This window comes from Listeria sp. ILCC797, from assembly GCF_900186185.1.
In the GTDB taxonomy this organism is placed as follows: Bacteria; Bacillota; Bacilli; order Lactobacillales; family Listeriaceae; genus Listeria; species Listeria goaensis.
This window is the reverse complement of record NZ_FYBS01000002.1, coordinates 115,344-173,014: the sequence shown is the minus strand read 5'-3', so window position 1 is coordinate 173,014 and position 57,671 is coordinate 115,344. Positions and strand designations below refer to the sequence as shown.

The following is a 57,671-nucleotide window of genomic DNA, read 5'->3' as shown; positions in this document are numbered from 1 at the left end:
ATTTTTGGATTAAATGCCTTATCTGTACGGGCTTACGGGGAATCCGAGTATTGGTTTTCCATTATCAAAGTGGCCACCGTTATTGTCTTCCTTATCGTCGGCGTTTTGACGATTTTTGGGATTCTTGGCGGGGAATTCATCGGGTTTAAAAACTTCACAGTTGGAGAGGCACCATTTAAAGGCGGATTTTTCGCGATACTTGGAACATTCCTCATCGCCGGCTTTTCCTTCCAAGGGACAGAGCTTGTTGGTATTGCAGCTGGGGAAAGTGAAACACCAGAAAAAAGCGTTCCGAAGGCGATTAAACAAGTTTTCTGGCGGATTTTGCTATTTTATATTTTTGCGATTTTCGTGATTGGCCTGATTATCCCTTATACGAGCCCGAATTTGCTTGGCGGTGAGGCAACTGATGTGGCGATTAGTCCGTTTACGCTCGTTTTTGAAAAAGCTGGTTTAGCGTTTGCGGCGTCTGTCATGAATGCCGTCATTTTAACGAGCGTTTTGTCCGCTGGGAACTCTGGCTTGTATGCTTCAACGCGTATGCTTTGGTCGATGGCAAAAGACCGCAAAGCGCCACAATTTTTGTCTAAAGTAAACCACCGTGGTATTCCAATGGCTGCCCTTGTAGTAACAACAATTGTTGGGGCACTTACTTTTGTCACTACTTTAAGTGAAAATGGGACGGTCATTTATACATGGCTGCTTAGCGCATCTGGCTTAACTGGTTTCATCGCCTGGGTCGGTATCGCCATTAGTCATTACCGCTTCCGCCGTGCATTTATTAAACAAGGTCATGATTTAAACGAACTGAAATACCGAGCGAAATTCTTCCCATTCGGACCAATACTCGCGCTCATTTTATGTATTTTAGTCATCATCGGTCAAGATTACAATTCCTTTTTAAATCCTGATTTCACAAGCGCCGCCTGGTGGCAAAAAATCGGCATCTCCTATATTGGATTACCCATTTTCTTCATCTTTTGGCTCTCTTACAAATTGACGAAGAAGACCAAAATTATTCCGCTTGAAGAAGCCGAATTTGACCACAAGAAAATGTAAATCACATAAAAAAATCACCCTCCATCTTAGGATAAGGGTGATTTTCATTTTATCTAGCTACACTTATTTTTTTCTCCAAAAGAACAGACTTCCGATAGCTAGTAATCCTAGCCCAATTAATCCAGCTGCAGCAGGTTCACTATCTCCTGTTTTAGGCAAAGCATCTTTTGTGACTTCTTTAACTGTCGGTGTGCTGCTATATGCTTTTGGTTGGCTTTGCTCTATGGAAATGGGATTCGTGTTGCCTAAACCTGCTTTAATCACTTCTGCCGGGTCCTCTGTATCTGTATTGTTCTTATCTTGCTTTGAAGAATCAGTGTCATCATTATGATTAACAGGAAGCTCTGTAATGATAACGATTCGTTGGAAGTTTGTTGTATTTCCATCACTATCTGTGACTTCATAGGTCACTTCATAAGCATCTGGCTTACTCGTATCAACTTCGTTACTCACTACTTTCATTTGGCTCGTAATATCGCCATCTTCTTTATCTGTAGCCTGTATATCGCTCATTGGGTCAAACGCATCGCCTTCTTGTAGACGAATTATCTTTTCTCCGGTGATTTCAGGTGCTTCTGTTACGATAACTGTACGATCAAATGTTGTCTTGTTTCCATCACTATCAATGACTTCATACGTCACTTCATAGGTTCCTGGATTTCCTTGTTGTACTTCATTATTTACGACTCTGATTTGTTCGGTAACATCGCCATCTTCTTTATCTGTTGCCTGAATATCTTTCATCGGATCGAATGTATCAGTTGGATTTAAACGAATTTCTTTTTCTCCTGTCATTACGGGCGCTTCAGTCACAATAACCGTACGAGTAAAAGTCGTCTTGTTTCCATCACTATCGGTCACCTCGTAGCTTACTTCATACGTCCCTGATGCCGCTTTGTTAATCGTATTGCTTGTCACTTTGATTTGATCTGTCATTTCACCGTCTTCTTTATCTGTTGCTTGAATCGTACTCATTGGATCGAATTCATCATTCGGATTTAAGCGTGTCACTTTTTCTCCTGTAATTTCAGGTGCTTCTGTCACGGTAACTGAACGGTCAAACAAAGCCTTATTACCATCACTATCAGTCACTTCATAACTTACTTTGTACGTTCCGGGAACGCCTTTTTCTACGGAGTTGCTCGTTACTTTGACTTGGTTTGTAAGATTGCCGTCTTCTTTATCTGTCGCTTGAATTGTACTCATTGGATCAAATTCATCAGTAGGATTCAAACGAGTCGTACTTTCTCCTGTAATTTGAGGCGCCTCGGTCACAATGACTGTACGCGTGTAGGTCGTGATATTTCCAGCGCTATCTGCCACCTCATACGTCACTTCATACGTGCCAGGAATACCTTCCTCTACATGATTACTTGTCACTTTTATTTTATCTGTCACATTGCCATCTTCTTTATCTGTTGCTTGAATATCTGCCAATGGATCAAATGTATCATCTGGATTTAAGCGTACTTCATTGTTTCCAGAAAAAACGGGTGCCCCTTCCACAACAACTTGACGAGTAAATGTTGCCTTATTTCCATCACTATCTGTGACTTCATAAGTGACTTCATAAGTTCCAGACACTCCTGTGTTCACTGGATTATCTATTACTTTTACTTGGCTAGTTAAATCGCCATCTTCTTTATCTGTCGCTTGAATTGTTTTCATCGGATCAAACTCAACATTGGGTTGGATAATAGTTTCCTGCTCACCTTGAATGACAGGCACATCATTACTTGTGACTGCTACAGACTGATCGGTTCCGTCTGCCGTATACGTGTCCTCTTCAAAATTCTCATCATGGTACACTACTGTCGTATCAGGTGTAACCGAAGATACTTCCGTCGCACCTTTTAAAGGAACCGTAATGTTTATTGAGGTATTATTTTCAACTTTCCCTGTTGTGAAAGTTAATGTGCGGGTCGCCTCATCATAGCTTTCACCAGTTATGCTTGTGTCTGACGATGATAAGCTTCCTGGTGTATAGGTTAATTCTTCTGGGATTTTGACAGAAAATGTATTACTTGTAGCTGCCATTCCTCCAACATTCGTAGCCTTTATATTATAATTAACATCTTTATTAACTTTCGTACTTGCTTCTGAAAAAGCTCCTTCTACTTGAAGCACAGATTGCGTCGCAAACTGAACATTATCTAGTAAGTTTCCTATAGCTTTATTTCCTCCCGCTGAAGACACTGCTCGGAATTGAAAACGGGTTGTCGTTTGGCCTTCTGGAATTGTGTATGTGCCTTTGTGAAGTCCCCATTCTGTATTTCCGTCTGTCATTTCCGCTTGCTGAGTCATAGTTCCTCCTGGTGCACCAAACTCTACGACTGCCGTATCATCACCCATTCGCCCTTTATGATACACTTGCCAGTGCACTGTAACACCTGGTGTAGTGGGAATATCTTGATACAACGCACTAGCTTCATAGGCATTCAGTTCAGCCCACTGTGTGCCAGATTGTGGTTTCGTATTATCAATATTTCGTTGTAATTCAATTTTCCCATCACTAGCAGTTGTTTGCCATCCAGGTACACTACTTTGATTATATAACTTATAACTTGCTGTAAAATGAGGGTTCTCAAAATCGCCGTTTACCAATGAAATTACAGCAGGTGAAGCTTGAAGGTTTGTCGTAGGGAGATTCGAAACAGCCTTTACTCCAGAACTGATAGGAATCATGATTAAATTAGTTAAAAATATCGTTGAAGAAACAGCTAACATACTTTTCTTTAATTTCTTTTTTTTCGTCATTAGATTTAATTCCTCCATTCAAATACTATACGTTAATCATACAATCAACCACTGCTTTACCCGTGGGGAATTTATACAAATCACTTTTGATTTTTTGACGATTTTGTGACAAACAATCTAGAAAAGTATCAAAATGAGTGTATTTTTATCTTTTTTACGCAAATATAGTACTCATAGTTATCCCAATACTCGTAAATAGTTGCTTCTTCCTTATATAGTTAGTATACTAACTATATAAGGAGGGAGTTCATGCATACACTTAATCATATCGGCTATCTACTTATGAAAACCGCTAAGGAATTGCGCTATGATTTATCAAGTAGTTTAGAGAAATACGGCATTACAAGCGCGCAGTGGGCCGTACTAAAACAGCTTGAATGGGGTTCTGAAAATGAAAAATTACGCTTAAAACAAACAAGTTCTTTCCTTGCTGACGAATTAGGTTTTGATAAACCAACAATGTCAGGTATTGTCTCAAGGCTTGAAAAAAATGGCTGGGTTACAAGGACGGAACATCCAATGGACAGACGCGCAACAATTCTAACGCTCACAAAAAAAGCACACAACAACCTCCCCTTTTTTGAAAAAAAGAGTGAAGAAGTGATGAAACAATTTTTGCGTCCCTATTCGGAGGAAGAAAAATATGCGCTACTCCAATTGCTTGAAAAACAAATAAAACGAGGTGATCATGATGACTGAAATATTAGTTATTGGTGCAAGTGGGAATATTGGTGAAACGGTTGTTAGCACTTTAATGAAGGAAAATATTCACGTTCGCGCAGCTACCTCGAAAGAGAACAATTTGCCTGCACCTACGGATCAAATTACGCACGTCCATTTCGATTTTCTGCGAACAGAAACGTATGAATTCGCTTTAGGAAAAGCGGAAAAAGTTTTTTTCATCAGGCCGCCACAGCTTGCTAAACCGAAGGAAGAAATTTTTCCTTTCCTATCTTTTTTAAAAGAAAAAAAGGTTTCACATGTTGTATTTGTCTCGTTACTCGGGGTTGAAAAAAATCCTGTCACGCCGCATCATAAAATCGAAAAAGAAATGGTGCGTTTAGAGCTACCGTATACGTTTTTGCGTCCAAGCTTCTTCATGCAAAACTTAAACACGACCCACCTAGAAGATATTCAAAAACGGGATGATTTGTTTATTCCGGCTGGAAAAGCGAAAACGAGCTTCATTGATACACGTGATATTGGGGAAGCGGCAGCCATCTGTCTCCTTGACACTGGCAAATATACGGGGAAAGCCTTTGACTTAACTGGCTCTAAAGCGCTAACTTATGAGGAGATAGCTCAAATTTTGACGAAGACGCTAGGCCGGGCTATCACTTATAGCAAACCGAGCTTATTAAAATTCCGTTCTACAATGATTAAACGCGGCGAACCGAAAGAATTTGTTAATGTTATGGTGATGTTGTATTTTATTACGCAATTAGGGAACGCGAAAAAAGTGACGACAGATTTAGAACAATTACTTGGCAGAACACCCACTTCTTTCGAACAGTATGCTCTAGATTATCAAGCGTACTTTCAATAAGCAAAATAAATAAGCATGAATCCCGTCATAATATCATCTTAAAAATGACTATTACTGGATTCATGCTTATTTTTTATCCATTTTTCTTTTTAAAAATAGAGAGGCCTAACCAAATTAATAAAAATGGCGTTGCAATGAGAATAATGCTAAGTACAACTGAAAACATTATCTTATCTCCTTATACGTTAATCTCGTTATGAACAGGCTCCACAGTTGGCTTTGTAACAAGCGCTAAAATGACTCCGACAACAAATCCAACTACCGCAAACGTTAACCAGCCCATCGAAATGTCATAAAACGGAATGAAACCTCTGAAAAACGCGTGAATGCCATCAATAGGAAGTTTTATCGCTTTTGCCCCTTCCAAAATCGAGATGACGGCCGTAAAACAAATCGTGGTCACATAAACCACTCGGCGCCCTTTAAACAAAGGATTAAGGAACGTGAGCAGAATGAGCACAATCGTTAGCGGATAAATCATCATAAGTACAGGTAACGAAAACTCAATCAAGTTCGCAAGCCCAACGTTTGCAACAAGGCAGGAAAACACTGAAAATACAATCACGTATGTTTGATATTTAAGTTTCGGAAACAGCTTCTGGAAGTAACTCGAACAAGCTGTAATCAACCCAATACTCGTCGTCAAGCACGCAAGCGTAATAATAATCGCTAGCAAAATCTTACCAAAATAACCAAAATAGAACGAAGCCGCTCCGGATAAAATAGGTCCTCCGTTATCGAAAAGTCCGAGGCGGTCCACACTCATGGACCCGATATAAGCTACAAAAATATAAATGACGGCCAAAAAACCTACCGCGATAAGTCCGGTTTTTAAACAGGCTGCCGCAATCTCGCGTTTTGATTTTGCCCCGTACGATTTAATTGCATTGATAACAATAATCCCAAACACAAGTGAAGCGAGCGCATCCATCGTGTTATAGCCACTAACAAAACCAGTGGAAAATGGTGAAGTCATATATTCACCTGTTGGCGCAGTTTGCTCTCCGAGTGGTTTCACGAGCGCCGCCACGATTAAAATGAAAATAAAAATGAGTAGTGCTGGTGTTAAGTACTTCCCAACACGATCAACAATTTTCGATGGCGAAAGTGATAGCCACAATGATATCCCAAAAAAGATGAGCGTGAAAATGAAAAGCGCAAACGTATGACTTCCTTCATTTAAAAATGGTGCCACTCCAATTTCAAAAGAAACTGTCCCCGTACGAGGTAAAGCAAAAAATGGCCCAATTGTTAAATAGAGAACGACTGTAAATAGAATGCCGTAAATAGGGTGCACACGACTTGCTAAGCTTTGCAAATCATTGCTTCCCGAAATGCCAATTGCTAGCACACCAAGAAGTGGTAAGCCAGCCCCAGTAAGTAAAAATCCTGTTATCGCCACCCACACGTTAGTTCCCGCTAACTGTCCTAAATGAGCTGGAAAAATCAGGTTACCTGCTCCAAAAAATAATGCGAAAAGCATGAGGCCAATAAAGAAATAGGCCGAAAATGATAGCTGTTTATTCAAATGATATCTCCCTTTCAAAATCTGTCTTGTTCCTCTACCATACAGATTATCTGGGTCAAAAGCAATAGCAAACAGTCATTTTAGCCTATTTGTAATGCTTGGAACAGCTTTATTTTCGAACAAATCGGGACAATTTCATTTATTTTCTTCAAAAAGCAGATTTGTCAGAAAATTAGCGATTTAATAAATCCACAACTTTTTGATTATAGCGCCACATATTTTCTAGCTCCTCTTCTTTAAGTTCTGTACAAATTTTCATAAAAGCTTTGTAAATGTAAGTATTCATTTCATCTTCACGTAAAATCATCTTTCCTTTTTCCGTTAAAGTTAATTGAAAATCTCTTACTTGAAGTAAGCCTCTTTCAGTTAGCCCACGTATGTTAGCCGCGATAATCTGATGTTTGCCTTTTACTTCATACAAAATCTCGCGCAAAAGGACCTTTTCATGTTCTGCACAAATTTTTAAAATTCGGAGTTGTTCATATGACATGCCCATGCTGTTTTGATGTTCTCTCGTTAATGCTTTCATTGCTTTTTGTACGCGCATATAACTAGAAACAAGTTCTTTCATTTGCTCAACCTTACTTTCTTTTATTTGCATAGTAGCACCTCCACCTTTATTTTAAAGGAAAAATAAGCATTTAAGTGGAAATTTACAAAATCCTAACTAAAAAACAATTTTACGTTTTATTAGTTGCTTATATTTTGTAAGTGTGATATAGTTTATTTATAAACAATAACATTTTACGTTTAAACTCACTTTTTTAAGTGAATACAAAGAATGTAAATAGAAAAAAATGGAGGAATGACAAACATGACAGTAGAAAAATGGAATATTGACCCTGCACACACTTCAATTGAGTTTCAAGTGAAACACATGATGGTATCAAAAGTGAAAGGCGTGTTTAAAAAATTTGAAGCAGACGTTCAAATGAATCCTGAAGACTTAACTGATGCCAAAATCAAATTTACTGTTGACGCAGAAAGTGTAGATACTCGTCAAGCACAGCGTGACGGACATCTAAAAAGTGATGACTTCTTTAATGTAGAAAAATACCCACACATCACTTTTGTTTCAACTGAAATCACGCCAGATGGTGACAATGAATATGAAGTAACAGGTGATTTAACTATTCGCGATGTTACAAAACCGTTGCAACTACACGTTACATTTGAAGGTTCTGGAAAAGATCCAAATACTGGAAATATCGTAGCCGGTTTTGAAGGACGAGGCAAATTCAACCGTAAAGACTTTGGTCTAAACTATAATGCAGCGCTTGAAACTGGCGGCGTTCTAATCGGCGATGAAGTCAAATTAAATATTCAAATTGAAGCTTCTAAATAAGCACAAATCCTCCCTGAAAGAAAATTCTTTCAGGGGGGATTTCATTTATTAACTAAAAAGTTCTTTAAATTGTCAAAAAGAACGCTTCATAATCACCAATTTGCAATTTAGCACGCTCCTCTTTATGCTATACTTAAAAACTAATAATTAGAAAGAAAAAGGAGCTGTACCCCATCAATGAATTACGTTTTTCAAGTTCAACTGAGTCAATCAAAAAGCTTTCAAACTTGCCGTGTAAATTTCCCAACATTTTGCCCGTCATGTCATTCAAGTAAACATTTAACCGTGCTTTCTTCTACATTAAATTCCAAAGATGAAGTGCTAGGCTTGCTCATAGAATGCTTATCCTGTCACGATGTATTTTTAGAAAAATTCCAAATTGAAAAAGTAGATAATGAATTAAAAACCACTTATTTAACCGTGCATGACTCCCAAAATCAGCCTTTCATCAATGATTTACATGAACAAAATCCGGAATTTGCTTCTTTTTATCAAGAAGCGCTTAATTTGGAAGCTTCTCACCGCTTAGAATCGGCCTACTTACTCTATATTAAATCGGCTGATATTTTAGCAAAACACTCGCTTGCAGATTTGAAAAATATCCTACCTAAAGGGTCCTTTGAATCGGACTGGCAAAACATCCCTGCTTCTACAGACCTTTTGCTTAAAAATATCGACCAAATCAAGTCTTACATCGAAGGCGTTGCTTTACTAATTGCTGGCTTAGATTCGCTTGTTTTGGCTGAGGCTGAAGCATAGGAAATCCAATTTTATGAGCAGGTCCCTAGTTTTCTTCCCAAAAATGCGTTAAAATGGTGTATTGCTATTTTTTAGAGAAAGAGGGACATTATGAATAAAAACGAAAAATTAATCGGCGTTATTGCGGGGGCGCTCGCCTATGTTTTATGGGGCATTTTGCCGATGTATTGGAAACTCGCAACGGAAGTTCCGGCAATGGAGATTTTAGCTTATCGCATTGTTTGGTCCTTTGTTTTCATGGTGTTTTTAATTGCGATTTTGCGCAAATCAAACGAGGTTTACCTTGAAATCAAAGCTGTTTTTAAAAGACCAAAAACAGCTACACTCATTACGCTCGCGGCTGTTTTAATTACAGTCAACTGGTTCATTTTTATTTTCACAGTCAATAGTGGTCACGTGACAGAAGCGAGTCTCGGCTATTATATTAATCCGCTCGTCAATGTGCTCATTGCGACTATTTTTTTGAAAGAACGTTTAAGTCGCGGGGAAGTCATTGCGGTTTCGCTCGCTTTTATTGGTGTTGCCATTTTGACGTACCATCAGGGCACGGTGCCTTATGCGGCGCTAGGCATGGCGATTTCCTTTAGTCTGTATGGTTTAATTAAAAAATTTATTTCGGTTTCAGTATGGACGGGATTAACTCTTGAAACGGTAATTATAACGCCGTTTGCACTTATTTATTTACTATTTTTCTCCAAAAATTTCTTTATGAGTTATTCTGTAAGCATCGATTTCATTATGGTTGGCGCTGGGATTGTAACAGCGATTCCACTCCTACTTTTTGCAACGGCAGCGAAGAAAATCAGCTATACAATGGTTGGCTTCCTGCAATACATCGGGCCAACATTGATGCTGATTTTAGGCGTTCTTCTGTATAAAGAAAGTTTTGACAAGGTACAACTTATGGCCTTTATTTGTATTTGGGCGGCAATTTTAGTCTTTACGATTTCTCATATTTATTTAAACGCTAAAACGAAGCAACTAAAATCGGCGGCTTCAAAATAAGTTTTGAGGTGAGAATTTTGGTACACAAAACAAACGCGTGTCGAATGCTTGATCAAAAGAAAATTCCCTATTCGCTCCATGAATACGTGGTCGATGAAACCCACTTAGATGCGGTTCATGTTGCGACGGAAACGGGTCGGAATCCCGCACAAATTTATAAAACGCTCGTGACGGTTGGCGATAAAACGGGGTACAACGTGGCGTGCATTCCAGCGAATCAAACACTCCAATTAAAAGCCTTTGCGAAAATCAGCGGCAATAAAAAAGTGGAGATGATTCATGTGAATGATTTAGAAAAAGTGACTGGCTACATTCGTGGTGGCTGTTCCCCCGTTGGCATGAAAAAAGCCTTCCCAACATTCATTGATGAAGCGGCACAAAAGCTCGATACGATTTTCATTTCCGCAGGCAAACGCGGCTTGCAAATCGAACTCGCTGCGAATGATTTGCTCTTGGTTTGTCGGGGGAAATTTGCGGATATTTCAATGTAAAAAAAGCAGTGTCCTGTTTGATTTTTCAAACAGGACACTGCTTTTTTAATTTTCACCATACATTTATCCATGTTTCATTGTAATATCTATCTGCCCACAATACGCCTCTATTACCGTTAGGATCAGATGTATATCTGGACATAATGTAAATTCGTTTTCCGCGAAACTTACTTTTACCAACTTCTAATCCAAATCCACCCCAGCCTATTACTGAATTCCCATACGCAGTTGTTACATCTGGTCTGTAAGATCTAGCAATTTTATACCTTCCTAGCTCCAAACCTGTATCCCGATTCATAATAAAGATATAAGCGTAGCTAGGATATCCACTTCTGTTACCATGCCATCCAGATGTTTTAATTGACCAATTTGTTTGCCTTAATTCATCAACAAAACCATATTGCCCTGATGAAGAATTCGTTTGGTTAAACGCGGCTTCAGCTTTATCTCCCGTCGAAAAGCCAAATGTTCCAATAATCCCAACCGTAAGCATACTAGCAATAAAAACTTTTAAAACCAATTTTTTCATCTCATTTCCTCCATTCTTTTTTGTTTAGTCTTACACTCTTATCATATCACGATAGCAAACTCACAAATATGTAAATTTTGTGTATTTTCAATTAAAAAGACTTTAAAAAAGTCATATTTTTGTTTTTACCAATCACATGCATACTTCTCCGTAAAGAAAAGCGGCATGAATTTTCATGCCGCTTTTTTTACTTCCGCCAAAACGTCGTACAGCCCGCTTTGTCTTCAATATTAAATTCAATAATCCGTCGTAATAAGTCGTAGTCAATTGGTTTATCCCATGGGAATTGAATGAGCATTTTCGTATGGCTGTAGCCCGCCTTTTTAATTTCTTCTGAAAAAGCTTCAATGCCAACAAGTTCTGGGGACATGGCTAAATGTTTTTTAGAAACGCTAAAGCCTGCAATGAATGTGTCATGATCCGTGAACATCGGTTGGTTCCAAGCAATTCGTTTACCTAAGTTTGGGAACGTCTTCTCCACCCAACCTAGCACTTCAGCAGTTCGTGCCTGCTGTTCGGGCACCTCAATTTGTCCAATAAAATCTTCGAATGTTTCCACTTTTGCTTCCTCCTTTCAGTTGCGTTTAGTTTAATTGTAACGGAAGAAACGAAATTTACAAGTGTTACTCACGGCAATCGCACTGACACCCTCCACCGCAACAGCCTTGCTCGCTCCTTGCGACTTGTGCAATCGTTTCGGCGGGCACACTTTCTTTCGCGCGCTTCACGGTTTCGCCGATTTTTGCGGCAGGCGCGCTCTCGCGGACTTTTCGCGCTTTGTCGAGAATGGCATTTTTGGGATTAAAGCGCTTCGCTCCCGTGCTCACTTTTCCTTCTTCCTGCACATCTTCCATGCCTTTTTTGGCTATCGAAAGCATCAGTTTAATGCGATTCAATTGGTTGACCGCACTCGACCCAGCATCGTAGTCAATCGACATAATGTTCGCATGTGGATAGAGCTTTTTAAGCCCTTTAATCATGCCGCGCCCAGTAATGTGATTAGGAAGACAGGCGAACGGCTGCAAGCAGGCAATATTTGGCACATCGCTATCTAACAGCTCGAACATTTCGCCCGTTAAGAACCAGCCTTCCCCCATTTTGTTTCCGAGTGACAACAATTGGCTCGCTTTTTCAGCGATAACTTCAATGCTTTCTGGGGCGTCAAAACGCGTGCTCGCACGAAGCGCATCTTTGACTGGCTTGCGGTACTGATTGATGGCGGGAATCGCAAGGCTTTGTTTCGCAAATGATTTCACTTTTGAACGACCGAACGTATTGGCCGCAAAATGGTCGTCATAGCAGCAATATAGCAGGAAGTCGACCAAATCTGGCACGACAGCTTCCCCGCCCTCTTGTTCGATGACGTCAACAATACTGTTGTTGGCACCTGGGTGGAACTTCACCAAAATTTCCCCCACAACGCCGACACGAGGTTTCTTCTCCGAGCTAATTGGCAGCTTATCAAACGCGTCGACCATTTCTTTTGCAAAAGCTTTATACGCTCTAAAGGAATATTGTTCCATGAGTGTCTTCGCTTTTCCGAGGTACTCGTGATACAACTTATTCGCACTGCCTGGTGTGACTTCATACGGCCGGGTCCTGTACAACATGCGATCTAGCGCGTCACCGATAGATAGCCCCGCCATAAACCTCGTTAATAGTTTTGGTGAAAGCTTAAACCCAGGCTGCTTCTCAAGTCCATTCGCGTTTAGCGAGATAACTGGAATGCCTTCGATTTCGGCTTCACGGAGCGCTTTTTTGAGCATTGAAATGTAATTGGTCGCCCGGCAACCGCCGCCTGTTTGCGTCATGAGAACGGCTGTTTTATTCAAATCATAATCGCCATGTTTCAGCGCATCCATCATTTGTCCGATGGTTAAAATGGCTGGGTAGCAGGCATCATTATTGACGTAGCGCAAACCTTCGTCAACAGCACGCGGTGTAACGGCAGGCAAGACTTCCAAGTTATAACCGCTAACTCGACCGGCCGCTTCAAGAAGGGCAAAATGCGTTGGCGCAAGTTGTGGCGCTAAAATGGTGTAGCCTGCTTTGCGCATTTCTTTTGTGAAGAGCGTTCTCGGTTCTGGTGGCGCCATTTCAGTTGGCAAGACGCCGTTTCTATCCCGCTCGTCAATCGCCGCTTTTAAAGAGCGCACGCGGATTCTAGCCGCCCCTAAATTGTTGATTTCATCAATTTTAAGAAGTGTATAGACTTTTCCGTGACCTTCAATGATTTCTTGGCACATATCCGTCGTAATCGCATCGAGTCCGCACCCGAATGATGTCAATTGGACGAACTCCAAGTCCTTCCTTTTCCCCGTAAAGCTTGCCGCGCGGTAAAGTCTTGCGTGGTATTTCCACTGGTTTTCAACGCGCAAATCATGCTCCATTTCGCCGAGGTGCGAAATCGAATCTTCGGTTAAAACGGCCATCCCGTTCATCGTAATGAGTTCTGGAATGCCGTGGTTCACTTCTGGGTCTATGTGATACGGGTGACCCGCAAGCACAATACCCTTCACTTTGTTTTTCGCCATGTACTCCAGTGCCGCTTCACCTTCATTTTGAATATCTAGACGGCATTTTTCAGCTTCGGCAAGGCCAGCCAAAACGGCTTGTTCCATTTCTTCGGCTGGGATATCAGGGAAAGTAAGTTTCATCGTTTCGATAAATGATTTTTCATTGTCAAGCGCGATAAATGGGCTAAACATTGGGATTTCTTTTTCCTCGAGCGCATCAACATTCACACGAATCACTTCTGGATAGCCGGCCACAACAGGACAGTTAAAGTTGTTTGTGGCTTCACCAAATTCGGGTTTTTCGTACACGACCGATGGATAAAAGACTGCATCGACTTTTTTGCGCACTAAATCCATCACGTGCCCGTGCGTTAGTTTTGCTGGATAGCAAACGGCTTCTGACGCAATCGTTTCGATGCCTTTTTCATATAGGTTTTTCGATGATTTACTGGAAAGTACAACCCGGTAACCCAACTGGTTGAAAATAGTAAACCATAGCGGGTAATTTTCAAACACATTCAAAGCGCGCGGAATACCAATTGAACCTCTTGTTGCTTCGGTTTTCTTCAACGCCTTGTAATCAAACGTGCGTTTAAGTTTATACGCGTACAAATTGGGCAGCAAATTCCGAGTCGTCTCCACACGCTCGCCGCGTTCACAGCGGTTTCCACTTACAAACGTGCGGTCGTCGCCGAAGCGCGTCACGGTTAATTGACATGTATTGCTGCACAAGTTACATCTGGACTGCGATGTCTCCGCACTAAATTCGCGTAATTTTTCCAAAACAAGCATTTCAGTCACTTCGCCTGTTTCATAATGTTCACGCGCGATTAGCGCCGCCCCGTATGCCCCCATCATGCCGGCAATATCTGGGCGCACAACTTCGCGTCCGGTTAAGAGTTCAAAAGCACGCAAAACCGCTTCGTTATAAAACGTTCCGCCTTGTACGATGACTTTTTCACCGATATCTTTTGGACTGCGCAGTTTGATTACTTTTTGGAGCGCATTTTTCACAACGGAATACGCCAGCCCCGCCGATAAATCCTCAAGGGTTACGCCCTCTTTTTGAACTTGTTTGACTTTTGAGTTCATAAAGACCGTACAGCGCGAACCTAAATCAACTGGTTCCTTCGCACTAAGCGCACGCTCTGCAAATTCTTCGATTGGCACATCAAGCGTATGAGCAAACGTTTCAAGAAACGAACCACAACCAGCCGAACAAGCCTCGTTTAGCATCAGGCTATCCAGTGCGCGATTTTTAATTTTCATACATTTCATATCTTGTCCGCCGATATCCAAAATAAAATCAACATCCGGTAAAAACTCGCGTGCCGCCCGGTAATGCGCGACCGTTTCAATTTCGCCAACATCAATTTTAAGCGCCGCCTTAATAAGCGATTCACCGTAACCCGTTATACCCGACTGCACAATTTGTACTTCTTCCGGCAGTTTTTCATACAAGTCACTCGTCGCATCAATGACCGACTGAAGCGGATTCCCATTATTACTTCCATAAAAGCTATATAAAATTTCGTTGTTTGTCCCCATCAAAATAAGTTTTGTCGTCGTTGAACCCGCATCAATTCCCAGATACGCATCACCTATGTAACTCGACAACTCCGCACGTGGCGCCTTCATCTTACCGTGTCTTGTCCGAAAGGCCACTAAATCTTCTGCTTTTGTAAAAAGTGGGGGTAGCGTCACCGTATCTTTTGCGAGGCTGGATAAATCCATGCCCGACAAGCGGCGCGTCACACTGTCGATTGAAATGGCCTCACTGTCAAACCCAGTAAACGCCGTGCCAAGCGCAATGAAATACTCCGCGTTTAGCGGCGCAATAATATCTTCTTCCTTCATTTTAAGTGTTTCCGTAAAACGAAAGCGCAATTGATCCAAAAACGTCAGCGGCCCGCCTAGAAACGCTACCTTCCCTCGAATTGGACGCCCACAAGCAAGTCCAGAAATCGTTTGCGTTACGACACTTTGGAAAATGGACGCCGCAATATCTTCTTTTCTGGCACCTTCATTTAAAAGTGGCTGAACGTCTGTTTTCGCGAACACTCCGCATCTTGAGGCAATCGGATAAATAGTTTGAGCGTTTTTCGCCAATTCGTTTAAGCCTGTTGGATCAGTTTGAACAAGCGTTGCAATTTGATCAATAAATGCACCCGTTCCACCCGCACATGCGTTATTCATGCGCTGTTCAATTCCGCCTGAAAAATAAATAATTTTTGCATCTTCCCCGCCAAGTTCAATAACGACATCTGTTTCTGGAATCACTTTTTCTACAGCTTCTGTACAAGCGATTACTTCCTGAACAAAATCCACTTCCAAGAATTTTGAAATCGCAAGGCCGGAAGAACCCGTAATCTTAAAGGTCATTTCGTCTGTTGAACATTTTTCCTTTAAATCTTCCATAATTAGTAGCGTTACCTTTTTGATGTCCGAATAGTGTCTGCGGTATGTTTGAAATAGAATTTCTCCTTCTTCATTCAATGCGACGGCTTTTGCTGTAGTTGAGCCGACATCAAGTCCGACATGAATCATTTTTCTCATCCTTCCCCATTACATGTTCAAAATATCACATTTTTTCTTTTGATTGTACCTTAATTCACAAATTAATAGTTGTTAAAAAATGAGTGATTACTCACTCAAAAGACGAGTGCATAGAAAATAAAAATAGACACCCTTATTTTTACACTTTTGCTTCTATTTGTAAAGGAAAAACCTGTTTGATGTAGTAGATTGACATTTTCATTAACCGTGCTAAAATTAATACAGAAAGAGCTAGTGTATTATTTATTTCTAATACACTCCGATGCCATTAAATTTAAAAAGGTGGGTTTAAGTTGAAGCGTATTGATAAAATTTATCAACATTTAGCGGATTTATCTTCCAAAACAACAATCCGCAAACAAATTGCTGAAAAAGACGGCTTTACAGCAACCATCATCGCGAATGACTTACATATTTTAAGAAATAATGTCAGCATGGAACTCAATGAACTTTTCAGACAAGGGAAAATTGTCAAAGTAAACAGCCGACCAGTTCTTTACTTCGTTCGACAAACGATTGAAGAAGCAATCGAACGCCCTCTCTCTGAAGACGAACTCACCTTTAGTCAGACAGAAGATCTTTTAGCTCTCTTCACTTCCGACACAATGAAAAAAAGTCCATTTGAAAACTTAATTGGCGCTAGCGAAAGTTTGAAAACACCTGTCGAACAAGCGAAAGCAGCCATGCTTTATCCACCAAATGGGCTTCATACGCTTATTTTAGGACAAACGGGTGTTGGGAAAACACTCTTCGCCAATTTAATGTATCGTTTCGCCCATCATGCAAATCGTTTATCGCAAGACGCGCCGTTTATCGTCTTCAATTGTGCGGACTACTATAACAATCCGCAACTGCTTATGTCGCATATTTTTGGGCACGTAAAAGGCGCTTTCACTGGCGCTGACGGCGAAAAAGAAGGCCTCGTTGAAAAAGCAAACGGCGGCATTTTGTTTTTAGACGAGATTCACCGCCTTCCTCCTGAAGGCCAAGAAATGATTTTCTACCTGATGGATTCTGGCACCTTCAATAAACTTGGCGAAACAGATCGCAAACGAAAATCGAATGTTTTAATTATCGGAGCAACGACCGAAAACCCCGAATCTTCTCTATTAAAAACGTTTGTAAGACGCATTCCGATTACAGTTTCGCTTCCCTCACTTGATGAGCGGACGGCGAAAGAACGTGTAGAACTGCTCACCCACTTGCTTTCCAATGAAGCGCACCGCGTCAATAAACCTATTCGGATTGAAGATGAAGCCGCGAAAGCACTGCTTGGCAATACGACTAGCGGAAATATCGGGCAACTAAAATCGAATATTCAACTTGTTTGCGCACAAGGATTTTTAAATAGTTTCGATCAAGATGATGCCATTTTAATTGACTTTAAGACGTTACCAATTGAAATTAAAGATGGTTTCTTCCATTTTAGTGGCCGCCGTAAAGAATTACAGGAAATATCGGAATATCTTGAGCCATACACGACCATTTATCCTGAACAAATTCGTCCGCTCATCACAACTGATGAATATGAACCGAACTTTAATTTGTATAAAATCATCGAAGACAAAGCTTCTATTTTAATGGATCAAGGCGTTCTAGATGATGATATTAAAAAATTTATTACGATGGATATCGACATTCATTTAAATAGCTTTTATAACAAATTTAAAAACACGATTCAGACGCGTGAGAACATTTTAAAAATCGTCAATGAAGACATTTTGAATTTCGCCGAAGAAATCAAACTACGCGCCGAGCGTCACCTACACAAAAAGCTGAACGAACGATTTGTTTTAGCGTTTAGTCTCCATTTAACTTCCTTTATTAAAAGAGTAGAAAGTAACAAGCCGTTAAAATATACGAACATCGAAACGGTTATTAACGATAAACCGGAAGCTTACGAGATTTCTTGTGAAATAAAAGATGAAATTGAAGCTGTCTTTCACATTCGCGTACCCAACATGGAAGTGATGTACTTAACGCTGTTAATTAGTTCGCTCTTAAAAGAACAGGAGAACGCCCGGGTTGCAGTCCTAGTTGCGGCGCACGGTAACAATACGGCTACCAGCATGGTCGGCGTTGCTAAAAAACTGCTCGGTGATGGACTCGTGGAAGGAATCGACATGCCGCTCGACCAAAGCCCTAAAGTTGTGCTTGATAAACTGACGGAACGGGCCAAAGAACTCGATATGGGACGCGGCGTCTTGTTGCTCGTTGACATGGGTTCCCTTACTGGTTTTGCACAAGTCATTGCTGAGCGCACGGGGATTGAAGTTCGCTCTATTGATATGGTATCCACGGCGACGGTCATCGAGTCGGTACGGAAATCCAATATTTTAGACATGGATATCGACAGCATTTATGACTCACTAAAAGACTTCCGTGGCTACGGTGGCTATGCTTCCGACAATGATTTGCAAGACCCAACTGGCAAGCCCCATGCGATCGTGACAATTTGCGCAACTGGTGAAGGTACGGCCGAGAAATTACAAATTTTCATTGAAAACATTTTAGATACAATAACGACCGAGCACATTCACGTTGTCCCAATTAGTGTGGCAGAAATGCAGCCGCGCCTTGCAGAACTTCAAAACGAATATGACATTCTGATGGCGGTTGGGATTGCCGATCCCCAAATGTCGATTCCCTTCATTCCGATTGAACGTTTATTCGCGAGTGATGGTGAGGAACACCTCGTTAGCCTCGTCAAACAGCGAAATATTTTCGTCCAAAAAAGTGAAACAAACCGCATTACAAAAGAAGTCGTGGAAGACAGCCTGAATGAATTCCTCACGTATTTGAACCCGAAAAAAACCATTGACATTTTAAATACCTTCAGCTCTGTTTTGGTAGAAAATCTCGGTCAAAAAATCGACAGCGCCCACCAGATTAACCTTCTCATACACGTCGGATGCGCCCTCGAAAGAATGGTCATAAACGACAGTTTGATTTATCGTGAATCAAAAGAAAGCTTCGATCCCCACATTTTAACTGCCCTAGAAGCAGCAAATGAAGCCGTCAGAAAACGAATGAATCTTTCTTTAACAAAAGATGAAATTTACTACATCCACGACATTCTAAAAGATATTTATTTACAAAAAACACCATAGCACTAAAGAGGCAAGATTTGCCTCTTTTTTTGTTTGCACTCCAATTTTACAGGGTAATGTAGTTTATGTGTCAAAATAAAATTAGTGTATTGGAAACCTTCTTTAGCGTATTAGGCACAATATATTACATATCAGACAATTGCTTTCTACACTGATTTATCAAGAATTAAGGGGGGATACTCTAAATCGGCATGCTTCTTGCATTCTATAAGATTGCGGGATATTAAATTCGTCAAGAAGGAGGAGATAAATGATGCCAGTAGGGATTATCATTGGCACACATGGTGAATCAGCCCGTGAATTATTAAAGTCGGCTGAAATGATCATTGGCAAACAGGAAAATGTAGAATACATTACATTTGTTCCCGGTGAAAACACGGATACTTTGATTGCCAAATATAAAGAAAAGCTGAATTTAATTGACTCTTCGCAAGGCGTTATCTTTATGGTTGACCTCTTTGGCGGAAGTCCTTATAACGCTTCCAGTACCATCGCCTTACCGGAAGAAAACATGGATGTTGTAACAGGTGTGAACATTCCCATGCTGCTTGAAACCCTCGCAATGAGGTCTGGCGCTAACCTCAGCGATTTAGTTGACATTGCGATTCGTGCGGGTAGTGAGGGAGTGAAATCATTAAAACAAACATTACCAACTACAAATGAAAATGAAGGGGAGGACGATTTATAATGGATATTCGTCTAGCAAGAATTGATGACCGTCTAATTCACGGTCAAGTAGCTACAGTATGGACTAAAGAAACACATGTAGAACGCATTATTGTCATCAATGATGATGTTGCAAAAGATCAAGTGCGTAAAACTTTACTTACGCAAGTTGCGCCGCCTGGTGTTAAAGCAAGCGTTGTCGATGTTGACAAAGGAATTCGCGTATACAACAACCCGAAATATGCGACTACACCCGTTATGATGTTATTTACGAATCCGACGGACGTTTTAAAATTGGTGGAAAATGGTGTGGATATTAAGTCCGTCAACATCGGCGGCATGGCATTCCGTGAAGGCAAGAAGCAAATTACGAACGCCGTTTCAGTAGATGAACAGGACAAGACTTCTTTCCGTGAGTTGGCCAAACGTGGCATCGAACTTGAAATCCGCAAAGTAGCTTCAGATAACAAAGTTCAACTAATACCGCTTATTGAAGAATAAGTCATAGTGCAAATTAAGCGCTTCTTTTTTCTAAAAAAATCGATCTTATATGTATTTTATTAAAACTGGGAGGGAAAATAATGACTGCTATACAACTCGTTCTTGTATTTTTAGTTTCTTGTGTCAGCGGTATGGGGAGTATCCTCGATGAATGGCAAACGCATCGTCCGTTAATTGCCTGTACACTCATCGGACTAGTTCTTGGGGATATAACAACTGGTATTATTATTGGTGGTACCCTTGAAATGATCGCTCTTGGTTGGATGAATATTGGGGCAGCCGTTGCGCCAGACGCAGCGCTAGCTTCCATCATTTCAACCATTTTAGTTATTACTGGAGGGCAAGATATTAGTGTTGGGATTTCACTTGCCATTCCACTTGCAGCTTTAGGTCAAGTCTTAACCATTTTAGTTCGTACAATCACTGTTGCTTTCCAACATATGGCGGATAAAGCCGGAAAAGCCGGTAACCTCCGAAGTCTCGACTGGATTCACGTCACAGCACTTTTACTGCAAGCGATGCGTATCGCGATTCCTGCAATGATTGTCGCTGTAACAGTTGGTACTGATGCCGTTACAAATATGTTGAATGCCATTCCAGATGTTATCGTAAATGGATTAAACGTAGCTGGCGGATTCATTGTTGTTGTTGGTTATGCGATGGTTATTAATATGATGCAAGCGAAATATTTAATGCCGTTCTTCTTCTTAGGATTTGTCGTTGCGGCATTTACTGCCTTCAACTTGGTAGCACTTGGTGTTCTAGGACTTGTAGCAGCAATTGTTTACATTCAGCTCAATCCTAAATACCAACTTAAAGCGGCTATTGAGCAGTACGGCGGTGGCGGCGGAAAACGCCAATCAGATGATGACTTAGATGACGACTTGGACGACTAAGAAAGGGGGATAATAAACATGGCTAATGAACAAGTTACAGTTGGTGAAAAAAAATTAACGAAGCGTGATTTAATGGGCGTCTTCATTCGCTCAAATCTTTTCCAAGGTTCATGGAACTTTGAACGTATGCAATCACTCGGATTTTGTTTTTCTGTTATCCCTGTGATTAAACGCTTATATCCTGAAAAAGGTCCAGAACGCGAACTTGCTATTAAACGTCACTTAGAATTCTTTAACACACATCCGTATATGGCTGCTCCAATTCTAGGGGTAACAAGCGCGATGGAAGAACAAAAAGCAAACGGAGCTGATATTGACGAAGGCGCAATAAACGGGATTAAGGTTGGTCTTATGGGGCCACTTGCCGGTGTAGGTGACCCAATTTTCTGGGGTACTGTTCGGCCCGTTCTCGCCGCACTAGGCGCAGGTTTTGCCACAGATGGTAGTATTATTGGTCCGATTTTGTTCTTCGTACTTTTTAACGCGATTCGACTTGGTTTCCGTTATTGGGGTGTCTTTTATGGTTATACAAAAGGTACCGATGTTGTTTCCGATATGAGTGGCGGTGTACTCCAAAAATTAACGGAAGGTGCTTCGATTCTCGGACTATTCGTTATGGGGGCGCTCGTAAACAAGTGGACAACGATTTATGTGCCACTTGTTGCTTACACAACAACCGACGACAATGGTAAAAAAGTAGAAACGACTGTTCAAAGTATTTTAGACCAATTAATGCCGGGTCTACTAGCTTTAGGACTCACCTTCTTATGTATGTGGATTCTGAAGAAAAAAGTCAATCCACTTTGGCTCATTTTAGGTCTTTTCGTAGTGGGTATTGTTGGTTATGCGACAGGTATTCTCGGTCTGCCACCAGCAAATTATTCACCACTCGGTTAAATCATTTAAAACAGCGAGGAATCTGGGGTGTCCTAGGTTCCTTGTCTGTTCTTTCTATGCTACAATGATGAGGAAGTAATTTTAAAAGAATGTGAGTGAAGTATAAATGGAGTGGACGGCTACAAACATTTTTCTACTTATTTTCAGTATAGGTGCCTTAGCTTTTATTCTCTATGACGGCGTTGTTATCACTTTCTGGAAAGGTCAGACAAAACTAAAAGCCCGCCTTCGTTCACGTGGAAAGTGGGATGGATACATATTTATCGGGTTAATTATTCTTTTGTTCGGTATGAATATTTCGCGAAACGGTCCCTTCTCAACGACTGTTTTACTCGGTATTTTGGCTGTATTGTTTATTTATATCAGTTTTTTCCGCAGTTCAAATGTCGTTTTTAAAGAAGATGGCTTATTTTACGCCCTACTCTTTTTCCCTTACTCGAAAATCGAACGAATGAATTTATCGGAAGACGGCGTTTTAGTGATTGAAACCGACCGTAGACGGCTCATGCTTTTCGCAAAGTCAGAAGATGATTTAGAGAAGATGATGAAGGTTTTGGCGATGTATAGTTAAATGGATGACTGTAAAGGAAGCTATATAGATAGGCTTCCTTTTTCGATTAAATATTCCTAATCCCCATGTATTGAATACTATTATTGACAATTATGATTACCCCTTATATACTTGAAAGTGCATTACATCACAAATTTGAAGGCTAAACAGTCTGCTGAAGGCGGCACAATTTGGGTTGAATGGGCGGCAATTCTTATTATAAGCATTCTACTAGAACGCATCGTTCCAGTGCATCGAATAATAGAGCCACGGAAAGAAGTCCTTGGATGCCAAAAAATCAGTTAGCTACCTCATGGATAAAATCATCCTTATGGTGAAATAAAGCAAACTGGGCAACAAGGTGATTTAATTAGTGACATAATTAACAGAGTTGTATTGCACAGAGCTTTTCAAGCAGTCAAGACTATTTGTGACGTTTGAAAAGCTTTTTCTTTATATAAACAACAAGGGATGATTACATGCGGAAATTTATTTGGATACTTATTTTAATAATTTTTTTACTAGGGAATTATTTGAGCTTTATCACATTAGAGACCTCGCTTACTGCAAAAACCTTATACGGAAATGTGAGTCAAGTAGAGATAAAAAATGAAGTCAATTATGACCAAAAAGAATTAATCCACTCGATTGATACCTTTTCTAAAAAGTGCAATCTAAACATTATGCAATATACATTTGTTGGGGAGCAAGCTATCAATATTTACGCCTCAAATATTAAAGATTCTAATACTTTCCATACATCAAATAAAGGAAAATCGCCGACGAAAGCGTATCTGTCAAATGATTCCGAACTACATTTTCCAACTAAAAAATGGGATATTAAGATTTATTCATTTGATCAAGTTAATAATGTGAGTTTAGGTAGTGTTTTTTATGTTGAGGGGCTTGATAACAAACTAAATTATGAAGCATTCATAAAAGAATTTGAACAATATGGGGATTTAGCTTTTGAAAATCTGAACTTCAAAATTATTGATTTTATTGATAGTTCGATGCTCAGTATTCTATTGCTTTGTCTATATGTTTATTGGATTATACTATTTTATTATATGAAGCAAGAACAAAGTTTACTAGTTAAACAACTATGGGGATACTCTAACTGGGATATATTAAAACCCCTAGTATTTAAATTCTCAAAATGTATTTTTATTGCCCTTGCAATATTAGCTTTTGTGGTTATCTCCCTCTTTATAAAAGGGGTTCAGTTTTATTACATATCCTTTTTATCTTATTTGATTTTCGTGAATATATTACTTTTTCTTTTTATTACGGTATCCGTTTATCTGTTTGGAAGACACGAACTAAAGAAAAAATCCGTCTCTCTTTCTAACATAAAACATCAAACTACAAAACAACAACTTATTTTTAATCTAATAACAAAATTTATTTTAGTTTTTTCACTTACGCTACTTTTTGTAACTTTTTTTAAAAATTACACCGCACTAACTAATGAAGTCAATAATTTTGCAACTTGGAGCCATGCAAAAAATGTTAATAAAGTTCAAGTGGGAACTTTATTAGATGATAACGGGAACGACTTAAAGAAAAATTATGCCATCAATAATAAATTTAGCAATTTTTATGAAAAAGCTAAGGAAACAGATGACGCTTTTGTCATGTACTCAACTAATTTTCGCAGATTAGAGAATGGTGAGTTTCAATATTTAAAAATGGTGAACGATAAGAACGATATATTATCTCCGAATGGTAAAAGCATCACTATTGACTTAAATTATTTACACCTAAATCCAATTAAAGCTATAGATGGAAAAGATGCCGTAACTAAAATTATTGATAACGACTATACTTTAAATATACTGATTCCACTCAAGCAAAAAACAAATGAAGCTGCTATCGTTCAAAATTATGTTGATTGGTTTTATTTCCAAAAGATAGAGATTGCGAATATGTATCGCGAAGAATTAGGGCTCTCAAAATTAAATACTTCAAAAGAAAGTCTTAAAATCAACTGCATTTATGTTCAAGATGAACAAAATTACTTTACTTATGATATTAATAGTGGTTCTCAAAATGATAGCCAAATAAAAGATCCGCTAGCAATCATATACACAAATAATTTAGACTCATCTTACATCGGTTCGTTAACAACAAGTTCTATGTTTTTCACGAGCACCCACACGGGACAAGCTTTTAACAAGATTTCCCCTATTATAGAAGACACTGGAGCCACAGAAATCACACACGTATTTAATGTCTACCAATCTATTAGTGAAGAAATTATTGCTTTAAAAAGCAAACTCTATAGGCAATCTATTAGCGTTATGCTGATTCTAGCAATAATGATCTGTTTTTCAATTATTTTTACAAAAGCACAGTATCAAAACATGCTTTATAAACAGGCTATTAATCATGTTTTTGGTAAGTCATTTTGGCAAAGTAGTTCAGCACTTATTTTAATGAACCTCTTAGTCAGCTTTATTAGTGGATCACTTGTTATTTGGCTAAGTAGTGAATACGTTGGCTATGCCTTTCTTATAATTATGTTGCTTATAGAATGCTTGATTATTTATACGATACGAATGAAGATTGTAAATAAAGATATAAAAATTTTATTAAAAGGTGAAAAATATGATTAAATTAGAAAATATTAGCAAAAAAATAGATGGGAAATTTATTTTACAAGATGTATCTCTCCAAATTTCACCTGGTGAGTTTGTTGCTATTTTAGGGCAAAGCGGTAGTGGCAAAACTACTCTACTCCATATTATGGGATTGCTTGAAGAAGTCCAAAGTGGCAGCGTAACTATTAATAATAGTAAAACCCCCTCGCAAAAAATGATACGTGAACTAAAAAGAAATACTTTAGGCTATATTTTTCAAAATTATTTATTATTGGAAAATGAAACTGTGCAAGCGAATCTAAATATTTCAAGAAAAACAAAAAAAGAAGAGATGCTATCATTCTTGCAAGATGTTGGTTTAGATAGCACCTATATTTCCAAATATGTCTATCAACTGAGTGGAGGCGAGAAACAACGAGTAGCAATTGCAAGAGTTCTGTTAAAACCTTTTGATATTTTACTCGCTGATGAACCTACTGGAAATTTGGATCAAAAAAACCGTGATATGATTATCAACTTACTTTTAAAAATAAAATCTGAAGGAAAAACTGTTATTTGCGTTACCCATGATTATGAAGTTGCGGAAAAAGCAGATAGAATTATTACCATCCAAGAAGGAGAAGTGGAAGATGAAAATATTCAGCATCACACTCGTTAATACATTATTAATTCTTGTAACAGTAGTCATTCATAAAGTTATATTTAGATTATTTCTCTTTGGTTATGATAGCCTGATTTTTTACTGGGGAATCTTTATTATTATCTATTTTCTTTTAAATTTAATGACAAATCTTGTTTTCTTAAATAAAAAATAAGTTAGAGCATTAAAAAAAGGTCGGGAATTTACCCCGACCTCTTTCTCTATTTATATACCTACACTATTAAGTCTAATCTCAGAAACAATCACATCTATGAATTTCCCGTGCAAATGTTCAATTTGCTCATCAAAATCCGTGTCGAAACAAATGATGCTCTCTTCAAGGCGCAGAACAGCAAAGCCATCTTCCTCATAATCTTCAAGTTGACCAACAATATGGATTTTCTCATCTTCATCGATTTCAATTAAGCAGTGCTTTTCTTCGCTTTCGTTTAAAAACTCAAACGTGATTTTTTCGGGAATTGTCACTTCTACCGTGTACTTCCTCCCCGGGTCTGGCTCCTCGTCCATCCAAGTGCCGACACCTTCACCAAAATCACTTGAAAAAGTCACTTTATTGTCTTGAATTTTACTTCGAACCGTTATTTCCACCAATTATTTCCTCCTGTGTCATCAAGTTCTGACACTATTATAGCACGACTTTTTTAATCAGCCTAATTTTTTTCCATAATATCCAGAATTTTTCTCGTATCCACATAAAAAGCTGTTTTAGTCGCGGGATTTCTTGCATTTGTTAATAAAATAATCGTTTTTGTATGGTCTTTCGTAAAAACATTGGCAGACTCATATCCGTAAAGTACGCCTCTCGAAATATGATAATCCCCAAAATCATACAGACCGAAACCATATTTTCCAGCCCCTTTTTGCAAAAGGCGTTTAACCCCTGCCTGCGAAATGAACTTCCCAGAAAGCAATGCGTCATCAAATTTTTTCACATCAGTTGCCGTCATATACATATCCCCAGCACCAAAAAGCTGAGACATATCTTCTGTAAACGGCGCTGAAATAAGCTCACCCTTTTTCGTATAATAACTCGCCGTATGTGCCGAGAGCTTATAAAAGCTCGGGCCAAATCCCGCTGTAGTCATTCCAGCAGGCGTAAATACATGTTGTGTCACATAGTCGCTCATCTTCATGCCTGAAATTTGCTGAATTAAGTAAGCAATCACCGCGTAATTATCGTCTGAATAATGCCATTTCCCCGGATTCTCTTTAACTCCCGCACGTTCAATATCTTTCACAATTTGATCTGGTGTAACCGCACCATTGCTCTTTTTACGTTCGTTTAATCCGCTCGTATGCCCTAGAAAATTTTTAATTTTAATCGCTTGTCCGTTTGGAAAATGTGGCAAATATTTTTGAATAGAATCATCTAAGCCAATCTTCCCCTGCTCAACAAGTTGCATAAATGCCGTTGCAATGATCGCTTTTTGCATGGAACCAATCAAATAAACACTATCCGTTTGATTTTTCTTTCCTGTCACTAAATCCGCAGTGCCGTATCCTTTATTCATCACATATTTACCCTTATCTTCAATAAAAACAGTGCCGTTAAAACCAATTTCTTGTAGATACACATCAATCGCTTTTTCAGCATCCACATTTGCCTCTACCACTCGAGACGGTGTCACTTGCTCTTTAGGTGTCTGCTTCACATCATCTATGTAAAAATAAAAACTTCCGCCTAGTATGCCAATAAGAAGAATAAGACTTATACCACCATACTTCTTTCTACGATGCCATTTCGCCTTTTTGCGTTTGTTTTTCTCAAGACGTGTTTCTCTCATGAAACTCATCACCTCTTGCTTTCATTTGAACTATCTTATCACAAAATAACTACTCACTAAAAGAGGGCATATTGCCTATTTTACAAATAAAAAAGGGCTACTTGTCGTAAGCCCCACCCCTAATTATCTAATTTTCCTGCCTGACCATTTTCCGAAAACAATTTTGTAATCGCTTCAAGCCATTTTTTCTGCTTATTTACTACAAATTGGTAAGTATCCCCGTTTTTTAGTTGAATTTCAATGATATTAGGAATCACTTCCTTACCAAAAATTTTCGTCTTTACTCCGCGAATTTTAGCTACATCGTCAAAAGAAATAACCAGTTCCTCATCAAAATATTCATTTGGCTGATGCACCAATTTAGTTGGCGTCAAATAAAGTTTCCCCGGAACAGCCTTAAAATTCATCTTTAAATTTGCAAGCCCTTTATAGACCACATCAAGTTGTTCCATGACTATTGCCTCCTTTTACCATCTCACCTTTATTGTAGCAAATTTCCGCTAAAATAGCCTACCAAACATCTTTTTCTTATTTTGTTTTTCAGGTACAAACAACTCCAAATGACTTGGTAAAACATCAATTTTAACAGGCAAACTTGGACCCGGATCACCGTCTACGTTCACAGAAATATCTTCCCCACTCGCTTCAATCTCCAAATGACTCATCTTATAATACTCTACACCATTCGCATTTTTCAGCGTTCCCATGACAAGTTGCGGAAGAATGTTAGCCGCATCAATTAAACCAAGCTTGGTTAGGATGAAAACGTGGAGTAAGCCATCATCTAATTCAGCTTCTGGCGCCCATTTCTCCATCCCACCAACTGAATTCGTAAGCCCAGCAACTACTAATGCTGCTTGATCATCAAAATCCACTTCCTCACTCCGAATTTTAAAATGGAGCAATTCATGCCGATTAAACGCCTTTAGCCCTTCAATAAAATACGCAACAGGACCAAATTTCGTTTTTTGTTCCACACTCACCTGATCGACCGCTTGGGCAATCATGCCAATGGCTAAGACATTCATGAAGTATTGGTCATCAATTTTTCCAACGTCCATCGGTTTTAAAACTGCTGTTTCAAGCATTTTAATCGCTTTAGCTGGTTTTAGTGGGATTCCCGTCGAACGCGCCAAGTCATTTACTGTACCAAGTGGGATAAATCCAAACGCCGGGCGCTTATCATGTTTGGCAAGTCCATTAATCGTTTCATTTAATGTGCCGTCACCACCCATAGCAATTACTGCATGGAAACCTTCTTCGGCAGCCAAAGAGGCAAATTCCGTCGCGTCACCACCTTTTTCCGTGAGCCGAACCTCCACATTTTCAAAACGATTTTTCAAAACTTTTTCTGCTTTTTCCATGTAGACTTTCGCTTTTTCTTTCCCCGATGATGGATTTACAATAAGAAGAACTTTTTCCATATGTCATTTACCTTCTTTCCTGACAATTCCTCTTTTATTATACCCAAAACGTAATTTAAAAACCATTTTCATTTGAATAACGCTTCACTTTTCGTTACATTTAACATATGTATTAAAAGTAGGAGGAACATTATGTCTAAATTTCGCGCTTTATTCGTAAACCAAGACGCAGATGTCGCTGTCGCTGAAACTGACTTCACTGCCTTACCAGAAGGCGATGTAACCATACGCGTACACTATTCTAGCATCAACTACAAAGATGCTCTCGCAACTTTGCCAGACGGAAAAATTGTTACAAACTACCCGTTTATTCCAGGAATTGACGCAAGCGGTATTGTCACAGAATCAAAATCTTCTCTGTTTAAAAAAGGCGACCAAGTTATCGTCACAAGTTATGGGTTAGGCGTAAGCCATTTTGGTGGTTTCAGCGAATTCATTCGTGTACCAAAAGAATGGGTCGTTCCGCTCCCAGAAAATTTATCGTTACGCGAAGCCATGTGTTACGGTACGGCTGGTTTTACGGCGGCGCTAAGCGTGCAAGCCCTTTTAGATGATGGCGCGAAACCAGACGATGGGGCTGTTGCTGTTAGTGGGGCTTCAGGCGGCGTTGGGAGTATTGCAACGGGCATGCTTGCTAAAAAAGGCTTTTCGGTAGTCGCCTCCAGTGGAAACTCGGGGAGCAAAACGCTACTCCGCGAACTTGGTGCAGCGCAAGTTGTCACTCGGTCAGATTTTAATCCCGAAAAAAAACGGGCATTAAATACGGAACGTTTCGCTCACGCGGTCGATTGTGTCGGCGGTGAGGTGCTAGGCTATTTGTTGTCCGCTACAAAATATGGTGGCACGGTTGCAGCATGCGGCATGGCACTTTCTGGAAAATTGGAAACAACGGTTTTCCCGTTCATCTTGCGCGGCATAAATCTACGCGGCATCGACTCTGTGTACTGCCCGTATGAAAAGCGTGTGGAAATTTGGGAACATATCGCAACTGATTTGCGTGTCACAAAACTACCTCCGCTGTTAACTGAAATTACGTTAGATGAACTGCCGGAAGCGCTTCGCAAAATTATGGACGGCGGCATTGCAGGTCGCTATGTAGTCAAGATTGCTGAATGATGGGCAAAAAAAGAAGCATAAATCCAGTAAAATCCATTTTTGAAAATGGCATGAATACTAGATTTATGCTTTTTATATTTATGAAATAATCCCCTTAGCGGTAGGCTGATAATATTTGAAATTCGGTTGTTTCATCTACTATCATTTTAGCCTCAAGATAATTTTCGCATTCGATTGCACTTATAAGGTCATTTAACTTGTTGACAAGTTCAGGGCCCGAATGTTCTAAAATAAGAAGAACTTCATTATCTGCAAATTGATTAATTTTATCGAAATAACTAACTAAGATTTCATGATAATAATCATTTTTCAGGCAGTTCACCAGTTCCAGCACCACCGTACGACAATAAGTCGTATAAGCCGTTTCGTCACCATTACGCACTTGCCATTCAAACTCGACTCTTTTAGGGCTCAATATTCGCTGATCAAATCTAATTTTTTTAGCTTCGATGCGTTCAATCGTATGCTTTAAAAACAAACCGACAATATCTAAGATTTCAATATAATTATCTTTGGATATTTTGCTACTCTTTACGATAGCTCCGCGGTAATCCAGATTTTCTACAAACCCATCTGCAGTGAGCATTGCAATTGCTTTTCTTACTGGTGTGCGACTTATTTCTAATTCTCGCGAAATCGTTGTTTCAATTAAACGTGTGCCCGATTCGTACTCCCCCGACTGAATTCTCCTTTTAATTTCCTTGTAACATCTTGTTTCCATTGTCTCTTTTTGGCCTTTTTCCATCTCATACCCTCTTCTCTCTGTTTTTAGTAACCTGTATCACAAAAAGGATTTGGAAAGAATGATTTCCTGTAAGAATGGATTTTCCTGCACTTTTTTCTCTATCGCAAGAAAAGGACTATATTCCGTATTTTCACTTGTTAAAAGAACGGTTTGAATCGCAATAATCTGACGCACTAAGTGAAAACTTAAACGCGCTTCTTTTTTAGTGAAATGTCGGAACAATTGTTCCATCATTTTTCCTAAATAATAAAATACCACGGCTAAAATAATAATGATAAGCGCAACGATAACTCTACTTTTCCCATCAAAAACTTGAAATAAGAAACTTCCTCCAAAAATAGCTAAAAAAACGGCAATAAAGACACTCATGACGATTCCTAGCAAATTCCATTTTTTAAATTCGTTAACTTGTTTATTCTGTGATTGAATAAATAAAATTAACTTATCCAAGTCTTCTCGCGTGATAAAGCCATTTCGTTTTAAATATGCGTAGAGAAGATATTGTTTGAATTTTCCCAGCTCATTAAAATTTCGAATTTGATAGTTTAATTTAATGTATCTACGAGCTTTTCTAACAATCATCGTGTGAAACAACAGGCTAATTAGCAATACCGTTATGCTGAGCATGCCCCACGCGAGTGAATTTGAAAGATATATAAAGCTAACGATTGTTGCTCCACTAAGTAAAAGACAAATAAGTATGTATCCCACCCAGTATCCCTTCATAAAACTATAAATTAAATTCCAATTCCCCAGTTTTTTAAAATAAAAATGAAATAATTTGTTTACTGCCATTGCCACACTCTTTTCTATTTTTGCCTAGTCTTAGTTTACCATGGATGCGCTTCTTGTGAAAGTTTAAATCTCTTAGCTCGCACTAGGGGTAAGAGCTGACTAATTTTATGCGCTGTTTTAAATTAAAAACACCTCACCTTTACAAGGCGAGGAATCTTTTTAGTCATTTTCAACATTTATGATTGAACCGTCTTGAGCACTTAGACGCACTTCGGATTCATTTGCACCATTTTGAATCGATACATCATAAACCGTATCGTTGTAAGAACGATCTAGTTCAACACTTTCTACAGCGCCATCTACTTCAGCTACTGCTTTTTGCATCGCTTCATCCATTGAAATCACATTTGTTACATCAATTTTTTCATTAGCACGTTCGTTTTTGTCGTCCATATCAAGCGCTTCACTCGAATCTTGTAGCACTTCTTCTGAATCAGCATCGAAAACCATTTCATATTCATTCGTGTCGTCCATACCTTCTACTTTATAGACAACTTTGCCATGCTCATATTCTAATTTTACAGACGTCAAATCAGCGTTTTTGTTTTTTTCTTGGAATTTATTAATGACATCTTCCATCGATAAATTAAACGTTTTTCCATTCAAATCATTTTGTTGTGTGGAAGAACTTTTTGATGAAGAAGACTGTTTAGCATCTTTATTATCACTTGAACGATAGTCATCATTATCTCCACAAGCTGCTAAAACCCCGAGCGATAAAACGAGTGTTGCGGCAATTCCAATCATTTTTCTGTTTTTCATGCAAATCCCTCCTGTAAAATAATATACATTTATATTTTTATTATAAAGAGAATTACTTTAAAACACTTCCTACTTTAGTCTTAATTTTCTCGTTTCAAATAAAGGCGCACAATTTCTGGGTTGTTCAAAATGCGCGGCACAATCGTTGTATTGCCAAGCCCTCTGCTCACAATCATGGCTTTCCCATTTGCCAAATGACAACCGGCCGTTAATTTCGGTAAAAACCCTTGTCCGGGGGAAAATAGCCCTTCTGTGAGTGGTAAGCGAATCTGTCCGCCGTGTGCGTGACCACACAAAACAAGATCCACTGGCATATTTTGGTAAATCGACCAGTATTCCGGACGATGTGCGAGTAAAATGGTGAACGCATCACGCGGAATCTTCGCCGTCGCACGTTCAATTTCCTCCTGCACAATGCCGCTCATATCAAATTTATGCTCCGCCCAACTAGGCTTCTCCTCTTCCGGCAAATGGAAAGTCGGATCATCCACACCAGCAAGCGCAATTCGTTCCCCATTTTCTTCCAAAAACAAATGCTCATTATGCAAAATTTGAACGCCCGCTTCTTTTAATGAGCGGAGCAAATCTTCAAACAAAGCACTTTTCTGCTCATGATTACCACTTATGTAATAGAGCGGACAGATTTTTTTTAGTTTGCGAACTAATGCAATGGCAACATTTTGCGGCTCATCACCATCAATTAAATCACCTGTTAAAAAAATACCGTCCGGCTCCATTAAAGCGACTTTTTTAATAAGTTTATGGTTAAATCGACCAAATGAACAACTGTGCACATCAGATAATTGAATATATGTTTTCCCATCAAACGCCTCAGGAATTTTGCTTGAGCGTATCGCATAATCAGTGACGACTAATTTTTTCGTTGCATAATACGAATGGCACATAAACCCGGCAAATGCCGCGACTCCAAAAATGTTTTTTTTCATGTCATTTCCTCACTTTGCATTTTCCTATTCGGTTTATTTTACCATTTTAACACGTAAATTGCTGATTATTTCATTTGAAAGGCATGAAATCTTTCCGCATCGACAGGACTAACTTCAGCGCGGAGTTCGGTTCCTTGTTCCGTATAATCTTGCATGATCACCCGCGCATGCTCGTTTAAATACGAAATAATATCGCCGCGGTCAAATGGAATGAGAAACGTTAATTCTTTGTAGTCTTCAAAAATCTGCTTTTTAATTTCCTCTGTGAGCATCGCAAGACTAGCAACGTCTTTCGCAGAATAGATGAGTCCACCATCTCGCAGTACGGGATACTCGGCTCCTGCTACTTTATCGGCCTTGTTGTAGATGAATAAAACAGGGACATCCTTTACCCCAACAGCTTCTAACGTTTTTTCGGTCGTTTCTATCATTGCCTGATAATTTTCGTCCGAATAATCCACGACGTGTAGCAGCAAATCCGCCTCCTTCACCTCCTCAAGTGTTGAGCGGAAAGCCTTCACGAGATGCGTCGGCAGCTTGCTCACAAAACCAACCGTATCTGTTAACAAAAACTGTTTTTTGTCTGGTAAAATGATTTCGCGTATGCTCGTTTCGAGTGTGGCGAACAGCATATCTTTCTCAAAAACCTGTTTGTGGGCGGATTTACTAAAGCGCTCAACCAGGCCATTCATCGTCGTCGATTTCCCCGCGTTTGTGTATCCGACAAGCGATACTATAGGAATTTCATTTTTCTTCCGCTTACGCCGTCTTGTTTCGCGCTCCTGAACAATCTCTTCCAGTTCTTTCGTCAAATGGCGAATTTGATTTTTAATGATTCGTCTGTCGCTCTCGATTTTTTTCTCCCCTGAACCACGGTTTGCCATGCCGCTTGCGCCGCTTTGTTGGTCGAGTTTGTCGTCACCACCAGCAAGGCGTGGAAGTTCATATTTCAAGCGCGCGATTTCCACTTGCAACTGGGCTTCACGCGTTTTCGCGCGCTCTGCAAAAATCGCCAAAATAAGCGCTGTCCGGTCAATTATTTCCAGCCCAACCGCCTCTTCTAAATTACGAATTTGTGATGCCGTAAGTTCATCATTCATGACAAGCGCATTCGCACCGAGCATTTCCGCAATTTGTTTTAACTCCTCTACCTTTCCTTTTCCAACATAAGTCGCTTTATGCACGCGTTCCATGTTTTGCTTCACGGTATCTATGACCTCATAATGATTCGCCTCTGCCAAATTGTAAAGCTCAACCATTGAGTACTCAAAATTCTTATCAGAACCACTAACACCAACTAAAATTACTTTTTTACTCATAAAAAAATGACCTCCTGAAAAAATAGTTTTCTTCCAGTGCGGTCAGGAATTGTATAGATTTGCGCCTAAAAAAGCGTACAAAAAAAGAAGCACATACTTCGCCTCTTCAAAAAAATTTCCGTATCAAACTAAAGCCACGCAAATTGTGAATAGACAAATCCCGTTACCCGCGCCAAATAAACGCAAGTCTCCGCACTATTTAATTAGTTGCAAGAACCGTTTCCGGAACGAAGTCTAATCCAAATCATAATTCGCTGAGCCTCCTAGCCTTTTAGATACCGCCATCATAACATGCATACTAAGAAACTTCAAGCCCAAAAAAATCAGCCTGCTAACAAACTTGGCAAATTCGAGTACGTACAGATTTTAACAACGAAAATTGCCGTTTGCCATCAGGCTGATTACTTTTATTTAGGGCGATTTAACTTAAAACGCTCGCCTAGTTTCGCATAATCACTGCCCGCTAAACGCGACACGGGCTTGATTTCGTCCGCAAGTAAATACCCTTTTTCCACATTTAAAACTGACTCATCCATGTCATATTCGAGAATGCGCGCTAAAATTAAGTCAGCCGTAATTTCACGAGCATCATTTTGAATCTGGAGTACTTGCCAGACCGCCGCTGCCAGTTTAATTTTGGCTTCCTCAATTTTCGGCACCGCAAAATTCCCGTCATACGAAAGATGTAAATTCGTACGCGCAAGCTCGCTCTCGTCAGGCGGAAGGTTCGCCGCCGTTTCATTCACATCACGCACAAAATCTTCGCTGACAATATGAATCATGAGCTCGCCAGATTGAATCGCGTTTCGCGCCGTGTCCTTCATTTCGCCGTTCCGCCGCTGAACCGCAATCGACACAATCGCCGGATCACTCGAAACAACATTGAAAAAACTAAACGGCGCCGCATTCACGATACCATCAGGAGAAACCGTCAAAGCAAAAGCAATCGGCCGCGGAATAATCGCACCACTTAAAAACTTGTAATTCTCTTTTTCGGAAAGCTCGTCTGCCAAGAACTTCATGCTTCCGCACCCAATTTTTCATACCACAATTTTGCCGCCTGCACTTCGTCTGCCGTCAAATTGTGTCCTGCTTCCGTCCAAACGGTTTCAATTTGTGCCGCGCGAGCTTGGAACAGGTCCACCAAGTTTTTAGACGCAGCGAAGCTTACAAGTGGGTCATTCACACCGGCCGTTAGGAAAATGCGACGCGTTTCCAAGGAAAAACTTTTCGGCGCATTTCCGGCTGGCATCGCGTGAAATAAAATCGCGTTTTGAAAGCCGTCTACTTCCTGCAAAATCGCATTCGCCGCAATATTTGCCCCATTTGAATAGCCAATCGCAACAAGTTCGCTGAAGTCCAAATCATACGTTGTCGCCAGTTCGCGTGTTGTTTGCAGCAATTTTTTTGTCTGTACGGCGAGGTCCGCTAAATCTAAGCTGCCGTCGCTGTAGCGTTTGAAAAATCGATTTGCGCCGTGTTCTGAAACTTCACCGCGTAATGCTAAAATTGGTGCGCCCTTCGCAATAAGGCTTGCCAGTTCCACTAAAGAATGTTCGTCGCCGCCTGTGCCGTGCAGCAAAAGTAGCGGCTTCTTCGTTTTATCGCCGGGAATGAAAATGTGTTCCATTTGCTCAGCTCCTTTTTGTATCGATTGGCCGTACTTGTGCTTCGATTTCTGCCCGTTTGCCTTCTAAAAACGGTGGTAAGCTTAACTTTTCACCAAGTGTTTCGTAGGGCTCATCGCTCGTGAAGCCGGGGCCGTCCGTTGCAAATTCAAAGAGAATTTGGCGGCTCACTGGCACATAAAGCGATTCAAAATAGAAACGGTTCACAAAACCACTATTCGGCGCTTGGAAACTGTTTATTCGCTCAATCCATTTCATGAGCTCCTCATGATTGTCAACGCGGAAAGCCACATGATGAATACCCCCGAAACCTTGCATCGCACTAGGAATGTCCGTTCTTTCTTCAACAATAATTTGCGCGCCGTTCCCGCCTTCACCCACTTCGTACAAGTGCAAACCATTTTCCTCGGTAACAAAACGGAAGCCAAAAATCGCTTTCAATACCGCATCCATATTTTCAAGCGAAGGAACCGTAAGGAACACTGGGCCTAAACCGTAAATCGCATATTTTTCGGGAACTGGGCCGTTCTTCCACGGCACGCCAGGCGCGACTCCTTCATTTTGTTCGTCAGAAATTAACTGTAAGGCTTGCCCGTCAAAGTCTTGAAACGCAAGCACTTTTTTCCCAAATAATGTTTTAATGTCTTCATGCGGCACGTCTAATTTTTGGAAACGGTCCTTATAATATTCAAGCGCCGCATCACTTGGTACGCGGAAGCTTGTTTTTGAAATACTATCCGTCCCCGGTCTGCCTTTTGGCAAATTCGGAAAATCGAAAAAGGTCATATCAGTCCCAGCATTTCCCGCATCGTCAGCATAAAACATATGGTACGTCTCTATGTCGTCTTGATTGACCGTCTTCTTAACTAAACGCATGCCGAGTACGTTTGTGAAAAATTCATAGTTCTTTTCGGCGCTACTTGTCATCGCTGTTACGTGGTGGATTCCTTTTAAATCTTTTATCATTATTTTTCCCCTCCAAAATAAGTTTCAATTTCTGCTCTTTTTTCCTCTAAAAATGGTGGCAAACTAAAATGCGTGCCGAGTTCTTCTACCGGTTCATCCAATGTGAATCCGGGCTTTACGCCAGCAAATTCAATCCTTAAACCGAATGGGTCGCGGACGTAAAGGCTCATAAAATAGCCTCTGTCAATATATTCTTCCACCTCGATTTCATTTGCTTTTGCAAACTTGTAGAGGGTTTCAAGTTCTTCATTATTTGCTGCTTCGTAAGCGACGTGATCAATTGTGCCACGGCCAAACCTCGTTTTCTCTAAAGAAAAAGTTTGTTCCGTTGCTACTTCGCTTACGCCAAAACCAGCGAGAAATTTTTTCGTTTTTTCTGGCTCCGGTATATGATAAACGACATCTAAAATGCGAATAATTTGCTTGTCTGCTGGAATATCAGTGTGCGCCGTCGCATTTTGTTCACTGATTTCCTCTGAAATTTCGGAAAGCGCAAATGCAAGTCCATCAGGGTCAGTAAAATACAGTTTTCCTCCTTGCAATGATGTTTCCACCTCAAAACCAGCTAACCGTTTTTGCCAAAAGCTTACGCTATTTTTAGGAATGGCAAGTGTAATGAGGCCAAAAAAAGCTTTTTCATTGTACGTGTGCCCTATTCGCGGGATTTCAAAAAATGTTAACAGCGTACCCGGATTCCCTCTCTGGTCGCCATAAAATAAGTGTCGCATTTGAATATTCGCCTGATTGACTGTATTTTTTACAAACCGATAACCTAAAATATCTTGATAAAAATGATGGGACACCTCAAAATTTTTAATAAACGCGGAAATGTGATGAATCTTTCTAGTCATGTCGCGCCTCCTTTCTATATCAACAGTTTATAACTAAACAATAAAAATGTAAAGCAACTTGCTTACAAAAAATAAGCAGATTACCCTCTCTTCAATTTTACATTTTGGCAAATGACGCCGCTTGTTTCGCCAACTAAAGCGAAAGTGCCCATAGATGCGGTTGTTAAACTGTTTTGCTCATCTAAATAAGCAAGCGAATACGGTTTCATGTAAACTGAACCGAGTGTAGATGGCAGTACGCTACTATACTCTTTTAAATCCTCATTTTGTGCCACAACAATTAAATCGAAGTAAAGATCCAGCGCGCAAGATGCATCATAATCCGAGTATTTTCCAGCGCCGTCATTTAAATTCAATACGAGCCGTTCATTCGCTTGCCGCAGTTCTGCAATTTTTTCTTGAATCATTTGACTGATGGAAAGGTACATATTAACACCTTCTAACGTAAATTTTTTCGTTTCATCCAGACGTAACGGGCATCAAATGGCTTGATTTCTTCAAAACCGAAACTTTTGTAAAGCTTAATGGCGCGTGCGTTTTCTGGCAGGACGCGAATAAAAATGTCGTCATAGGGAAACGTCTTTGCTTCTTCAAGTAATTCTTCGACTAGTTTTTTCCCGTATCCTTGTCCTCTAAAATCTTGTGATGTGATGAGATGCGCGAGTTCCAAGTCGCCTTCCTCATCGTCCACCCAAATTTCACCGTATGCGGTCGGGGCATCGCCTTCATAAGCGACATATGGGATTTGGTCGGGTGTTTTAAACCATGCAAAAATATCCGCTTTTTCAATGATTCGTTTGTTCGTCGCCAAGTAATTATCAGCTTCATTTTGGAAAAGTGGCAAAATCCGAATAATATCTCTTTCTTCTACTTTTTTCATTCCATCACCTCAGGTTAAAATGTTTATCGTTAGCTTCATTATAACAAAATGTTTTATCTTTCAATGTTGCCTGCTTAATCTCTATGATTATTACTCGAAATACTTTAATTTTTACATATGAAAATGATATATTTATGATAAAATTTCATTTGGAAGCGTTTACTTTTCGTTTCCGACAATAAAAAAAGGGGTGTTTACATGAAGAAGAAAAGCTTTATTATTGGTTTAGTCATGTTACTTTGTATTAGTTTGATTCCCGTAATCCCTCCCGTAAAACATGCCGAAGCAGCAGAAAGCAAAAACTTTATGATTTACTACCGAGCTTGGCGAGATAAAGAGATGAAAGGTGTCAACACTAGCCTACCAGATGAAAACTGGCTATCTATGAGCGACATTCCGTACGGGATTAATATTGTGAATGTGTTCAGTTATGTGCCTCCCGGTCAAGAAGAGTTAGCCGAACCTTTTTTTAAAAAATTAAAAGAAGAGTATGAGCCGGAGCTTCATGCGCGAGGCGTCAAATTGATTCGCGGTTTCGACTATACAAAATTACTCGAAATCCCTTATGCTGGCGCTTTTCCAACTGAAAAAGAATTTGATGACTACGCAAAAGCCTTACTAGACGAACTTATGTTACCTTGGGGACTTGATGGTCTTGACATTGATATGGAAACTTCTCCAACCGATGCTGAAGTCCGCATTTCAGATGGCGTCATTAATGCGCTTTCGAAATATATTGGTCCAAAGGCAAACAACGGAACCCTCTTCCTCTATGATACAAATGGTCAAAATACGAAACCTTTCCAAAATGTAAGCGATAGTTTTGATTTACTTGCCTATCAACAATACGGTAGCAATGCAGAACGTACAGCATTCGCTTCGGATGCTTACTCTCCTTTCATTTCAAAAAATAAATTTTTACCTGGCCTGACTTTCCCCGAAGAACAAGATCCTGTTAATCGTTGGTATGACGCAACGCTTCCATATGAACAGTCTAACATTTATCAAGTTGCGAAATATTCTCGAGAAAATAATTTAGCTGGTATGTTCCTCTATGCTTTTGATAGGGACGGTAAAACCTATGACGAGCCAGACATCAACAGTATTTCCCCATCCAACCTTTTATGGACTAAAACGGCGATTTTAGAGGTAAACGGTTACTCTCTAGATAGCGCAAAAAGTTTCGCTCTTCATCACTTGAATCGGATTAAATACGCGAAAAGCTTAAGCTCTGAAGAGATTCAGGCCATCGAAAAAAATATTCAAAACGCGAAAAACTTATATGATGTTAACGTGGCTATTCTAGGCGCAACCTATGCTGAAGCTGTAAATCCAACATATGATCCAATCTTGGAAAAAGAACTTATGGCCATCGATTTAACGGCGGCAACAGCTGCTTTAGACAAAGCAGAGGTACTTTTACAAAATAATGATTTATCCGCTCTAAAAGCGGCACGTGATAAACTTGCTACGTTGCTAGGCGGTAAAAAGTACACTGTTTCCGAAGTTAATTCGCTTACGGCAAGTTTGCAAAATGAACTTCAAAATGTGGCGAAGCCAGTAACGGCAAAATATCAAGATGAAAGTGGCAATAAAATTGCAGATGATGTTGTACTTACGGGCGAACTAGGCGCGAGTTTTGCTTTTTCAAAAAAAGAAATTCCGGGCTATACGTTTGTGAAAACAGAAGGAGCGGCTAATGGAACTTTTTCAGCTCAAGCACAGGAAGTCATTTATGTGTATTCAAAGGCGGATTCGGCTGTGTTAGTCAACGTGGACCAAGCAAAACCTGAGAACACTTCAAGCACTACGAAGACAACGAAACTGCCACAAACAGGCGACAGCTCAGTGAGCATTTGGGTTGCGTTCGCTGCCATCATCGCAGGTTTACTTTTACTAAAAAAGAAAAAAGTGACAAAATAACGAAAAGGACCGCTAACAATTGCTAGCGGTCCTTTTCGCATTTCTCTTCCCAAATTTCAAATAACACGTCACATTCTTCTTGAATATCTTCACGCGTCATTTCAGGTTTCACATCTACGCGTTCGAGCACTTCAAACGTGATATTTTCCACACCTGATTTTCGTGCCTCGTCAGCCATATAACGCGGTAACATGCTTCCCTCTCCTAGCTTTAAACCAAATTCAAGCTTGGAAGCTGCGCCCTTTAAATTCATCGTTTTTCCAATTAAAAATACGCCTGTTTCTTTGTTTAAAAAACGGTAAACACCAGCGTCAGGCGGCGTTTCTTTATACGCACGGATTTTTGCTTTCCGGTCCTCGCGATTTTGTCCCATCTTTTAACCTCCTAGTAACCTGATTCTTTCAGCAGCTTGCTTAAAATTCGCAGACGCTCACTTAAAAGTTCGTCATTATCGTGTAAAACTTGCTGAAATAAATCTATGTCTTCATCAATGTATGGATTTTCTTCGCAAACTTGAACCGTCATCGCATCGCCTTGTAAACCTATGCGATCTAATTCAGGTTTTTCTTTATCATAAAAATGCTCAAATTGGTAAGCATCATTAAAATGAACTTTTGTACGCGCAATTAAAATGGCCAAATCAAGCACGCGGTGTAGTGGCATTTCTTCCGATTGGCGTGACCATTTGCCGCCTGTGTGGCGCCAGATTTTAGCGGAAATATCTACTTTCCCGCGGTCGTTCCACTGTGCTAGGCCAAGCGAAAGTCCTTTCGCATCTGAATGATAGGCTAATTTTCCATCGACATCTTCATAATTTGGTACAACAAATACCGGCTTATGTTTTAAATTTACAGGAATCATTTTCATTCTCCTTTTACTAATTTACTAAATTAGTATATTACTAAATAAGTAAAAAGTAAAGCATTGGCAAATTTCGTCATTAAAGTCTCACCACTCGTCTGATTTGGCGTATTAAAAAAAGCCTATATCAAATAGACTTTTCATTAGAACGGGGCTATAAAACGGAGCGTGTGCGCGCCATCTGGCAAATCCACTTTTATTTGGTGGTTTTTGGTCATTTGGACGGGGCCGTGGTTCGTTTTATAGCTGGCTGCGGTAGGAAGACAATAATCGTCTAGCCCCGTCATGATGCCATCTTGGACTTCACCGGACACGTACCACGGGTGGCCTAACCATTTTTCAGCTTCCCGAAATTCTGCACGCCGAATCATAGCACGGATATCCGTCGAACTCACTTTATTTTTTCCATCCTTTTTCACAGAAACAGCAGTCACACAAATATTAAAAGGCTTACAAAGCTCCGTTAAAAGATCCACATCGGAGGCGCGACCTTTCCCGAAGTTGAATTCTTCACCGACAATAATATGGGATAAATGAAGCGTGGTCAAATGTTCAGACACAAAAACTTCAGGTGTTGTTTCTGCATATTTTGGTGTAAAATCCGTTTCAAATAGCACGTCTACACCGTAATGCGCAAGCCAACGCTCCTTTTCTGTCCGTGGCGTAATCGCTTCCCGGTATTCGGGCAATTTTTTTAAAGCCCAGAGCGGGTGCGGGCTAAAACTTATAACGGAAAGCTGTTCGCCTGCCTGCTTGACTTGATGTGCTGCTTCCAAAATTTTCTGATGCCCGAGATGAATTCCGTCAAATTTCCCAATGGACAAAACTGCTTTTCGCTTATCGGGCACTGGCCCCATTTTCACATGATAAATCTCCATAAACTTCACTCCCACTCTTACTGTATACGCCGCGCTCAAAAAGCACAAATTATACGCTTACAATCACTTTTTTAAGCTCTGTCAGACGTTTTTCATCAAGAGAAAAACCACGTTTCACACAAATTTCCTGCGCTAGTTCTGAAAATAAATCAAACACTTCTTCCAAGTCATTTTTTTGGAATAAAAGCTGAATTTTGTTTAGCCACACTGATGGTAGCCAGTCGGCCATGCGCCGACCAAGGAAATGCGGCTTCTTACCATACAAATAGGCAATCTCCTCTAAGAGTGGCAGAAAATAATTTTCGCGAATGCCAGCTTTAAGTTGCCCAACAAACCAGAAATCCCCTCGCTTTGAAAACTTCGCCACATAATGCATCTCCAAGTAAAATTCATCAACCAGCGCCTGAAATCCCTTCTCATCAAGCCGCTCTTGTTCATCTTGCTGTAAAAACGAAATAAGTTTTCCGCCTAATTCTTTTTTATCAAGCAAAACTAAATATTTCTTGTAATACGGAAACGGGGATTCAAGTAGGCGGAGCGGCCAAAATGAAAAATCAACTTTTACGCCATTATCAAAAATAACAATGAGTGAGCGCATACCTTCTTGAGCAGGAAAATCAAGCGGCACAGTTACGAGCGGACGTCCTATTTTTTCAAGCCAAGTGAGATTTTTTGAAAAATCATGCTTTCCTTCAAACCAAACATTTATATCTAAATCTGACCATTCATCGATGTACTCTTTTTTTGCGAAAGAACCTTCTTGAACAAGCATTTTGACGCTTTCTTCCGTTTGGAAATACGTGACTATTTTTTGTAAAGTTTCTTCTCGTTTTATCATTTCGCACCTCTTTTTTATTGTTTTTCGATAAATTTATGTTGTTTTTTCTAAAACTATCCGTTATAATAAAAACATAGAAGTTCTACTTCTAATTTATCACATAAAACTTATATTTCGAAAGGATGGAAAGAAAATGAATACAGTATTTAAATATAGTGGTCCTGCTTTTATTGTTTTAGGTTTTATTTCTTTTGTTGTATCAATGATTGCTGGTGTTACAGTTGGCGCTGACGGGATTGTTCATGAACCCGGCTTAGCATATGTGGCTACGGGACTATTTAGTATCTACCTAGGAATTTTCCTTATTATTGTTTATTGGATTGTAAAACTTGTGAAAAAACGTTCGAATAAAAATGCCAATTAATATGCCATTCAAAAATCACCCCACCAAGCACCATCTCGTTAACTTGAGGTAGTGTTTGGTGGGGTGATTTCATGTATTGACTAATTATCCTTCCGATATTCTCTAATCACAACGATTCCTGCCGAACTGACGAGCAGCAAACCTAGAATCAACCACCACTCGGTATTACTTGAATCCCCAGTTTCAGGAAGTTTTGAGAAGTCTAAATGGTTAGAATTGCCGCCGTTCGTATGATTCGTTGGCGTTACATTTGGATTTTCATTTGCTTGGTTTATTGCTGTTAATTCAATACGTTTCGGCTTACCTGCAGCTTCAGCAACAATCTCAAATTGTATTTTTGATGCATTTAATTTATATCCATTTGGCGCCTTTGTTTCTACAAAGTAGTAACTTCCCGGCGAAAGGTTTGAAACCTGAATTCTCCCACTTCTATTTGCCACCAAATTGCTTTGCACAAGAGTTCCGTCCGCTTTATATAAATTAAAGACGGCACCTGGCAATGAATCACCTGAATCGCTCTTTTTCAGAAGCTCGACACTGCCTCGATAATTCACTAACGCATCTAACTGCATCACGCCCGGATCACCAGAAAATTCATCTGGAATCGTAAACATGACCGGAGTCGTATTCTTGATGTACCCACGAGGTGCACGAATTTCAATCAAACTGTACTCACCAGGTGCAAGATTATCCACTGAAATATGCCCATTACGATCAGAAACAACCCGTTTCACCAGATTTTGCTCAGAATCTCTAACTTCGAAAATAGCTCCGGGTAAAATTTGTCCAGACTCACTTTGCTTCACAGCTTCAATGCTGCCTGTATAATTTATAAACGGCCCTAGTGTAATATCTGGTATTTGACCTTCTGCCGTTTCAGAAACTGTAAACAAGATGGGGTCTGTATTTAATATATAGCCGGGCGGCGCAAAAGTTTCAGTCAACCGATAATCTCCCGGTAAAAGCCCATCAATTTCAAGTTGACCATTTAAATCTGTTTTCAATTCCTCGTCCGTTTGAATCGTATTCCATGAACCCGCAATATTTTGCTCCAATTTAAATGTTGCACCCACTAAAGGCTCACCTGAGGCGTTCTCCTTTTGAAGAATAACTTTATTTGGATTGTTGACAATTTCAATTGGCGCGGTACCTGACGTTGTTTCCGCATCAATGGTTACAACTTTTCCATTTGCAAGTTCATCGCTAATTGTATAGCCGACAGGTGCTTCAATTTCTTGTAGAATGTAGTCGCCATATGGAAGGTTACCGAAAGCTAACTCGCCATTCGCATCTACTGTTCCTTCTCTAAGGATAATCATTTTATCTTTAGTCCAAAGCCTGAATTTCGCTCCTGTCAGTTGCTCTCCCTCACCGTTAACCTTTTGGAAACGAATACCACCTGTCTCGCCAACAGCAGTCCCCGAGCCATTTATTACCACAACATCAACCGTATCATCTGCACCGTCGTTAATCGTCACATCATTATTCCCGTTCACCGTGACGTCATTTGTCAGTTTTTGTTCTGGCGCATTGCTTATGAATACAAATGAGCGATATTCAATAATGTATGGTGATTTAATTTGGTGTAGAAACTCAATCTTCAATTCCTGCTCCCCAGTTGCTGAGTCCGTTGTTAAAGAAACCGAGTAATCCGTTCCTTCTACTAGAGGTAAGTACGGATTTTTAACAATCGTACCATCAGGTTTCACAATCGTTCGGTACACAACAATCGAATTCTTGTCTATCGCTTGGTTCTTCGACGGGTGGTCTGTCACCACAACATCATTTAACGTCGAACCACTCGGATTCACAGTAATGGACCAATGCGCGAAACCATTTTCGTCCTGATAACCAGTTTTATTTACAAAATCTCCACCATTTTGGATAGAAACCTCAGCAGTTAAGTGATGCGGCGCGGCATCGCCATTTGTGAATGTAGCGTCATTATCATAAGTGGGCTCAATTACTTCACCATTTAATGATGTTTTAAATTCGACAATGTACGCTGCAGATTCCTCATTTGGAAATCGAACCGTAAGCGTTTGATTATTAACTTCAGAAGGTTCAATAATGGTGAAATCACCGTAGTTATCGACTTCATCTCCTTTTTCAACACTGCCATCTGGATTTACCGTATAATGATAAATTTTAACGGAGTCTGGCACAAATTGCTGATTTCCTAAAATTGGGTCCACGAGTACAGCATCTTTTAGTTCTTTCGAGTCATAATTAATGCCGATTGACCAAGTAATTCGAGAAGTCGTCGCATTGTAGCTCCCGTTTTTAAATCCATCATATTTCGCAGAATCATTCGGGTCAAACGTCGCTCCGTCACTGCTCGAATGCGTATCATCAGATTCATCTGTCCAAGAAGTAGTGGCATTGTTAGGGAAAATCCGATTTGGGTCATCCACCCCGTCGACACTCGTATTAAATGTTGTTTTGTAGGTGATACGGAAGTCATGATCAGTTCCAGCCGCATACGTATTTAAAAACTGGACAGTAAATTGAAGATTGGGTTCGTCATATACTAAGGAATAATCCTGATTTTCAACAAGTGTGGCACCTGTTACCATATCTGTCATGACGAATGTTTCAGGTAGCAAAGTCAAACCCGGACTGAGGTCATCAGTCATTTGCCAATTTTTCATCATATAATGATTTTTATTAATGTCGATTTGCCACGAAACCTCTTTTGCATCATAATCGACTGTCCCAAGCGTCTTAATGACGTTTTGTTGCACAATACCACCAGACGAGTTACTTGTATCTCCTGTATCCGTATTAATTGAATTATTAATCGTTACATTGTCATCAATAATCCCCGTTAATTGTGTCTGATACTTCATTTTTACTGCATAATCAATATCATGTAAAAAGACAATATCAAAGCCATTGCTTGTATTTTCGATTCTATAGTCGACGCCCTCGATTAGTTGCCTACCCTGAACTTCCGATCCATCTGGATTAAATGTGATTACATAAAGTTCTACAGAACCATCTACAAGTTTCATGCGACTATCTCCAAACTCATCGTGAAGTGTCGCATCTTCTTGCGCAATTGTCTTTTCACCGTAATTATATTTGACAGTCCATTCTGATGTTTGCGTATCTGGGTTATAGTTGCTCGCTTGTTTAGTCAAAAGAACACCGTATGAGCTCGCAACAGACGCTTTAGCTGGGAGTTCTGTCCCATCTGCATCTAGAATAGCCGTATTTTCAAATGTCTTATTCCCACCATTTTCAGGTTTCGCATCCTCATCAATTTTTGTTGTATATTCTAAGCGGTAAGCATCACTAATTGGCGTTGTAAACGTTACGTTACCCGCAGCATCTACTGTATATCCCGAAGTCACAAGCTCTGCACTCCCCGGATATATTTCCCCGTATAAATCTACTTCTACTTTATAGACTTTTACAGATTGATACGTTGTGCCCGGTGGAAAATTCTCATTCACAACAGCTTGATCAATCGTATCAAGCGCTTTATTAATATCCACTTGCCAATAAATATAATCTGGATTTAGTTCTTTATCAAAGTGACCACTTTTTTCAATGGTACTGTCTACAGCTGGTTTAACATTGATATCAACAGGTGGAATGTTATCTTCAAAAGGTATCTTAATCGTGATTTCTCCTGGACCATCAATATCTGCTGGGTTCAGCTGTGTGTCGAATTCCAAAGTCCCATGGACGTTGGAATTTTCATGAACTGCATCTGTAAAAACAAACTTTATCGTATTATCCGTACTCACTTCGACATCGGCATACGGATCAAGCGGTATAGTTTGATTTTGCGATACTTTTACTGTATCAGGTAATTGAAACGTATAATAATCCCCTGCATTAATTTCTGCCCCAACATCATTCGGTATCGCCCACGTGAATTTAAAATGAACATAATCGTTCACGGTTGGTTCAGCAATAGGATTTCCATCTGCATCAAAATAGGTTAATTCCATTCCTGTCAGTATGGTTGAATCTGCCTCTGAATAGCCTAAACTCGCAAAAATGTCTTTTACATCTTGTGGTTCATCTGCAGCAACTGCTCTTTGCTCAGGCTTTTCCCCCGAAGTGCTCGTTTGTCCATTTTCTGGCAACGTTTTAGAGTCGTCCGTTACGCTCGGCGTTTCCAGTTCACTTTCAATTTCGTTTGATTTAGCAGGTTCTTGATAAAGGGTGACTTCCTTGCTTAAATGATTCAAACTTGAAGAAAAATCGATGCGGTCTTTGTCAGCCGTAGTGCCATTTCCAAGGTAAGTTGCTGCAACATCAAATGTAATATCTGCTTCAAATTCAGCCGGTATATCAAAAAGCAATTGATTATCTTTAATTTCATAAGTTCCAACAGCTTGATTATTTGAATCTAAAATCGTTCCTTTATTTACTTCTTGTAACGAAAATTTTTCAGAAACGGAAATTGTTTCCCCTTTTAATTGTGTATCACTATTTTTAGCATGTGCTGTTACTTTAAATGTAAAATAATTATTTTGATCTGTAGCTCCTGCTGTCTGATTTAAGCTAACTAAATTGACACCCTCTTCTTTTGAATCAGCATTTACGATATACGGCAAAAACATTTGCGTGATAAGTAAAAAACTGAACAACAAATAGAATGCTTTTTTCAAACGAATCCCCCCCTGAATACGCTTCTTAAACATAAAATCTATTTGGATATTCCCCCGACTTTAAATAGTCAAACAAAAATCCGCTCATAACGAACGGATTTTAAAAAACTAACCTTTACTTGTCTTTCTTTCTAACTTTAGGTACTAGAAAACCAACAAGCCAGCCTAAAATTGCAGAAATAGCGATGACCATGAAAATTGGAATCGTCATTTTGCCGAATAATAAGTTGATTGTTACACTTTCTCTGTTTAGAATCATAAATAAAACTACAAGTGCAATGATAATACATATAACAATTAGCCTTATCGATATTTTTTTGGAATCGTCTTCCATGATGCTGCCCCCTTTTTTAATTTATTCTCCCCTTCTTTTCCCGTTTCTCTATGCAAGAAACGTTCTTTTTTTCAAATTAGCTTTTTTAAGGTGTTGTGTGCACGTAAATTTTAGGTTGGAAGTCTTCACCAGTTTGTGAATGCGTTCGCTGTCTGGATTTGCGATTGTTTAGTAGTAACCGCAAGCCATTTAAAATGACTAAAATCGTACTTCCTTCATGCCCGATGACGCCAAAAGGCAAGTTGATCGACTGGAATACGTTTAAAATGACAAGCGAAATAATAACTGCAATTGAAAAGAAAATATTTTGTTTCACGATGCGGGAAAGCCGCACGGAAAGCTTTCTGGCATAAGCCAGTTTTTCTAAATCATTTTTCATTAAAACAATATCTGCGGCTTCCATCGCAATATCGGTGCCCTCTCCCATCGCAACACCGACTGTCGCATGCGCAAGTGCGGGCGCGTCATTGATGCCATCGCCGACCATACAAACGCTGCCGTAAGTAGCTTTTAAATCGTTCATCACAGCCACTTTATTTTCCGGCAAACAACCTGCAATAACATAATCAATGCCAATTTCTCTTCCAATAGCAAGGCCGGTTTCCTCATTATCTCCTGTCACCATCACCGTTTGTATGCCATCGCTTTTTAGTGCTGAAATCGCCCGGACGGCTTCTCTGCGGGCCTCGTCTCGTAATGCGAGCACCGCAACCACTAAATTGTCTTTTGCCACATAAACGATTGTTTTCCCTTCTTTGGCTAAATTTTCGGCGTATTCATCTACATACTTGGCCGTGTTTTCTGCGCCTATAAAACGGGCTTTGCCGACTTTCCAGTTGTGACCTGCGTAAGCAGCCTGAACACCAAATCCGGGGACGTCTTCGGTTACTAAACCTTGCAAGTAGGTGGCGCCGCGGCGTCCTAGTGCATCTGAAATCGCTCTTGCTAGCGGGTGGGTGGAATTTTTCTCGAGCGTATAGACGACATTTAGTAGCTCATCTTGGTCTTCCGTTTCTAAAATAAAATCGGTAAGGCTGGGTGTGCCACGCGTTAAGGTGCCTGTCTTGTCAAAAGCCACTGCACGAACGCGCTTTAAATGCTCAAGGTGAACGCCCCCTTTAAACAAAATCCCATGTCTTGCCCCGTTTGAAATTGCGGCGAGTGTCGCGGGTGTAACGGAGGCGACGAGTGCGCACGGCGAGGCGACGGTTAGGAGAACCATGGCGCGGTAAAAGGTTTCATTCCACGTCCAACCGAGTGCGAAATGCGGCAAGAACAACATGATGCCGACTAAAACGAGCACGGCTTTGACATATTTGTCCTCGAAGCGCTCGATGAAAGCCGCTGTTTCAGAGGGCTGATTTTCAGCGTCTTGCACCATTTGAATGATTTGGCTAAACAGCGTTTCCCCTTCCGTTTTGCTGACAGAAACCGTAACGGCGCCAGTCAAATTGACGGTCCCGCCAAATACGTCAGCGCCATTTGATTTTTCTTTCGGCATTGATTCGCCGTTTATCGCGGATTCGTCCACGGTCGTTTCACCGCCACAAATCACGCCATCAATTGGAACGCGCTCACCCGGGCGAACTAAAATGAGATTGCCAATAGCTAGGTCACCGACGGGCACTTCTGTTAACTCTCCTTTTTCCCCTTGCAAAAAAGCGGTTTTAGGCTTTAAAGCCATCAATTTTGTGAGCTCGCGCTTGCTTTTGTTTGTCGTGTAAGTTTCAAGCGCCCCGCTTAGTGAGAAAATGAAAATCAAGACGGCCCCTTCCAGCCAGTATCCGATAATGGATGCACCTGTTGCGGCAAGGACCATCAGTAGTTCAACGTTCAACTTATGCGTTTTGATGGTATCCAAAATACCCGATTTCGCTTGCTCGAAACCACCGATAATGAAGGCCGTTATAAAAATAATCGCAATGCCCATTTCCGAAATTTTGCCTTCCAGTTGCCAGCCGATTAGTATGAGTATCCCACTCACAGCGGTTGCAATAAAAGCAACATTTTCTCTTATTTTTTGCATGTTTTCCCCATCCTTTCTATTTGAGAATCATTTTCGTTCCCCTAAAAAACACGAAAATCTGCTCCCACTAGCGTGAGAAACAGATTTACATTAAATTTATATTATTTTTTCACCTTTATTATACTAAATTTAGCAAGGTAATTCAATGGAACTGGCAATAAATTCACGAATTTAGCGAAAACTTTTCCATCGCTGTTGCCTGTTGTTCATAAATGGATTTATTTGTCATATCCGCTAACTTTTGAAGCGCAAGCACGGTTTCCTGTTTGAGCTCTTCAGAAATTTCGCCAGTGATTTTAATCGAGGAAAAACCAGTTGCGATGATGACTTGGTAGGATTGATAGATTTCTGTTTTATACGTTTGCTTTATTTCCTCCGAAAGGTTTTCACTTGCAGGAAAAAAGTGCATTTCCCAGTTCTCTTCGATTAACTCTTTCGGGTAAGCATCTAAATCTTCCAGCTCATCCGCTTCAATTAGTTCTTCTAAAAAAGCGAGCGTATCAGCACCTGTATCGTTTCCAAAGGGGGCCTCCTCTTGACTAATGTCGTAATAAATATCGGCTAGGAAAGCTTGTCGAAAATAAGGGTGCGAGGTTTCGCGCGTGACACCTGTTTCAGCATCATCAAAATACCAAGCAACAAGTTCCGTGATGTCTTTCCACCCCTCGATGTTTGGCGGAATTCCATTTGCATAGGCTTGAAAAAGATTGGTAAGTTCTTCAACATCCACCATTTTTCTTTGTAACTGTTTGAACGACTCATCACCGTTCTCAAAACGGATTTCAACCGTATAACTATCTTTTTCCTTCATCGCTTGAATATAGGAGCTCCCCGCTAAACTAGGCGTGGATTCTAGCACCAGCACTCGGCAATAGCCGCTTTCTAAGTCAGCCATCGCCGCATAAATTTTTGCTTCGTTCACTCGCGAATAAAATGTATGTTCATTCCATAATTCAAATTTCATACCATTCCCCTTTAAAAAAAGGCATAGAAAAAATCTTCTACGCCTTTCCAGTTTTCTTTACGGCAACACATTTCCAGCTGCACGGTAAATTTCATACCATTCTTCACGCGTCAACTCAATGTCAGCGCCTTTGCGAATTCCTGCAATACGTTCCGGGTTCATCGTTCCAAGCACCGTTTGAATTTTAGCCGGATGGCGTAATATCCAAGCCACCGCAATTGCTGAGTTCGAAACTTGATATTTCTCCGCCAATTGATTGACTGCTTGATTTAATTCCGGAAATTTCGGGTTATCCAAAAACACACCTTCAAAAAAGCCGTATTGGAACGGCGACCAGGCCTGAATTGTCATATCATTTAAACGGCTGTAATCCAAAATCCCGCTATCGCGCACAACTCCAGCATCAACCGTCATATTCACATTTAGCCCTGCATCAATCATGCCTGTGTGCATAATGCTAAACTGCAGCTGATTCACAAGCAAATCCTGCTCCACAGATTTCTTCAAAAGCTCAATTTGAAGCGGATTCTGATTACTCACACCAAAATGACGCACTTTCCCACTCTTTTCAAGTTCAAAGAAAGCTTCCGCTACTTCTTCTGGTTGAACAAGCGTATCCGGACGATGTAGTAACAGGACATCCAAATACTCCGTACGCAACCGTTTTAAAATCCCCTCAACTGAGTTTATAATATGTTCCTTCGAAAAATCAAAGAAGCCATTTCGAATCCCACATTTCGATTGCAAAATAAGTTTTTCGCGCGGTACAGAAGCCTTTTGAATCGCTTCTGCAAAAATTTCTTCCGATTTCCCACCGCCATAAATATCCGCGTGATCAAAAAAATTCAAGCCATTTTCAAGAGAAGTCTGAATCACTTTCTCTGCTTTTTCAACCGATAAATCAGCCATACGCATACAGCCAATTGCAATGCTAGGCGCAGCAAGTTTGCCACCAAGTTTTAACTGTTCCACTATTTCCACCTCTTTAATTAAGATACTTTCATTTTACCATTTCATGAAAACGATATCATCTTTTAATTAAAAAACTCGCCAAATCCCCTATTTTAAACAAGTGGCTGTTGCTTTTTAAGCTGTTTTATTATACAATAACTTTTGTCGTGGAGAAATACCCAAGTCCGGCTGAAGGGGACAGACTCGAAATCTGTTAGGCGGGTCTAACTCGCGCCGGGGTTCGAATCCCCGTTTCTCCGTTCGCACAAAAAGCCTTGATTTTTCAAGGCTTTTTGTTTTAAATAAAATAAGCAGAATCCTACTCAATTTTATAAAATACACATATATGGGAGAGAAAATCAACTTGGACAAAATTATAAATATCGTTATAAAATTTTATCGTAAACGACGTTATTCCATGGTGTTAACACTAATACTCACTATCTTATATCTTATCATCACTTTTGTTTCAAAAGCATTATTATCTCGAAGTGTTTTTTTAGTTTTCATAGAAATAACTAACTGGACATATTTAATTCTAGTCACGCTATTGATGCTTGGATTAATGCTTGCCCCAACCTATAAAAATTCCTATGAATATTTAAAAAAAGGCATGAATAGAAGAATTGGATTTGAAATTCAAGCCTTCGAAATTGACAGTAACAATTCATATAAAAAAAAGAATACATATCGTAAACTCAAAAAAATCAAAAGTAGTATTTTAAATTTATCTCCTGAAGAAAGACACTTGCTCTTAAGTTATTTTGAAGCAAAAAACAAAGCACCCATCCCTGTTTTCATACCTATTTTAGCTTCATTTCTTCTAGGACTTATTGGAAGTTTTATAACAGCGTACTTTAAATCTCCTTTAGAGATGTTAGGAACACTCTATATTACTTTTTTACTGTTTTCGGGACCAGCAATAAATTGGCTATTAACCAATCAACAGAGAAAACTTACCGAACAATATATCATTAGTTTAATCAAAAATGCGCCTAATAATTGGTAATAGAAAAACTTAGCAGGCACTAAAATGCCTGCTAAGTTTTTAATTCCGAATCATATAATCAAACGCGCCCAGCGCAGCTGTTGCACCTGATCCCATCGAAATGATAATTTGTTTATAAGCACTATCCGTACAATCCCCAGCAGCAAACACGCCTGGCACATTTGTCGCGCCGTGTTTATCTACTATAATTTCGCCCATTTTCGTGCGCTCCACAGTGCCTTCTAGCCATTCTGTGTTTGGTGCCAGACCAATTAAAATGAAGACGCCTTCCACATCAATATGCGTTTCTTCATTTGTTTCGCGGTCCACGTATGTTACGCCATTTACTTTGCTGTCACCCGTAATTTCTTTCGTTTGAACGTTTTTCAGCACCGTTACATTTGGTAAAGAGTATAGGCGTTTTTGTAACACTTGGTCTGCTTTTAATTCTGGCATAAATTCGAGCACCGTCACATGTTTGACGATTCCTGCGAGATCAATCGCGGCTTCAATTCCAGAATTACCGCCGCCCACAACGACGACTTTTTTTCCTTCAAAAAGAGGGCCATCGCAGTGCGGACAATACGCAACACCTTTGTTTTTAAACTCTTGTTCGCCAGGAACGCCGATATTACGCCATCTAGCACCCGTTGAAATAATTGCGGTTTTACTCGTCAATACGGCGCCATTTTCAAGCGTTACTTCCACTTGTTCATTTTTCGAAAGGCTTGCTACGCGAACGGATTTCATCACGTCAACATCATACTCGTTCACATGCTCCTCCACTTGCGCCATCAGCTTCGGACCTTCCGTATATTTCGTTCCAATCACATTTTCGATGCCTAAAGTCTCTAAAACTTGGCCACCAAAAGTTTCAGCTACGATACCCGTTCGAATACCTTTTCTAGCCGCGTAAATCGCCGCGCTAGCGCCAGCCGGCCCGCCACCAATGACGAGGACATCAAACGGTTCTTTTGTTTCAAACTCCGACGCGTCAGCTGCACCAGCAATTTTAGTTACGATTTGTTCGATTGTCATGCGGCCATTTCCAAATGGCTCACCGTTTGCAAAAACTGTCGGAACAGCCATAATGTTTTTCGCTTCGACTTCCGCTTTAAACATACCACCTTCAACCATCGTATGGCTAATATTTGGGTTTAAAATGCTCATGATGTTGAGTGCCTGAACGACGTCTGGGCAGTTGTGACATGTTAGGCTAACGTAAGATTCGAAGTGGAACGTTCCACTAATTTTTTTGATTTGCCGAATGATTTTCTCGTCCACTTTCGGTGCCCGGCCGCTCACTTGTAATATCGCTAAAACGAATGAAGTGAATTCGTGCCCGAGTGGAATGCCTGCAAAAACAATGCCCATATCTTCATTAACGCGTTCGACGCTAAAGCTAGGCGTTTTCGCAAGGCTCGCTTTTTCCATGTGGATTTTAGGCGACATCTCGGCAATTTCTGTTACAAATTCTGCCAGCTTCTCGGAGTTTTCATCTGCTGCGACACTTAACTTTAAGACAATATCTTGCTCAAGTAATTCCAGATAACCCGCTAGCTGTTCTTTGATTTCTTTTTCTAAAGGCATCTTTAGATTTTCCCTACAAGGTCAAGGCTCGGTTTAAGCGTTTCAGCGCCTTCTTTCCATTTCGCTGGGCAAACTTCGCCTGGATTATTCCGCACGTACTGACCTGCGCGAATTTTATCGATTAAAGTACTAGCGTCGCGACCAATACCATCTGCGTTAATTTCTACAGCTTGAACAACTCCGTCTGGATCAATAATAAATGTTCCGCGATTTGCTAAGCCTTCTTCTTCGTCCAGCACATCGAAAATATTTGAAATAGTGTGTGACGGATCGCCAATCATTATGTACTCGATTTTACCGATGGCATCTGAAGAATCGTGCCATGCTTTATGTGTAAAGTGCGTATCTGTAGAAACAGAATAAACTTCTACATCTAAATCTTGAAGCGTTTTATATTGGTCTTGCAAATCCTCAAGCTCTGTCGGGCAAACAAATGTGAAATCTGCTGGATAAAAGCAAACTACACTCCATTTTCCTTTAAAGTTTTCAGATGATACATCAATAAATTCACCTTGGTGGAATGCTTTCGCCGTAAATTCCTCTATTTCTTTTCCAATTAATGACATGTAAATTCCTCCTAAAAGCTTTAATTCGTGATTGCTCACTTTTAAATTATCATCTGATTTTAGGAAGATGTCAACAGTAAATTATAATATTTATAAACTAAAAATAAATACAAACTGAACATTCGAAGCTCAACATCAGCATGAAAACCTGATACAAAGCCATGTTCAGTTTGTGAAATCTAAAGCTAAATTTGTGATATTTTTTTCATTTTATCAATTAGCTTTCTATTTTTCTCTATCCACTCTTGCGTTAGGATGCTTATCTTCTATTAAATTTAACAAGACGCCCTGCTCTAAATAGGCTTTAAGTCCACTTAATACGAGCGTGTAGCCTTCCGTTGCATCAATAATCTCACTCAGTTCATCAAATTCACCATTTTGGATTTTAACGATAGTTTCAGTTTCTGAATACGCCTCAAACTTCCAAATCGTTTCTTTTGCATTCGCATGGCGGACGTGAATACGCTCATTTGGGATAATTTCTAAAACTAAAATTTCATCCGAGACACCATACATTTCCCAGTCCCACGTTACTTTTTGACCAACAACTAACTTACCGGAACTTTTGGTAAACCAAAACTTGGTTGTCACGTCTGGTTCAATAAAAGCTTCAAAAACGACCGCTACAGGTTTCTTAATTAGTAAACTCACATTCGTTTGCATAAGCTTCTCCCCCTTTTCTTCTATTGTAGTAAAAACTGTTTGTCCTCACAACTTTAATTCGCGTTCTGCTAGATTTTTATAGAAATCGGCTTCATGCGATACTAAAAGTAAGCTTCCTTTGTACGTTTGAAGTGCCTTCCTAAGCGCTGCTTTCGCAAGTGCATCCAAATGATTGGTCGGCTCATCTAAAATCAAAAAGTTCGTTTCAAGAAGAAGGAGCTCTGTTAGTTTTAGCTTGGACTGTTCGCCGCCGCTCAGTGTAGCAATTGGGCGTTCCACAAACTCGGCACGGATGCCGCTACGCGCTAAAATTTGCCGAACTTCTTTTGTCCCCTTTTCAGGAAACTTGTTTTTAATGTAGGCGAGGGGCGTCATTTCTGGTGCTTGGAAAACGAGGTCTTGCTCAAAGTAACCAATACGCACGTTTTTAGCAAAAACAGCTTTTCCAGAAAGGGCTTGAATTTTGCCAAGGATCGTTTTCAAAAGCGTGGACTTCCCTATGCCGTTGAACCCTGTAATCACAAGCTTTTCGCCGGCATGCACGTAGAAATCAAGCTCGGGCAAAAGCGCTTTTTGATAGCCAACTAAAAGTTTTGATACGACTAGGCTTTCGCCACTAACTACGCCCGTTTTTTCTTTAAAAATAAAGCGAGGTTTTTCGTGGAACGTCGGAGGGGCAATCCGTTCCAGCCGATTCAATTGTTTTTGCCTCCCCCGCGCCATTTTTGAATGAACACCCGCCTTGTTTTTCCGAATATACGCTTCCGTTTCCGAAATTTTCCTTTGCTGTTTCGTATATTCACGCGTATAGGCTTCTTGTAAATGCGCTTTTTGTCCTAAAAATGCTTGATAGTTTCCCGTATACTTTTTAATCGTCCCAAATTCAACATCTAAAATATGCGTCG

The 57,671-nt window shown here is 40.0% G+C and carries 55 protein-coding genes and 1 tRNA gene (2 of these 56 cut by a window edge); 22 read left to right on the top strand and 34 right to left on the bottom strand.

The features are described from left to right. Window positions 1–1,059, top strand: the 3' portion of a protein-coding gene (locus BN1609_RS03435) for an amino acid permease (RefSeq protein ID WP_088809239.1). 408 nt of this gene lie to the left of the window's left edge; only the last 1,059 of its 1,467 coding nucleotides appear in the window; its start codon lies off the left edge, out of view; it ends in the stop codon at window positions 1,057–1,059. 63 nt (window positions 1,060–1,122) lie between these two features. On the opposite strand, the gene BN1609_RS03430 is transcribed toward BN1609_RS03435, so the two are convergent. Next, window positions 1,123–3,816: an immunoglobulin-like domain-containing protein gene (locus BN1609_RS03430; RefSeq protein WP_159457881.1), complete on the bottom strand. Its 2,694-nt coding sequence runs from the start codon at window positions 3,814–3,816 to the stop codon at window positions 1,123–1,125. A 249-nt stretch (window positions 3,817–4,065) separates the two neighbouring features. Here BN1609_RS03430 and BN1609_RS03425 point away from each other — a divergent pair, with 249 nt between their 5' ends. Together BN1609_RS03425 and BN1609_RS03420 are read left to right on the top strand one after the other, a co-directional pair. After that, window positions 4,066–4,515, top strand: a complete 450-nt coding sequence (locus BN1609_RS03425) for a MarR family winged helix-turn-helix transcriptional regulator (protein WP_088815376.1) — start codon at window positions 4,066–4,068, stop codon at window positions 4,513–4,515. Continuing rightward, a complete protein-coding gene (locus tag BN1609_RS03420) occupies window positions 4,508–5,362 on the top strand; it encodes an NmrA family NAD(P)-binding protein (protein WP_088815377.1) in 855 nt (284 codons plus the stop codon). The genes BN1609_RS03425 and BN1609_RS03420 overlap by 8 nt, the downstream gene beginning before the upstream one ends. 178 nt (window positions 5,363–5,540) lie before the next feature. Here BN1609_RS03420 and brnQ read toward each other — a convergent pair whose 3' ends face one another. Beyond that, complete coding sequence (gene brnQ, locus BN1609_RS03415; protein ID WP_088809243.1) at window positions 5,541–6,890, bottom strand: branched-chain amino acid transport system II carrier protein; 1,350 nt, start codon at window positions 6,888–6,890, stop codon at window positions 5,541–5,543. Between the two features lie 172 nt (window positions 6,891–7,062). Next, window positions 7,063–7,491: a MarR family transcriptional regulator gene (locus BN1609_RS03410; protein WP_088809244.1), complete on the bottom strand. Its 429-nt coding sequence runs from the start codon at window positions 7,489–7,491 to the stop codon at window positions 7,063–7,065. A gap of 213 nt (window positions 7,492–7,704) precedes the next feature. On the opposite strand from BN1609_RS03410, the gene BN1609_RS03405 reads away from it, so the two are divergent. The 4 genes from BN1609_RS03405 (at window position 7,705) to ybaK (ending at window position 10,490) form a co-directional block, all read left to right on the top strand. Next, window positions 7,705–8,235 (top strand): YceI family protein, encoded by a 531-nt coding sequence (locus BN1609_RS03405; protein WP_088809245.1) that lies wholly within the window; start codon window positions 7,705–7,707, stop codon window positions 8,233–8,235. Window positions 8,236–8,412: 177 nt separating this feature from the next. Further along, window positions 8,413–8,994: a hypothetical protein gene (locus BN1609_RS03400; RefSeq protein WP_088809246.1), complete on the top strand. Its 582-nt coding sequence runs from the start codon at window positions 8,413–8,415 to the stop codon at window positions 8,992–8,994. A gap of 87 nt (window positions 8,995–9,081) precedes the next feature. Beyond that, window positions 9,082–9,999 (top strand): EamA family transporter RarD, encoded by a 918-nt coding sequence (gene rarD / locus BN1609_RS03395; protein WP_162859610.1) that lies wholly within the window; start codon window positions 9,082–9,084, stop codon window positions 9,997–9,999. Window positions 10,000–10,016: 17 nt separating this feature from the next. Further along, window positions 10,017–10,490, top strand: coding sequence for a Cys-tRNA(Pro) deacylase (gene ybaK / locus BN1609_RS03390; RefSeq protein ID WP_088815379.1), 474 nt, complete (start codon window positions 10,017–10,019; stop codon window positions 10,488–10,490). Window positions 10,491–10,542: 52 nt separating this feature from the next. On the opposite strand, the gene BN1609_RS03385 is transcribed toward ybaK, so the two are convergent. The 3 genes from BN1609_RS03385 to BN1609_RS03375 form a co-directional block, all read right to left on the bottom strand. Next, window positions 10,543–11,019, bottom strand: coding sequence for a hypothetical protein (locus BN1609_RS03385; RefSeq protein WP_088815380.1), 477 nt, complete (start codon window positions 11,017–11,019; stop codon window positions 10,543–10,545). Window positions 11,020–11,206: 187 nt separating this feature from the next. After that, complete coding sequence (locus tag BN1609_RS03380; RefSeq protein WP_088809250.1) at window positions 11,207–11,578, bottom strand: iron chaperone; 372 nt, start codon at window positions 11,576–11,578, stop codon at window positions 11,207–11,209. 64 nt (window positions 11,579–11,642) lie between these two features. After that, window positions 11,643–16,082 (bottom strand): 2-hydroxyacyl-CoA dehydratase, encoded by a 4,440-nt coding sequence (locus BN1609_RS03375; RefSeq protein WP_088840507.1) that lies wholly within the window; start codon window positions 16,080–16,082, stop codon window positions 11,643–11,645. Window positions 16,083–16,384: 302 nt separating this feature from the next. Between BN1609_RS03375 and BN1609_RS03370 the strand changes: the two genes are divergently transcribed. The 10 genes from BN1609_RS03370 to BN1609_RS03325 all read left to right on the top strand — a co-directional run bounded on the left by BN1609_RS03370 (window position 16,385) and on the right by BN1609_RS03325 (window position 26,129). Continuing rightward, window positions 16,385–19,201, top strand: a complete 2,817-nt coding sequence (locus BN1609_RS03370; protein WP_088840506.1) for a sigma-54-dependent transcriptional regulator — start codon at window positions 16,385–16,387, stop codon at window positions 19,199–19,201. A 253-nt stretch (window positions 19,202–19,454) separates the two neighbouring features. Then, entirely contained in the window at window positions 19,455–19,889 is a 435-nt protein-coding gene (locus tag BN1609_RS03365; protein WP_088840526.1) for a mannose/fructose/sorbose PTS transporter subunit IIA, read from the top strand. Beyond that, window positions 19,889–20,368, top strand: a complete 480-nt coding sequence (locus tag BN1609_RS03360; RefSeq protein WP_088809253.1) for a mannose/fructose/sorbose PTS transporter subunit IIB — start codon at window positions 19,889–19,891, stop codon at window positions 20,366–20,368. The genes BN1609_RS03365 and BN1609_RS03360 overlap by 1 nt, the downstream gene beginning before the upstream one ends. Window positions 20,369–20,448: 80 nt before the next feature. Continuing rightward, window positions 20,449–21,264, top strand: coding sequence for a PTS mannose/fructose/sorbose transporter subunit IIC (locus BN1609_RS03355; protein WP_088809254.1), 816 nt, complete (start codon window positions 20,449–20,451; stop codon window positions 21,262–21,264). 18 nt (window positions 21,265–21,282) lie between these two features. Further along, on the top strand, window positions 21,283–22,161 hold the full coding sequence (locus BN1609_RS03350; protein ID WP_088809255.1) for a PTS mannose transporter subunit IID: 879 nt from the start codon (window positions 21,283–21,285) through the stop codon (window positions 22,159–22,161). 106 nt (window positions 22,162–22,267) lie between these two features. Next, entirely contained in the window at window positions 22,268–22,732 is a 465-nt protein-coding gene (locus tag BN1609_RS03345; protein ID WP_088809256.1) for an Lmo0779 family protein, read from the top strand. Between the two features lie 179 nt (window positions 22,733–22,911). After that, a complete protein-coding gene (locus BN1609_RS03340) occupies window positions 22,912–23,049 on the top strand; it encodes a lactococcin 972 family bacteriocin (RefSeq protein ID WP_304441191.1) in 138 nt (45 codons plus the stop codon). A gap of 141 nt (window positions 23,050–23,190) precedes the next feature. Further along, window positions 23,191–25,329 carry a DUF1430 domain-containing protein gene (locus tag BN1609_RS03335; protein ID WP_088838842.1) on the top strand — a complete coding sequence of 713 codons (2,139 nt, stop codon included), beginning with the start codon at window positions 23,191–23,193 and terminating at the stop codon, window positions 25,327–25,329. Continuing rightward, window positions 25,322–25,972 carry an ATP-binding cassette domain-containing protein gene (locus BN1609_RS03330; RefSeq protein WP_088838843.1) on the top strand — a complete coding sequence of 217 codons (651 nt, stop codon included), beginning with the start codon at window positions 25,322–25,324 and terminating at the stop codon, window positions 25,970–25,972. Before BN1609_RS03335 ends, BN1609_RS03330 begins: the two co-directional genes overlap by 8 nt. Beyond that, complete coding sequence (locus tag BN1609_RS03325) at window positions 25,881–26,129, top strand: bacteriocin-like WGxF protein (protein ID WP_369821880.1); 249 nt, start codon at window positions 25,881–25,883, stop codon at window positions 26,127–26,129. The genes BN1609_RS03330 and BN1609_RS03325 overlap by 92 nt, the downstream gene beginning before the upstream one ends. A 50-nt stretch (window positions 26,130–26,179) precedes the next feature. Here BN1609_RS03325 and BN1609_RS03320 read toward each other — a convergent pair whose 3' ends face one another. The 4 genes from BN1609_RS03320 to BN1609_RS03305 form a co-directional block, all read right to left on the bottom strand. Further along, window positions 26,180–26,563: a hypothetical protein gene (locus BN1609_RS03320; protein WP_088809454.1), complete on the bottom strand. Its 384-nt coding sequence runs from the start codon at window positions 26,561–26,563 to the stop codon at window positions 26,180–26,182. A 62-nt stretch (window positions 26,564–26,625) separates the two neighbouring features. Beyond that, window positions 26,626–27,759, bottom strand: a complete 1,134-nt coding sequence (locus tag BN1609_RS03315) for a serine hydrolase (RefSeq protein WP_159457880.1) — start codon at window positions 27,757–27,759, stop codon at window positions 26,626–26,628. A gap of 119 nt (window positions 27,760–27,878) precedes the next feature. Next, window positions 27,879–28,211 carry a GRAM domain-containing protein gene (locus tag BN1609_RS03310; RefSeq protein ID WP_088809258.1) on the bottom strand — a complete coding sequence of 111 codons (333 nt, stop codon included), beginning with the start codon at window positions 28,209–28,211 and terminating at the stop codon, window positions 27,879–27,881. A 48-nt stretch (window positions 28,212–28,259) separates the two neighbouring features. Next, complete coding sequence (locus BN1609_RS03305; RefSeq protein ID WP_088809259.1) at window positions 28,260–29,183, bottom strand: diacylglycerol kinase family protein; 924 nt, start codon at window positions 29,181–29,183, stop codon at window positions 28,260–28,262. A 132-nt stretch (window positions 29,184–29,315) separates the two neighbouring features. On the opposite strand from BN1609_RS03305, the gene BN1609_RS03300 reads away from it, so the two are divergent. Further along, a complete protein-coding gene (locus BN1609_RS03300; protein ID WP_088809260.1) occupies window positions 29,316–30,299 on the top strand; it encodes an oxidoreductase in 984 nt (327 codons plus the stop codon). Between the two features lie 94 nt (window positions 30,300–30,393). Here the strand turns inward: BN1609_RS03300 and BN1609_RS03295 are convergent, their stop codons facing one another. From BN1609_RS03295 to BN1609_RS03245, 11 genes are all read right to left on the bottom strand, one after another. Further along, complete coding sequence (locus BN1609_RS03295) at window positions 30,394–31,020, bottom strand: GntR family transcriptional regulator (protein ID WP_240310319.1); 627 nt, start codon at window positions 31,018–31,020, stop codon at window positions 30,394–30,396. Between the two features lie 60 nt (window positions 31,021–31,080). Next, complete coding sequence (locus BN1609_RS03290) at window positions 31,081–31,839, bottom strand: hypothetical protein (protein WP_088809262.1); 759 nt, start codon at window positions 31,837–31,839, stop codon at window positions 31,081–31,083. A gap of 159 nt (window positions 31,840–31,998) precedes the next feature. Beyond that, window positions 31,999–32,601 (bottom strand): PepSY domain-containing protein, encoded by a 603-nt coding sequence (locus BN1609_RS03285; RefSeq protein WP_088825535.1) that lies wholly within the window; start codon window positions 32,599–32,601, stop codon window positions 31,999–32,001. Between the two features lie 80 nt (window positions 32,602–32,681). After that, window positions 32,682–33,548: a metallophosphoesterase gene (locus BN1609_RS03280; RefSeq protein ID WP_088825534.1), complete on the bottom strand. Its 867-nt coding sequence runs from the start codon at window positions 33,546–33,548 to the stop codon at window positions 32,682–32,684. Between the two features lie 65 nt (window positions 33,549–33,613). Next, window positions 33,614–34,867: a GTPase HflX gene (gene hflX / locus BN1609_RS03275; RefSeq protein ID WP_088840505.1), complete on the bottom strand. Its 1,254-nt coding sequence runs from the start codon at window positions 34,865–34,867 to the stop codon at window positions 33,614–33,616. A 407-nt stretch (window positions 34,868–35,274) separates the two neighbouring features. Then, window positions 35,275–35,889, bottom strand: coding sequence for a flavin reductase family protein (locus BN1609_RS03270; protein WP_088809266.1), 615 nt, complete (start codon window positions 35,887–35,889; stop codon window positions 35,275–35,277). Then, window positions 35,886–36,497, bottom strand: coding sequence for an alpha/beta hydrolase (locus tag BN1609_RS03265; protein ID WP_088809267.1), 612 nt, complete (start codon window positions 36,495–36,497; stop codon window positions 35,886–35,888). Before BN1609_RS03265 ends, BN1609_RS03270 begins: the two co-directional genes overlap by 4 nt. Window positions 36,498–36,501: 4 nt before the next feature. Further along, window positions 36,502–37,461, bottom strand: coding sequence for a ring-cleaving dioxygenase (locus BN1609_RS03260; RefSeq protein WP_088809268.1), 960 nt, complete (start codon window positions 37,459–37,461; stop codon window positions 36,502–36,504). Beyond that, window positions 37,461–38,312, bottom strand: a complete 852-nt coding sequence (locus tag BN1609_RS03255) for a VOC family protein (protein WP_088809269.1) — start codon at window positions 38,310–38,312, stop codon at window positions 37,461–37,463. The genes BN1609_RS03260 and BN1609_RS03255 overlap by 1 nt, the downstream gene beginning before the upstream one ends. Before the next feature lie 80 nt (window positions 38,313–38,392). Next, entirely contained in the window at window positions 38,393–38,740 is a 348-nt protein-coding gene (locus BN1609_RS03250) for an iron-sulfur cluster biosynthesis family protein (RefSeq protein WP_088815390.1), read from the bottom strand. Window positions 38,741–38,751: 11 nt separating this feature from the next. Continuing rightward, window positions 38,752–39,192: an N-acetyltransferase gene (locus tag BN1609_RS03245; protein WP_088815391.1), complete on the bottom strand. Its 441-nt coding sequence runs from the start codon at window positions 39,190–39,192 to the stop codon at window positions 38,752–38,754. Window positions 39,193–39,390: 198 nt separating this feature from the next. On the opposite strand from BN1609_RS03245, the gene BN1609_RS03240 reads away from it, so the two are divergent. Next, window positions 39,391–41,115, top strand: coding sequence for a MucBP domain-containing protein (locus BN1609_RS03240; protein WP_088840504.1), 1,725 nt, complete (start codon window positions 39,391–39,393; stop codon window positions 41,113–41,115). Between the two features lie 22 nt (window positions 41,116–41,137). On the opposite strand, the gene BN1609_RS03235 is transcribed toward BN1609_RS03240, so the two are convergent. The 4 genes from BN1609_RS03235 to BN1609_RS03220 form a co-directional block, all read right to left on the bottom strand. Further along, window positions 41,138–41,488, bottom strand: a complete 351-nt coding sequence (locus BN1609_RS03235; protein WP_088809273.1) for a GIY-YIG nuclease family protein — start codon at window positions 41,486–41,488, stop codon at window positions 41,138–41,140. A gap of 11 nt (window positions 41,489–41,499) precedes the next feature. Then, complete coding sequence (locus BN1609_RS03230) at window positions 41,500–41,976, bottom strand: DUF6530 family protein (protein WP_369821459.1); 477 nt, start codon at window positions 41,974–41,976, stop codon at window positions 41,500–41,502. A 143-nt stretch (window positions 41,977–42,119) separates the two neighbouring features. Beyond that, window positions 42,120–42,854, bottom strand: a complete 735-nt coding sequence (locus tag BN1609_RS03225) for an FAD synthetase family protein (RefSeq protein ID WP_088825529.1) — start codon at window positions 42,852–42,854, stop codon at window positions 42,120–42,122. 49 nt (window positions 42,855–42,903) lie between these two features. After that, window positions 42,904–43,692, bottom strand: coding sequence for an aminoglycoside 6-adenylyltransferase (locus BN1609_RS03220; RefSeq protein ID WP_088809276.1), 789 nt, complete (start codon window positions 43,690–43,692; stop codon window positions 42,904–42,906). Between the two features lie 133 nt (window positions 43,693–43,825). Between BN1609_RS03220 and BN1609_RS03215 the strand changes: the two genes are divergently transcribed. Further along, window positions 43,826–44,056, top strand: coding sequence for a DUF3955 domain-containing protein (locus tag BN1609_RS03215; protein ID WP_088809277.1), 231 nt, complete (start codon window positions 43,826–43,828; stop codon window positions 44,054–44,056). Between the two features lie 80 nt (window positions 44,057–44,136). Here BN1609_RS03215 and BN1609_RS03210 read toward each other — a convergent pair whose 3' ends face one another. From BN1609_RS03210 to BN1609_RS03190, 5 genes are all read right to left on the bottom strand, one after another. Then, window positions 44,137–48,684, bottom strand: coding sequence for an LPXTG cell wall anchor domain-containing protein (locus BN1609_RS03210; RefSeq protein WP_159458322.1), 4,548 nt, complete (start codon window positions 48,682–48,684; stop codon window positions 44,137–44,139). 115 nt (window positions 48,685–48,799) lie between these two features. Beyond that, window positions 48,800–49,018 (bottom strand): lipopolysaccharide assembly protein LapA domain-containing protein, encoded by a 219-nt coding sequence (locus tag BN1609_RS03205; RefSeq protein WP_088809279.1) that lies wholly within the window; start codon window positions 49,016–49,018, stop codon window positions 48,800–48,802. Between the two features lie 85 nt (window positions 49,019–49,103). Continuing rightward, complete coding sequence (locus BN1609_RS03200; RefSeq protein WP_088809280.1) at window positions 49,104–51,044, bottom strand: heavy metal translocating P-type ATPase; 1,941 nt, start codon at window positions 51,042–51,044, stop codon at window positions 49,104–49,106. Window positions 51,045–51,207: 163 nt separating this feature from the next. Beyond that, window positions 51,208–52,008 (bottom strand): hypothetical protein, encoded by an 801-nt coding sequence (locus tag BN1609_RS03195; RefSeq protein ID WP_088809281.1) that lies wholly within the window; start codon window positions 52,006–52,008, stop codon window positions 51,208–51,210. Window positions 52,009–52,065: 57 nt separating this feature from the next. Beyond that, complete coding sequence (locus BN1609_RS03190; protein ID WP_088809282.1) at window positions 52,066–52,980, bottom strand: aldo/keto reductase family oxidoreductase; 915 nt, start codon at window positions 52,978–52,980, stop codon at window positions 52,066–52,068. A 148-nt stretch (window positions 52,981–53,128) separates the two neighbouring features. Here BN1609_RS03190 and BN1609_RS03185 point away from each other — a divergent pair. Together BN1609_RS03185 and BN1609_RS03180 are read left to right on the top strand one after the other, a co-directional pair. Continuing rightward, a tRNA-Ser gene (locus BN1609_RS03185) sits at window positions 53,129–53,219 on the top strand. Between the two features lie 104 nt (window positions 53,220–53,323). Next, window positions 53,324–53,968, top strand: a complete 645-nt coding sequence (locus BN1609_RS03180) for a hypothetical protein (RefSeq protein WP_088825525.1) — start codon at window positions 53,324–53,326, stop codon at window positions 53,966–53,968. 39 nt (window positions 53,969–54,007) lie between these two features. Here the strand turns inward: BN1609_RS03180 and ahpF are convergent, their stop codons facing one another. The 4 genes from ahpF to BN1609_RS03160 all read right to left on the bottom strand — a co-directional run. Next, entirely contained in the window at window positions 54,008–55,537 is a 1,530-nt protein-coding gene (ahpF, locus tag BN1609_RS03175; RefSeq protein ID WP_088825524.1) for an alkyl hydroperoxide reductase subunit F, read from the bottom strand. A gap of 2 nt (window positions 55,538–55,539) precedes the next feature. Continuing rightward, window positions 55,540–56,103: an alkyl hydroperoxide reductase subunit C gene (ahpC, locus tag BN1609_RS03170; protein ID WP_088809285.1), complete on the bottom strand. Its 564-nt coding sequence runs from the start codon at window positions 56,101–56,103 to the stop codon at window positions 55,540–55,542. 225 nt (window positions 56,104–56,328) lie between these two features. Continuing rightward, on the bottom strand, window positions 56,329–56,766 hold the full coding sequence (locus tag BN1609_RS03165; protein WP_088809286.1) for an SRPBCC domain-containing protein: 438 nt from the start codon (window positions 56,764–56,766) through the stop codon (window positions 56,329–56,331). 45 nt (window positions 56,767–56,811) lie between these two features. Then, window positions 56,812–57,671, bottom strand: the 3' portion of a protein-coding gene (locus tag BN1609_RS03160; RefSeq protein ID WP_088840525.1) for an ABC-F family ATP-binding cassette domain-containing protein. 652 nt of this gene lie beyond the right edge of the window; the window shows 860 of its 1,512 coding nt (coding positions 653–1,512); its start codon lies off the right edge, out of view — the gene reads right to left on this strand; its stop codon occupies window positions 56,812–56,814.

Coding starts and splice junctions, on each gene's coding strand:
- BN1609_RS03430 (WP_159457881.1), bottom strand. CDS start 3,816: ATGACGAAAAAAAAGAAATTAAAGAAAAGTATGTTAGCTGTTTCTTCA.
- BN1609_RS03425 (WP_088815376.1), top strand. CDS start 4,066: ATGCATACACTTAATCATATCGGCTATCTACTTATGAAAACCGCTAAG.
- BN1609_RS03420 (WP_088815377.1), top strand. CDS start 4,508: ATGACTGAAATATTAGTTATTGGTGCAAGTGGGAATATTGGTGAAACG.
- BN1609_RS03410 (WP_088809244.1), bottom strand. CDS start 7,491: ATGCAAATAAAAGAAAGTAAGGTTGAGCAAATGAAAGAACTTGTTTCT.
- BN1609_RS03405 (WP_088809245.1), top strand. CDS start 7,705: ATGACAGTAGAAAAATGGAATATTGACCCTGCACACACTTCAATTGAG.
- BN1609_RS03400 (WP_088809246.1), top strand. CDS start 8,413: ATGAATTACGTTTTTCAAGTTCAACTGAGTCAATCAAAAAGCTTTCAA.
- BN1609_RS03385 (WP_088815380.1), bottom strand. CDS start 11,019: ATGAAAAAATTGGTTTTAAAAGTTTTTATTGCTAGTATGCTTACGGTT.
- BN1609_RS03375 (WP_088840507.1), bottom strand. CDS start 16,082: ATGATTCATGTCGGACTTGATGTCGGCTCAACTACAGCAAAAGCCGTC.
- BN1609_RS03365 (WP_088840526.1), top strand. CDS start 19,455: ATGCCAGTAGGGATTATCATTGGCACACATGGTGAATCAGCCCGTGAA.
- BN1609_RS03360 (WP_088809253.1), top strand. CDS start 19,889: ATGGATATTCGTCTAGCAAGAATTGATGACCGTCTAATTCACGGTCAA.
- BN1609_RS03355 (WP_088809254.1), top strand. CDS start 20,449: ATGACTGCTATACAACTCGTTCTTGTATTTTTAGTTTCTTGTGTCAGC.
- BN1609_RS03350 (WP_088809255.1), top strand. CDS start 21,283: ATGGCTAATGAACAAGTTACAGTTGGTGAAAAAAAATTAACGAAGCGT.
- BN1609_RS03345 (WP_088809256.1), top strand. CDS start 22,268: ATGGAGTGGACGGCTACAAACATTTTTCTACTTATTTTCAGTATAGGT.
- BN1609_RS03340 (WP_304441191.1), top strand. CDS start 22,912: ATGGGCGGCAATTCTTATTATAAGCATTCTACTAGAACGCATCGTTCC.
- BN1609_RS03335 (WP_088838842.1), top strand. CDS start 23,191: ATGCGGAAATTTATTTGGATACTTATTTTAATAATTTTTTTACTAGGG.
- BN1609_RS03330 (WP_088838843.1), top strand. CDS start 25,322: ATGATTAAATTAGAAAATATTAGCAAAAAAATAGATGGGAAATTTATT.
- BN1609_RS03325 (WP_369821880.1), top strand. CDS start 25,881: ATGATTATGAAGTTGCGGAAAAAGCAGATAGAATTATTACCATCCAAG.
- BN1609_RS03315 (WP_159457880.1), bottom strand. CDS start 27,759: ATGAGAGAAACACGTCTTGAGAAAAACAAACGCAAAAAGGCGAAATGG.
- BN1609_RS03310 (WP_088809258.1), bottom strand. CDS start 28,211: ATGGAACAACTTGATGTGGTCTATAAAGGGCTTGCAAATTTAAAGATG.
- BN1609_RS03305 (WP_088809259.1), bottom strand. CDS start 29,183: ATGGAAAAAGTTCTTCTTATTGTAAATCCATCATCGGGGAAAGAAAAA.
- BN1609_RS03300 (WP_088809260.1), top strand. CDS start 29,316: ATGTCTAAATTTCGCGCTTTATTCGTAAACCAAGACGCAGATGTCGCT.
- BN1609_RS03295 (WP_240310319.1), bottom strand. CDS start 31,020: ATGGAAACAAGATGTTACAAGGAAATTAAAAGGAGAATTCAGTCGGGG.
- BN1609_RS03290 (WP_088809262.1), bottom strand. CDS start 31,839: ATGGCAGTAAACAAATTATTTCATTTTTATTTTAAAAAACTGGGGAAT.
- BN1609_RS03285 (WP_088825535.1), bottom strand. CDS start 32,601: ATGAAAAACAGAAAAATGATTGGAATTGCCGCAACACTCGTTTTATCG.
- BN1609_RS03280 (WP_088825534.1), bottom strand. CDS start 33,548: ATGAAAAAAAACATTTTTGGAGTCGCGGCATTTGCCGGGTTTATGTGC.
- hflX (WP_088840505.1), bottom strand. CDS start 34,867: ATGAGTAAAAAAGTAATTTTAGTTGGTGTTAGTGGTTCTGATAAGAAT.
- BN1609_RS03270 (WP_088809266.1), bottom strand. CDS start 35,889: ATGAAGTTCTTGGCAGACGAGCTTTCCGAAAAAGAGAATTACAAGTTT.
- BN1609_RS03265 (WP_088809267.1), bottom strand. CDS start 36,497: ATGGAACACATTTTCATTCCCGGCGATAAAACGAAGAAGCCGCTACTT.
- BN1609_RS03260 (WP_088809268.1), bottom strand. CDS start 37,461: ATGATAAAAGATTTAAAAGGAATCCACCACGTAACAGCGATGACAAGT.
- BN1609_RS03255 (WP_088809269.1), bottom strand. CDS start 38,312: ATGACTAGAAAGATTCATCACATTTCCGCGTTTATTAAAAATTTTGAG.
- BN1609_RS03250 (WP_088815390.1), bottom strand. CDS start 38,740: ATGTACCTTTCCATCAGTCAAATGATTCAAGAAAAAATTGCAGAACTG.
- BN1609_RS03245 (WP_088815391.1), bottom strand. CDS start 39,192: ATGAAAAAAGTAGAAGAAAGAGATATTATTCGGATTTTGCCACTTTTC.
- BN1609_RS03240 (WP_088840504.1), top strand. CDS start 39,391: ATGAAGAAGAAAAGCTTTATTATTGGTTTAGTCATGTTACTTTGTATT.
- BN1609_RS03235 (WP_088809273.1), bottom strand. CDS start 41,488: ATGGGACAAAATCGCGAGGACCGGAAAGCAAAAATCCGTGCGTATAAA.
- BN1609_RS03230 (WP_369821459.1), bottom strand. CDS start 41,976: ATGATTCCTGTAAATTTAAAACATAAGCCGGTATTTGTTGTACCAAAT.
- BN1609_RS03225 (WP_088825529.1), bottom strand. CDS start 42,854: ATGGAGATTTATCATGTGAAAATGGGGCCAGTGCCCGATAAGCGAAAA.
- BN1609_RS03220 (WP_088809276.1), bottom strand. CDS start 43,692: ATGATAAAACGAGAAGAAACTTTACAAAAAATAGTCACGTATTTCCAA.
- BN1609_RS03215 (WP_088809277.1), top strand. CDS start 43,826: ATGAATACAGTATTTAAATATAGTGGTCCTGCTTTTATTGTTTTAGGT.
- BN1609_RS03205 (WP_088809279.1), bottom strand. CDS start 49,018: ATGGAAGACGATTCCAAAAAAATATCGATAAGGCTAATTGTTATATGT.
- BN1609_RS03200 (WP_088809280.1), bottom strand. CDS start 51,044: ATGCAAAAAATAAGAGAAAATGTTGCTTTTATTGCAACCGCTGTGAGT.
- BN1609_RS03195 (WP_088809281.1), bottom strand. CDS start 52,008: ATGAAATTTGAATTATGGAATGAACATACATTTTATTCGCGAGTGAAC.
- ahpF (WP_088825524.1), bottom strand. CDS start 55,537: ATGCCTTTAGAAAAAGAAATCAAAGAACAGCTAGCGGGTTATCTGGAA.
- ahpC (WP_088809285.1), bottom strand. CDS start 56,103: ATGTCATTAATTGGAAAAGAAATAGAGGAATTTACGGCGAAAGCATTC.
- BN1609_RS03165 (WP_088809286.1), bottom strand. CDS start 56,766: ATGCAAACGAATGTGAGTTTACTAATTAAGAAACCTGTAGCGGTCGTT.